This window comes from Nitrincola salilacus (assembly GCF_046271865.1).
In the GTDB taxonomy this organism is placed as follows: Bacteria; Pseudomonadota; Gammaproteobacteria; order Pseudomonadales; family Balneatricaceae; genus Nitrincola; species Nitrincola salilacus.
In genome coordinates this window covers 4,315,086-4,372,756 of the sequence record NZ_CP176580.1, presented here as the reverse complement: position 1 = coordinate 4,372,756, position 57,671 = coordinate 4,315,086, and the positions used below count along the sequence as shown (strand labels likewise).

The following is a 57,671-nucleotide window of genomic DNA, read 5'->3' as shown; positions in this document are numbered from 1 at the left end:
AAACTGCGCGCCCAGTTCGAAGGCGAGCCGGGCAAAGACTATCAGCTCAACTTCTATCTGGCCCCACCACTGCTGGCGAAGACCGATGCCAAAGGGCATCTGGTGAAACGTCGCTACGGCTCCTGGATGCTGCCGCTGTTCAAACTGCTGGCGCGCTTCAAGGGACTGCGCGGTTCATCGCTGGATATCTTTGGTCGCACCGAGGAACGGCGTCAGGAGCGTCAGCTGATCGAGGATTATCTGGTATTGCTGGAGGAGTTCGGTCGCAGCCTAAATACCGATAATCTGGCACTGGCGATTGATCTGGCGAGTCTGCCGGATCAGATCCGCGGCTTCGGGCACGTCAAGGAACGTAACCAGCAGGCTGTGGCGGCTCAGCGTGATCTGCTGCTGGCCGAGTATCGCAGCGAGGCGCAGTACGTTAAGGTGGGGTGAATATAGACAGATAACCATACGCATCCTATGCTTTCAGTGTTCTTGCTATTGCCTGATCTGATTCATACGCTGGATGCGGCTTCACAACAGACAGGATGACTGAGCTTCAGGGCAGGCAGGTCATTCCGGTCAGTATGGGGGGAGGGTGTCCTTGAAAATTCGGTTGTTACTGCTCTGCCTGCTTGTTTGTCTGTCCAGTTCCTCACTCCTGTCTGCGCGCGAGCTCAGGGTGGGTCTGGGTGAGCTGGATTACCCACCTTTTTACTTTATGGAAGATGGTCGCTTCAAAGGCGCGGCTGTCGAGATCGCAGAACATCTTGCAGGCCAGTTGGGCCATCAGCTTGTATATAAGCGCTATCCTTGGGCGCGGGTGCAGAACGCGCTTGAGTTCGGTGATCTGGATATGATGATCCTCTATTTCAAAACACCCGAGCGTGAGCAAAGCGTGGTGTACACGGATATTCCTCATCTCAACGAATCCAGTCACCTGTTTGTGCATAATGGCAGCGATATTGATTTGTCATCCACACTTGATAACCTCCAGGATAAAGTGTTCGGGCATGTGAGGGGGTATTCTCATGGTGATGTATATGATAACCATCAGCACCTGCGGAAACATCTCGTGCCTGATGAGCGGCATCTGATTCGCACGCTTATAGTCGGGGGAATTGATATTGCAGTCGGGAACAGGCCAGCGATCCTGATGGTGGCCGAGATGGAAGGGCTGGAGGATCAAATCGCTTTTCTGGACACTCCCATTGATATAGGTCCCAACTTCCTGGCTTTCTCCAGAGCCTTGTCGGATGCTGAGGCTTTGGCACGCGACTATTCGGATCAGCTCAGGCAATTCATGTCGTCAGACGAATATCGTCAGATCCTGATGGCGTACGGATTTGATCTGACGGAATAGTCGCTAATACGACAGTCCTGACGTTTTCAGAATTATTCCCGTCGCATTCAAGAGACCCCCTCGGCAGGTAGAGGGCTATTCTGCGAGCATTGAAACTGATAATGCCCGTTAGCCTGGAGAGTCATCATGACACCTGCCGAACTGCACCAAGATGCCATCGTCATTGATGGTCTGATCATTGCGAAGTGGAACCGTGAACTGTTCGAAGATATGCGCAAAGGCGGCCTGACGGCGGCAAACTGCACCGTATCTGTCTGGGAGGGGTTCCAGGCGACTGTGAATAACATCGCCGCCAGCAATAAGCTGATCCGTGATAACAGTGATCTGGTGATTCCAGTGCGCACCACAGCCGATATCCAGCGCGCCAAGGATGAAGGCAAGACCGGCATTCTGTTTGGTTTTCAGAACGCTCATGCGTTTGAGGATCAACTGGGCTATATCGAGGTGTTCAAGGAGCTCGGCGTCGGTATTGTACAGATGTGCTACAACACCCAGAACCTGGTTGGCACCGGCTGCTACGAGCGTGATGGTGGTCTGTCCGGTTTCGGGCGTGAAGTGGTCGCTGAGATGAACCGGGTCGGTATCATGTGTGACTTGTCGCATGTTGGCTCCAAAACCTCCGAAGAGGTGATTCTGGAATCGCAGAAACCTGTCTGCTACTCCCACTGCCTGCCATCCGGTCTGAAAGAGCATCCGCGTAACAAATCCGACGAAGAGCTGAAGTTCATTGCTGATCACGGTGGTTTTGTCGGTGTGACCATGTTCGCGCCCTTCCTGAAGAAAGGGATCGACTCCACCATCGACGACTACGCCGAAGCGATCGAGTATGTGATGAATATTGTCGGTGAAGACGCGATCGGTATCGGTACTGACTTCACTCAGGGACATGGCCAGGATTTCTTCGAGTGGCTGACCCACGACAAGGGCTATGCACGTCGTCTGACCCGTTTTGGCAAGATCGTTAACCCGCTGGGTATCCGTACTGTCGGCGAGTTCCCCAACCTCACCGAAACCCTGCTCAAGCGCGGCATGAGTGAATCTCAGGTGCGCAAGATCATGGGTGAGAACTGGGTCCGTGTTCTGAAAGATGTCTGGGGCGAGTGATCACTCCCGCTGGATGACTGTTGTTTATACGATATTTAATAAGAAATAATCTTTAGATAGGTGATCACCGTGGCAAAAATGGCTCCTGAACTTCCCATCGAAGTTGATTCCGAAACCGGCGTATGGACATCTGACGCTCTGCCGATGCTGTATGTTCCCCGGCATTTTTTCATCAATAATCATCAGGCTATTGAAGAGGAGCTGGGTCCTGAGCGTTATGCACAGATCCTGTACAAAGCGGGCTACAAGAGCGCCTGGCACTGGTGTGAAAAAGAGGCTGAGCTGCATGGCCTGTCGGGTGTGGATGTGTTTGAGCACTATATGAAGCGCCTGTCACAGCGTGGCTGGGGCAAGTTCATCACCGAAGAGATCGATCTGGCCGCAGGTACCTGTAAGGTGCGTCTGGAGTTCTCCGCGTTTGTCTATCACTACGGCAAGGTGAACCGCAAAATCGAATATATGTTCACCGGTTGGTTTGCCGGTGCAATGGATCAGATCCTGGAAGCGCAGGGCAGTTCACTGCGCACCGTTGCGGAACAGACCCAGAGCGGCGCCGAAGAGGGCTGCGATGTCGGTTACTTCGTTACCCGTCCTCTGGTCTGATCTGAGAGTAGGAGTGAGTCATGTCCCAGTTTGATGCCATTTTCCAGCCGATCCAGATCGGTAACCTGACGATCCGTAACCGCGTGGTCAGTACTGCACATGCCGAGGTGTATGCCACCGATGGCGGTATGACAACGGATCGCTACGTTAAATATTATGAAGAGAAAGCCAAGGGCGGATGCGGTCTGTGCATCTGCGGTGGTTCCTCTGTTGTCTCCATCGACAGCCCACAGGGCTGGTGGAGTTCGGTCAACCTCTCCACCGACCGGATCATCCCGCACTTCCAGAATCTGGCCGATGCCGTGCACAAGCATGGCGGCAAGATCATGATTCAGATCACCCATATGGGTCGTCGTTCACGCTGGGATGGCTATGACTGGTCCACCCTGATGTCACCCTCCGGTATCCGCGAGCCAGTGCATCGCTCCACCTGCAAGACGATTGAGGAGGAGGAGATCTGGCGCGTTATCGGTGACTTCGCTCAAGCGGCACGTCGTGCCAAAGAGGGTGGTCTGGACGGTGTGGAGCTGTCGGCAGTGCATCAGCATCTGGTCGATCAGTTCTGGAGCCCACGTGTTAACAAGCGTACTGATGAGTGGGGCGGCAGTTTCGAGAACCGCATGCGCTTCGGTATGGAAGTATTGAAAGCGGTGCGTGCTGAAGTGGGGCGTGACTTTGCCGTGGGTATGCGTATCTGTGGCGATGAGTTCCATCCCGATGGTCTGACGCACGAAGATATGAAGCAGATCGCGGCCTATTATGACGCCACCGGCCTGCTCGATTTCTTCGGCGTGATCGGTTCCGGTTGTGATACACACAATACACTGGCCAACGTGATTCCGAACATGTCCTTCCCGCCGGAGCCTTTCCTGCATCTGGCTGCTGGCATCAAGGAAGTGGTCAAGGTGCCGGTGATCCATGCGCAGAATATCAAGGATCCGAACCAGGCACAGCGTATCCTTGAAGGGGGCTATGTCGATCTGGTCGGTATGACGCGTGCGCATATTGCTGATCCGCACATTATCGCCAAGATCAAGATGGGTCAGATCGACCAGATCCGTCAGTGTGTGGGTGCCAACTACTGCATCGACCGTCAGTATCAGGGGTTGGATGTGCTCTGTATTCAGAACGCGGCAACTTCGCGTGAGCACATGGGTGTGCCGCATATCATCGAGAAAACTGAAGGGATCAAGCGCAAGGTTGTTGTGGTTGGTGGTGGTCCTGCCGGTATGGAAGCGGCGCGTGTTGCTGCTGAGCGTGGTCATGATGTCACGCTGTTTGAAGGCAAGGATCAGTTGGGTGGACAGATCACCACGGCCTCCAAGGCCCCGCAGCGTGATCAGATCGCCGGTATTACCCGCTGGTATCAACTGGAACTGGCACGCCTGAAAGTGGACCTGCGTCTTGGTACCTATGCTGATGAACCAACGATCAAGGATCTGCGCCCGGATATCGTGGTGCTGGCGGTCGGTGGTAAGCCGTTTGTAGAACAGGTGCCTGAGTGGGGTGCGGATGAGGGGCTGGTGGTCAGCAGCTGGGATATTCTGGATGGCAAGGTCGAGCCGGGCAAAAATGTGCTGATCTACGACACTATCTGCGAGTTCACCGGCATGTCGGTCGCGGATTACCTGTCCGAGAAGGGCGCCAAGGTTGAGCTGCTGACCGACGATATCAAGCCAGGCGCGGCCGTGGGCGGGACTACCTTCCCGACCTACTATCGCAGCCTGTATGCCAAAGAGGTGATCCTGAGCTCGGATATGGCACTGCACAAGGTTTACCGCGAAGGTGATCAACTGGTGGCTGTGCTGGAAAACGAGTACACCGGTCAGATGGAAGAGCGTGTTGTTGATCAGGTGGTGGTCGAGAACGGTGTGCGTCCGGATGAAGCGCTTTACTACGCGCTGAAGCACCAGTCGCTGAACAAGGGGCAGATCGATGTCGAGTCGCTCTATGCGATCAAGCCTCAGCCGAGCCTGAGTGAGTCGACCGAGGGTGACAGCTTCCTGCTGTTCCGGATCGGTGACTGCACGGCTCCGCGAAATACTCATGCCGCGATCTATGATGCGCTGCGTTTGTGCAAGGATTTCTGATTAGAGTGTGCTTATGCTCAATATAATCTTACCTGTACTGATATTTGCAGCGCTGGCGCTGGCGGTGATCGGCGCAGTCCGCCGCATCAGTCTGTGGCGTCAGGGCCGGTCCTCGCCGGTATCGCTGCTGGCGGGTCTGGCTGCAATGCCACGCCGCTACCTGGTGGATCTACACCATGTGGTTGGGCGTGACAGCTACATCTCCAACACACATGTTGCCACGGCGGGTGGCTTTGTCGCCGCGGCCGTGTTGGCGATACTGGTGCACGGGCTGCAGCTGGAAAGCCGCATCCTGGCCTGGGCGCTGCTGGCCGCGACCACCTCCATGTTCGTGGGTGCATTGTTTGTCGCCAAACGGCGAGTCAATCCGCCATCACGCCTGTCCAAAGGGCCCTGGATGCGTTTGCCGAAAAGCCTGATGGCATTTTCGCTGGCGTTCTTCCTGATCACCCTGCCGGCGGCTGGTATTCTGCCGCACGGATTCGGTGGCTGGGTGCTGGCGTTGCTACTCGTAGCGCTGGTGGTCTGGGGGTTGGGTGAAATGTTCTTCGGCATGACCTGGGGCGGGCCGATGAAGCACGCCTTTGCCGGTGCACTGCATCTGGCCTGGCATCGTCGCGCCGAACGTTTTGGTGGCGGTCGATCCACCGGGCTCAAACCACTGAATCTGGACGACCCGAACGCGACACTCGGGGTTGAAAAACCGGCTGACTTCACCTGGAACCAATTGCTGGGTTTTGATGCTTGCGTGCAGTGTGGCCGCTGTGAAGCGGTCTGCCCTGCATTTGCGGCGGGTCAGCCACTTAACCCGAAAAAACTGATTCAGGATATGGTGGTCGGTCTGGCCGGTGGCAGCGATGCACACTATGCTGGCTCTCCCTATCCCGGCAAGCCTGTAGGTGAGCATCAGGGTGATGCTCACAGCCCGATCGTGGCACGCGAGGGCAAGGCGCTGGTTGATGCCGAGACGCTCTGGTCCTGTACCACTTGTCGCGCCTGTGTCGAAGAGTGTCCGATGATGATCGAACATGTCGACGCCATCGTCGATATGCGCCGCTTCCTGACGCTGGAACGTGGTGAAACGCCGAACAAGGGTGCCGAGGTGATCGACAATCTGATCGCTACCGACAACCCCGGTGGTTTTGCTCCGACGGCACGCATGAACTGGGCCGCCGATCTCAACCTGCCAGTGCTGGCTGAAGTGAAGCGCACTGATGTGCTGCTGTGGCTTGGTGACGGCGCCTTCGATATGCGCAACCAGCGCACGTTGCGCGCTTTCGTCAAGGTGTTGCGCGCAGCGGGTGTCAACTTTGCCGTGCTTGGTAATGAAGAGCGTGACAGTGGTGATGTGGCACGTCGGCTGGGTGATGAGGCGACCTTCCAGAGCCTGGCGCGGCGCAATATCGCCACGCTGGCGAAGTACAGCTTCCGCAGTATCGTTACCTGTGATCCGCACAGTTTCCATGTGTTGAAGAATGAGTATGGTGAGCTGGGTGGCGAGTATGTCGTTCATCATCACACCACCTTCATCGGCAAACTGCATGAGGATAAAAAGCTTAATCTGCGCGGTTGGAAAGGCGGCAAGGTCACCTATCATGATCCCTGCTATCTGGGACGCTACAACGGTGAATATGAAGCGCCACGTGCCGTACTCAGAGCCCTGGGTATTGAGGTGGCGGAGATGGAGCGCTCCGGTTTCCGCTCACGCTGCTGCGGTGGTGGTGGCGGCGCACCGATCACGGATATTCCCGGCAAACAGCGTATCCCTGATATGCGCATGGAAGATATCCGCGAGACGGGTGCCGAGCTGGTCGCTGTGGGCTGCCCACAGTGTACAGCGATGCTGGAAGGTGTCGTGGAGCCACGGCCCGAGATCCGAGATATCGCCGAACTGGTTGCCGATGCACTGATTGAACAGGCTGACGCCGTGGATGCCACGGCAAAAAAGTCGCAGGCTGAGGAGACGGTGGCATGAGTGACATTATCCGTCGTGACCCGCGTAAAGCGTGGATAGCACGTAATCGTCTGCATCCTGAGCATGCCAGCGTGCTGGCCGAGCTGGGGATGGGTGATGCACAGCCCACTCAGTGGATGGGCCCGAATGGTGTGATGCGCAAGGATCCGCATCGGGTTGGCTTTATCGGCCCTGCGGGCATCAAACGTATCGATCGCAGTGGTGTTCAAGGTGCTCCGGGTCAGGTGCAGGCGCGCAGTACTGCCGCGCAGGACACACGCACAACAGTGCTGATTGCCGAGCCTGCCTTTCATATTGTGGTGGTACCGGATATGGCAGGCGGCCGTCTGTCGGCGCATGATCGTGATCTGCTGGGCCTGGCTCGGCAGATGGCTGATAAAGATGCCAGCGCCCAGGGCGCCGTCGTGGCGATTGTGTTCGGTGAACAGAAAGAGGACAGCTGGGGCGAGGCGGGTATCGACCGACTGCTGCAGCTCAGAGATGTTGCACTGGAGGGTTACTCCCCTGAGTATCGCATCGCCATTCTCACGGCTGCCGAGCGCGAGCTGAAACCGCGTTACTGGCTGCTCCCTGACTCCAGTCTGGGTGGTGGCGATCTCGGTCGGCGCCTGTCGGTACGTATCGGTGAGCGGGCGGCTACGCAGGTGTGGCAGGTGGATATGGAGAGCGAAACACCGCGTTGTACTGGTCGGGGGGCTGCAGGTCGTCAGGATATTACCCGTGATCTGCCGCGTGTGCTGTTGGCACTGGCTGAGTGCGGCGAGCCGGTCAGCGATACACGTCATGAGGCGCAAGCTATCCAGTTGCAACAGCCTCTGCCGGAGCAACTGGTGCGTATTGAGGATCTGGGCGCTGTGGCGGTCGATCCGGCCAGTGTTGCCCTCAGCGAGGCCGAGTTCATCCTGTCGGGTGGTAACGGTGTGCAAGACTGGGATGGCTTCCATCAGGCGGCGCGCGTTCTGGGCGCTACCGAGGGGGCCTCGCGTGTTGCCGTGGACGATGGCTTTATGGCGCGTGATCGTCAGGTTGGTGCGACCGGCACCTGGGTGACGGCACGCGTCTATATGGCGGTGGGTATTTCGGGTGCGATCCAGCATCTTCAGGGTATCCAGAGCTGCGATAAGGTGATCGCGATCAACATGGATCCAGGCTGCGACATGATCAAGCGTGCTGACCTGGCAGTGATCGGTGATTCAGGCGAGATACTGTCCGAGCTGGTCAAACGTGTGGATGGACTGAAGCAGGAGAATCGAAATGTTGCTTAGTACCCCGCAGACTCCGAAAGGTGGAGCAGCCACTACAATTGCCGTGTTGTTGTCTGTCGGCAGCCATCCGCTCACCGGGCGTGCGCGTCGGGCCGAGCAGGATGCAAGAGCTCTGGAGATGGCCCTGGCTTTGCCGGAAACCGACACACAACTGATCCATGCCGGACAGTTGAATGACAACAGCGAACCGGCACTGCGCAGCTATCTGGGTATGGGGCCTCAGCAGATGACACTGATTCAGCAGGCGCAGCAATCGGATGTGCTGCCCGCGCTGGAAAAACATTTGCGTCAGCTTGGCCCGAAACTGATTCTGTGCGGCTCACGTGCCGAAGCCGGCGAAGGCTCAGGCCTGCTACCCTATCTGCTGGCCGAAAAGCTTGGTTGGCCATTAATCAGTGGCCTGGCCGCAATTGAATCGGTGGATGGCAGCAGTGCTACGGTGCTGCAGGCATTGCCCCGTGGCCAGCGTCGTCGTCTGCGGGTGAAGTTGCCGGCATTACTGACGATCGACAGTGCTGCACCTGTGGCACGCCAGTCGGCTTTTGGTCCTGCGCGCCGTGGTGAATTGGCAGAAGTTGATGCAACGGCGCAGGTCGATGCTGAACAGGCAAACTGGGATATCCAGCCAGCACGTAAACGCCCGAAACGCCTTAAAATCATCAAGGCCACTTCGGCTCGAGATCGTTTCAAGGCGGCAGCGGCCAAGTCCGAAGGCAGCGGCGGTCAGGTGCTCAAAGATATTACGGCAGCCGAGGGTGCCGATGCTATTTTGAAACTACTGATGGAAGAGGGGGTTTTGCGCGTCGGTAGTTGATCACGAGTAGCAGAGCACGAATAGCAGAACAGTCTTCTTCGTCTGGGTCAGGGGTGGCTATCGTCATCTCTGGCCATTTTTTTATCCTGTTTCTTTACCACGACTCTTTATCCCGATTCATGATCCTGCCTTCCAGTTTCGTTCCCGGATCTTTACCATAGCAGCCCTGGCATGTATCAATCGATGCACGCATTCCAGATTCACACTTTTACAGGGAGATACCCATGACCATTCAGCGCCATGAAATCGGCACACGCATGAGCCGCGCCGTCGTTCACAACAACACCGTTTACCTGTGCGGTCAGGTGGCAGAGGATCGTCATGCTGATATCACAGGTCAGACCCAGACAATGCTGGCCAAGGTTGACTCACTGCTGGCATCAGTCGGCAGCAGCCGTGAGCATATGCTGTCTGCCACTATCTACCTTAAGGATATGGCACTCTTCAGTGAGATGAACGAAGTCTGGGACAACTGGGTTCCTGAAGGCTATGCACCGGCCCGTGCCTGTGTCCAGGCCAGCATGGCCAGTCCGGAGTTGCTGGTTGAAATCTCCGTGGTAGCGGCGGTGCCGGTGGCATAAAGCCTCTGGGGAGAAACATAAAGTGGTTGTTAACCGCTTTATGTTTTTATATGGTTTTAGCTCACCCCCGAAAACCGATCGCTCAGCTCCTGGTTGCGCTGGCTCATCGGCTGCAACAGGTGCTCTTTAGTGCTGGAAGATGACGTGGAGATAAACAATAGTGCCCCTGACTGCTTTCAGCAGGACCTTTCAGATAAACATGTACATGAGTGTTGATGATGACACCTAGTACATTAGTCCGCTGTTTTGTATAGAGGGTAGAACATGAATGACAAGCCTTTATCTCTGAGTGAGCCCCCGGAAGGTTATACCGACTGGATCGCCAACCTGAAAGCTCTCATCCATTCAGCCCAGCAACGAGCCTCCCAGGCAGTCAATCGCGAGCTGGTATTGCTTTACTGGCAGATCGGTAGTGATATTCTGACCCGGCAGGCCAATAAGGGCTGGGGTGCAAAAGTGATTGACAGGTTGGCACATGACTTGCGTATTGCTTTCCCCGAGATGAAAGGTTTTTCACCTCGGAACCTGAAATACATGCGAGCTTTTGCTGAAGCCTGGCCTGATGTTCAATTTGTGCAAGGGGTGCTTGCACAATTACCCTGGTATCATCAGATTGCCTTGCTCGACAAACTGAAAATGGCCGATGATCGCCTCTGGTATGCGCAAAAGGCAATCGACGATAACTGGTCACGTAATGTACTGGTGATGCAGATTGAAACCCGTTTGAGGGAGCGAGAGGGTATGGCCATTACCAACTTCGAACAGCGTCTGCCAAAACCCCAATCGGATCTTGCCCGGGAGTCCATCAAAGACCCTTATCGTTTCGACTTTCTGGGGCTTACCCATGAGGCTCAGGAGCGTGAAGTTGAGTCAGCCCTTGTTCAACATGTTACTCGATTTCTATTAGAGCTGGGAGCAGGATTCGCTTTTGTAGGACGGCAAGTTCCGCTTAATGTGGGAGGAGATGAGTTTTTTATTGATCTGCTTTTCTACCACCTCAAACTGCGCTGCTATGTCGTCATTGAACTCAAGGCTGACAGGTTCAAACCGGAACATCTGGGGCAACTGGGATTTTATCTGACTGCTGTGGATCGTCAGGTGAAAAATGAGCAGGATAATCCGACACTCGGGCTGTTGCTGTGCAAAAGCAAGAACAAGGTGGTGGCAGAATATGCTTTGGGTGACAAAACTCAACCCATGGGGATTGCTGAATATAAACTGCTGGAATCTTTACCCGAACCCTTGCAAACCAACCTGCCGAGCATCGAACAGCTCGAGAAGGAATTGGAAGGCGCTGAAAAGTAAGCGAACTGGACTACAGAACAGCTGGCTGGCATTTTTATCTGCCCGGCCATCTCGCCCCATTGATCACCCCTGCCATCTCACATAGACTGCCTGACATCTATAAGCATTAATGCAGGCAAGCGACTTGCCGGGGGGAGATTTTGAACGCACTACCCAAGCTGGATCTGCACGGTAAGGTCAGTGACGCGGAATGGCAGTTGCGCGTGGATCTGGCTGCCTGTTACCGACTGGTGGAACATCACCGTTGGGGGGATCTGATCTATACCCATATTTCGGCACGACTGCCGGGAACGGATCAGTATCTGGTCAATGCCTTTGGCCTGAGTTTTGACGAGGTGACTGCCTCGAACCTGGTCAAGGTCGATCTGCAGGGCAATATCCTTGACGACACACCCTTCAGTATCAATCCGGCTGGCTTCACGATTCATAGTGCGATTCATGAGGTGCGGCCGGATGCACACTGTGTGATCCATCTGCACACTAAAGAAACGATCGCTGTCGCAACCCAGAAAAACGGGCTACAGCCGCTGAGTCAGTACTCACTCTTCTCACTGCCTTCACTGGCCTATCACCAGTATGAAGGGCTGGCGGTGAATCCTGAGGAGAAGGCGCGTCTGCAGGCGGATCTGGGGCATCACAACCATATGTTATTGGTCAATCACGGTGGCTTGGCGCTGGGGCCGACGGTGGGGGATGCCTTTATGCGTTTTTACGATCTGCAGCGTGCCTGTGAGGTACAGCTGGCGATCCAGGCCAGTGGGCAGGAAGCGCTCCCCATCGCGCAGCCGATCATCGACAATATTTTCCGCCAGGCCAATGTGGTGCACAGCGGTAGTACCGGCGGCCAGCTTGCCTGGCCTGCGATGCTGCGCAAGGCCTATCGGTTGGACCCAGGATTTGCAGAGTAGGAGTCATCATGAAAGTTAATCGCGTTGAAGTATTTGATATCTATTGCCCTGAGCGTCCAGCCTGGACGCCGGTGTTTGTCCGTATCCATACCGATGAAGGGATCAGCGGCGTCGGTGAGGCAGGTCTGGCCTATGATCTGGGTCACAGTGCTGCAGCCGCCATGATCAAGGAGATGGCCGAGGCCTTTCTGATCGGGCATGACCCCTTCCAGACCGAACGGCTCTGGTCGCGTATGTTGCGCGAGAGCTTCTGGGGCTTAGGTGGCGGTCCGGTGATCTATTCGGCGATGAGCGCCATTGATACTGCCCTGTGGGATATCAAGGGCAAGGCGCTGGGTGTGCCGGTCTACCAACTGCTCGGCGGCAAGGTGACCCCGAAACTGCGCACCTATGCCTCGCAACTGCAGTTTGACTGGGACAGCGAGTTCAAGGCGCTGATACATCCGGAGCAGTATGCCGAAGCTGCGCTGAAGGCAGTTGCTGATGGCTATGATGCGGTCAAGGTCGATCCGATCATGTATGACAAGGATGGCAACACCTATTACGATCGCACCAACATCATCTCGCGTGGTGAGATGAAGCTCTATCGTGCCCGCATGCAGGCGATCCGCGATGCGGTGGGCGACGAAGTGGATATCATCTTCGAATGTCACAGCCTGCCCGGTGCCACCTCTGCGATCCAGATCGGCGAGATCGCCCGTGAGTTCGACTGCATGTATTACGAAGAGCCAGTCAACTATCTGAACCATTCTCTGCATGCCAAGGTGGCCGACAAGGTGGCGGTGCCGATCGCTGGTGGCGAGCGCCTGTATAACCGTTGGGGTGTACGCCCCTATCTGGAAGACCAGAGCATCGACGTGCTGCAGCCGGATATCGGCCTGTGTGGTGGCTTCACCGAGACCAAAAAGGTGTGTGACTATGCGGATATCTTCGATGTGCGCATCCAGGCACATGTTTGTGGTGGCCCGGTGGCAACCGCTGCATCACTGCATCTGGAAACAGCGATCCCCAACTTCCTGATCCATGAGCATCACACCTATGCGATCAAAAGCTGGAACCGTGAACTGTGCATTCAGGATCCGCAGCCGAAGGACGGCTTCTTCGAAGTCTCTGAAGCGCCGGGGATCGGTATTGAACTGAACGATGAAGTGGTGATGCGCTCGGCGCGAGTCGAGATCAGGTAAAGCCATAGCACTGGTGGGCATTGGTGTGACTCAGTGCCTGCCAGAGTGCGGCCTGCTCGTCATCGTTTAGCGGCCGAGCATCTGCGATATCGGACACCAGTTGCCGGTATCCCTGCCACAAAGACGCGTAATCCTGCGTAATATGGCAGACAGGAAAATTACTTGCCAGCATGACGCGGGCATCGCCAAAACTCTCCAACAGAGTCCGCAGCAGCCATTGTGGCGAGGCAGTTGCTCTAATCAGTTCCAGACCAGAAAACTTCACCCGAATATTCTGGCATTCCCTCAGCAACTCAAGCCCCCGCTGCCATGCCTCAATCTGTAATGGCAGTCCTGCGTGATTCAGCACCAGCTTAAGTGACGGAATTGCCTTTGCGTAATCAGCAACAGCCTGGGCAACTGACAGATCTTCCCAGTTGAACTGCGCCTCAAAGATAAGGCCTTGCTCAGCCAGATGCGCCAGATTTTCAGTAACGGTTGGTGTCAGCAGACGGACACCATCCTCACCCTCGGTGATATCACGGATACCGGCCAGAGCCGGTCGCTGCAGGTTGTGCACCGCAGCCACAAAGTCGGCAACGGGCTGATCAATCCGGGAATAGGCGATGGCACGGTAGAGCGTACGGGTGATTGCCTGCTGCAGCCAATCCAGTTCACGAACGGGCTGATCATTATCAAAACCTGCCTCGATATGCACCAGTCCGGCCAGTGGGTAGGGGCTGGCTGACAGGAGTACTGCCTCAGTGTGAGATTGGCGGATACGATCAAGGTTGGGCCAGTCAGGTGCGCCGGGATCACGTAGCCAGTGATAGTCGCCCTGTTCAAGATTGAACAGATGCAGGTGTGGATCGATAATTGCGTTGCTCATGTCATCAACTATTTATTGTGGTGTATAACTCTAACATGGGTTGGTAGCTTATTTGTCTCCTTCGTGAAGTGTCCGGAATAAATAAACACTTCAGTTTGCGCGTGCTTTAATGCTTAGGACGCATGTTCAAAGTAGCGGACAATATTGCGGCCTTCTTTCTTTGCCTGATACATTGCCAGATCGGCCCATTTAAGGATCTCTTCCTGACTGGCTTGGTGGTCGATGAATAGCGCGACTCCGATGCTGGCAGTACAATGATGTTCTACTGTTGTGGCTGTATCTTCATCTTTAGTACGGATCAGAATATACGGCTCTGCAATTGTGGCACGGACCTTCTCGGCCACGATGCCCGAACGCTCCATGGATGATTCATAATCCTGATCCAGCTCACCGAGCATGACAACAAACTCATCTCCGCCAATACGCGCCACAGTATCCATGCTGCGCACACAGCCGGTAAGACGATTCGCCACTTCGATCAGCAGCAAGTCGCCCGCATCGTGTCCGTGGATATCGTTGGGCGGTTTGAAGTTGTCCAAATCCAGAAACATCACCGCTCCATAACACCCGCTGCGTGCACTGGCGGCCATCGCGTGCTTCAGGCGGTCGGTCAGTAAACTGCGATTGGCGAGTTGCGTCAAGGTGTCGTAGAACGCCAGTCGGCGAATTTGCTTTTCGCTCTCACGCAGGTCACGGGTTATTTTTTCGTTCTCCAGCCTGGCAGCCTCCAGCTCCATGGTGCGGCGGTGCACCTGTTCTTCCAGCGTGATCGCGGTATGGAACAGGCTGAAATCAGACCCACGCAGGCTGTCGTTGCGTTCTGCCCGATTCATCAGAGCCTGAATGATCTTGTTCAGACGTATGATCTCTGCCTGTAAGGCTTGCACGCTCGTACTCGCGTCTGGCGGTACGTGCTTAGACATCAGCGTCAGTCCGAACCGAACCGATGGCGACCCCGGTCAGCGTCTGATTGACATGGGTACCGCGAAACTGTTCGCCGTAGCTGTTGAAGCCTATGCTGTTGTTTGCCAGAAATATTTCCGCGATACGTTCCTGCAAACCGTATTGCGTAACTTCCAGCTTGCGCAAGATACAATCACACCCAATAACAAGTTGAGGATGGCCAATCTCTGCGTGAATTTTATCAAACGTCTGCTCCAGGTTACTCACCAGTCCGGCGCCGTGTGCCACCCGGAGCACCAGCCCTTCCTCAATGGCGGAATACAATGTCAGGCTGCCGTCCGGGTTGGCCTTCTGGATGGAGCGCACATAGTCGGTACCGTCGATCATCACGACAATGGGTGAGGCGGCAAAGCGCATGGAGTTGAGTTCATGCACGTCGACCCCCAGCAGCCTCGCATATTCTTCAGCGGCTGGCAGTCCGTTAATCTCTTTGACGATGCGTTCTGATGAATCTGCCTCCGTAACCACTATTCGTTCATCGGTAGTAATAAAATGCTGGGTTTTGAATATCGTGAAGGGAAAAACCGTATTGATCAGGATCAGCACGGCGCTATCGGAATGGAACTTCCCGTCACTGAATACATAGGTTCGTGTGAATTTCTGGTCATCACCCGCAGACCCACCAAACAGGGGAATCTTGCCAAGGGCATATTGCAGCGCATGGGCTGCCGGCTCTTCGCGTATGGACAAGCCGTCTATCAGTAGCAGTGCGAAAGAGTTTTCAGAGCTGGCCTTTGGCTCCTTGCTTTCGAGGTGCTGCAACAAGGTCTGGACAAAATTCTGCGCTCTGGCAATCTCGAACTGATTCAAATTCTCCAGAAGTCCGCTGACTACCAGGTTACTGCCTGTTGGGAAGCTTGCTCCCGTCAGGCTATGTTCGAGGTAGCCAACTGGTCCGATTTCTCCTGCCGTTGTACAGCCCACCACCTGAACTCCGGCAAATAGCTGATTCATCTCCGCAGTCAGCACATCAAGATCGTACTCACTGGAGCAGAAAAAAATTACCAATGCCATGTCTGGCTGAACCACAGCCGCATGAAATTCCGCCACTGCCTGGCGGGCATCTGTGGCAGATGATTGCGCTGTGCGTATAGTTTGGCTGCTCATACTATCCACCTCTATTTTGTTCTTTGTGGATCTCTGTGGTGATGCAGTAAAATCGAGCTTTCCGGTAAGGTAATGATAGCGCATAACACTGTATCAGGTGTAGGACAAGGCTATCTCGGGTCGCGATGGTGGATCACCACTTTAGGAGCTGGAGCGACACTCATTTTGTAAACATTCCATTGCCACTCAATTTTTAAGTCTTTATGCGACTGCGCACAGTCTCGTAGGTCGAGATTAATAAGAACCTTCACGAATAGACTCCCGCATACGCATACGAGAAATGATAGAGGTGAATGTATACATGAATTTTTGTTATCCGGGTATCAGCGGTTGTCATTATCCAAGGCCAAGCTCACTCCGATATAGTCCATAAATAAAACGGGGGTATCGACACCCGCCGATCCGCACATGATTTCTAACGGCGTGAAAGTATATGGCACTTATCAGCTATGTGACTCAAGTACAGTTCGGCGACGTTAGCGATGCTATTGCGTGGCAGGAGTCCCTTCACATCACCTTAAGTTTGGGCGTTCGCTGAGGATTCACTAAGGGAAATCTCGACGATACACCATTAGCGACCTGATGTTGCCATCATGGAGGATGCAGCCACCAATCAGCTATCGCCCCAGAGTCAAAGGCCAATCGATGATCAAACTGTCTCTAACCTACAAAATCAGCCTGCTGGTCAGTGCACTTATTCTTGCACTGGTTTTACTTGCCGGGCTCTTTGTCACCAGTTTTAGCGGCGTTATTGCCAACAGCCAAACGGACGTTCAGTTGCGTCAGCTCGAAAGCCAGTTAGTCGAGCACTGGCAAACGTTTAATAGGCAATATGATCAAACCACTAAACTGGAACCACAGTATTTCTCTGGCAGAATCGATTTGCTCGATCTGGAGGCTTCAATACAAGCCACTCAAGCCGCCCAACAACAATTACTCGAAGCGACAATGAACCTTGCCCCATCGCTTATTAACAGTTGGAACAATGTTTTGGTGCCGATCACCGGCCTGCCGCTGGAAGAGTTGATGAGTACCCTGCAGGATCGTCAAACGGCTTTGTTAAACGCTTTCAACGAAGCAGCTGAGGTCTGGATTTCCAAAAAGTTCAGCGCACGCCGCGCCGCCGAAACCGCACTGGCAGAGAGCCTTGTGCCAGCGAAAGACAGCATGGATCTGCTTACTGCGCACTACAACACCTTGGTCAGCGCCCGCTCTAATAATCTGATTGAATCGCAGCAGCGCACAGTACAAAACCTGCTGATCGGAATATCGCTGATCATTCTGCTGGCGGCGGCCATGGCGTTCTACGTACTGCGCAAACTCAAACGCGACTTGCACTCGGTGGTCGCCATTACCCGCCAACTGGCCAGTGGTGATCTGACCGGCGTGATTGATGCCCAGGAAAATGGCGATGAAGTCGATGAAGTAAAACTGGCAGTCAGTCAGATGAATACCAGGCTCAACGAGATTTTCACCTCGGTGGTCGAACTTTCCAGACACCTGGGCAGCTCAGCCAACAGTATTATGGAAGACACCGAAGCCCGGTTTAAATACGCGGAAAATCAACAAGAAAAAATGCAGCACCTCGCCTATGCCATTGGCGAGCTGCAAACGGCTTCGCGCCAGGTATCAGAAGCTGCGGTTGAATCCCTGAATATGTCTGAGAGTGCCAACAAGGCCGCCGCGCAGGGCAATGAAACGGTTTCCCAAACCATCACTGCTATTCAGAAACTGGCCAGCGATATTGAACAGTCGGTTAGTGTCATCAAGAAACTCGATAATCAGGCGGAAAACATCACCGTTATCATCAGTTCGATCCAGGCCATTGCTGGGCAAACCAACCTGTTGGCGCTAAACGCCGCCATCGAGGCCGCTCGAGCTGGAGAACAGGGTCGAGGCTTTGCCGTGGTCGCCGATGAAGTTCGACAACTGGCACATCGTACTCAGCAATCGACAGAGGAAATTAAACAAACTCTGGAAGAGTTGCGTCAGGGAACCCAGACGGCAGTTGGCGTTATCAATGACAGCCACGATCAGTCCGTCGCTTCAGTCGACAAAGTCAGTGAGGCCGGTGAAGCCATTCAACGCTTCGTAGACGCGGTGGAAAAAATCCGTGACTGGACGCTACAAACCTCGGCCGCCGCCGAGGAGCAAAACGTCACGTTCAGCGCCCTGTCAGATACCGTCAGTGACGTTAACCAGATTACCGAAGACAACACCCGGCGTGCGCAGGCCTCAGTAGGCTCCACTGAATCCCTGAATCAGTTGAGTAAGGATCTGCTGCGCTCGGTGTCGTATTTTAAACTGAAGCAAACTCCATAATTCTCTGCAACCGAAGGGAGCTGTGTTCTCAACAGATCCCTTTTTGAATGGATTCGATATGAACCTCGGCATCAGCCTGCAGGTTGCCGACGTAAGTGACTTCCTGCATAAACAAGCGCGTGACCGGTGACAGACTTGCCCCTTTTCTTGTAACCAGTTCGTAGGGTTCGCTGCGAGAGCGTAGTCGGATCGGTAGCCGCGCTACCATGCCTGCATCGCAGAAGGGCTGTGATGCGTCAACCGACATCAGAGCCACCGACTCGTGATCGTGGCACAGCATCGAAATGCTGGCGAAGGCCGAAGCGGTCTCAATAGGATAAAGCGGAAACTGCAAATTGGCTTCATGGAATTCGCGCTCCAGCAGTAGTCGCATAGGCATGCTGGCTGGATAGACGATCCATGAGGTATCTGCCAGATCGCGCAGTGTCAGCTCTGCCTGTTGTGTGAGCGGATTGCCAGGGTGGCAAATAACGGCCAGCTCTTCTACATGAATGTCCAAGCTATGGTAGAGGTGTTGGCATTGATTGACGCGTGAGCGGCAGATAGCGGCGTCGAGTCGGCCTTGATTAAGCAGGTTTAGCAGACGTGCGCTGGTGTCTTCCACCACTTTGATGGAAATGGCTGGCTGCTGTTTGCGCACCCGAGAGAGTGCAGTCGAGATCAGCGGTACTGCTCCCATGATCAGCCCCACCGAAAGTCGTCCGCCATGTCCCTGCAACATGCTTTCCAGCTCTTCATGCAGGTGTGTCAGGTCGGTGTAGATGAGGCGCGCATAACGCACTGCACACAGGCCCATATCCGTGGTTTCCAGCCCCTTGTGGGTACGCAGGAATAGTTGCACGCCCAGCATGCTTTCGATTTCTCCCAGCGCTTTGGTTGCCCCCGGCTGAGTCAATGCCACCGCCTCGGCTGCCTGCTTCACCGTACCGTATTCATGCAGCGCGATCAGCAAGCGCAGATGCCGCATACGCATACGAGAAATGATAGAGGTGAATGTAGACATGAATTTTTGTTATCCGGCTATCAGCGGTTGTCATTATCCAAGGCCAAGTCCACTCCGATATAGTCCATGGACAAAACGGGGGCATCGACGCCCGCCGATTCTCACATAAATTCTAACAGCGTGAAAGCATATGGCACTTATCAACTATGTGACTCAAGTACAGTTCGGCGACGGTAGCATCGCGCTGTTGCAAGACGAATGCACTCGCCTGGGCATTCAACGCCCAATGATTGTAACGGACGAAGGTATTTGCCAGGCGGGACTGCTGGACCGAATTCAGGACGTGCTGGCGCGACACGCTACTGTATTCGACCAAACACCACCCAACCCCGGTGAAGGCGCCTTGCGTGCCGCCGTGGCGTTGTACCTGGAGCAGGAATGCGATGGCGTAATCGCGCTGGGTGGTGGCTCCCCCATCGATCTAGCCAAGGGTGTGGCCGTCTGCGCGACGCACCCAGGTCCGCTGCACCAGTTCGCTGTGATCGAGGGCGGGCTGGCTCGCATCACTTCGGCTACTGCACCGGTTATTGCCATTCCCACTACCGCCGGTACTGGCAGCGAAGTCGGACGCGGCGCCATTCTCATTCTGGACGACGGCCGCAAGGTTGGCGTGATTTCGCCCCACATCGTACCCAAGGTGGCCATCTGTGACCCCGAACTCACGCTGGGGCTACCCGCGTACATGACGGCGGCCACCGGTATGGATGCCATCGCCCATTGTATGGAAACCTTCATGGCCCCTGCCTTTAACCCGCCTGCCGACGGCATCGCGCTCGACGGTCTGCGGCGTGCCTGGGCTCACATCGAGACCGCCGTCCGTGAGCCCAGCAACCGCGAGGCGCGCCTGAACATGATGAGCGCCTCCATGCAGGGTGCCCTTGCCTTCCAGAAGGGTCTGGGCTGCGTGCACAGTTTGAGCCACTCACTGGGTGGCCTGAATCCCAGGTTACACCACGGCACTCTGAACGCCATCCTGCTGCCAGCTGTGATCCGATTCAATGCCGATGCCGACACTATGGTTCAGGACGACAAGCTGGCACGCATGGCACAGGCCATGGGGCTGCCGGTCAGCACTGACGTTGCCATGGCCGTGCATGACATGACCGTACGCCTGGGACTGCCGACCCGCCTGAGCGAACTGGACGTCACATCGGCAATGTTCGACACCATCATCACCGGAGCATTGGCTGATCACAGCCACAAAACCAACCCCGTGGATGCCAGCGTCGACGATTATCGGCGCATGCTTGAGCTGTCGCTGTAAAACAGTTGCTGTAAAAAAAACAATCAGTAGTGCCCGCTCAGAATTATCAGGAGACACATGTATGAGTATCACTTTGACCGGTCAACAGTTTATCGGTGGTCAGCGCAGTGGGCTAGGCCGTGCCGAGTTGACTAGCCTGGCGGCTGTCGATGGCAGTGCCCATCCCGTGCATTACTATCAGGCTACTGTTGAAGAAGTAGAGCAGGCGGTTAAGGCCGCATCAGCCGCCTATCCAGTATTCCGTCAGCGCTCCCCAGAGGCTCGCGCTCTCTTTCTGGATGCTATTGCTGAAGAACTCGACGCACTGGGTGAAAACTTTATTGATGACGTCGTGCGTGAAACGGCACTTCCTGTTGCCCGCATTATGGGTGAGCGGGCTCGTACTAGCGGTCAGTTGCGGTTGTTCGCCAAGGTATTGCGGCGGGGGGATTTTCTTGGCGCGCGCATTGATCAGGCCCTGCCCGAGCGTACGCCGCTACCGCGACCCGATCTGCGCCAGATGCGTATCGGCTTAGGGCCTGTCGCTGTGTTCGGTGCCAGCAATTTCCCGCTCGCTTTCTCGGTAGCCGGTGGCGATACCGCCTCTGCCCTGGCCGCAGGTTGCCCAGTGGTGGTCAAGGCACACTCCAGTCATATGATCACCGCCGAGTGGGTAGGCCAAGCCATCGAGCGTGCTGCACGAAAAACCGGTATGCCTGTTGGTGTGTTCAACATGATTTATGGCAGTGGTGTGGGTCGAGATCTGGTTCAAGCCCCCGGCATCAAGGCGGTAGGATTCACCGGTTCGCTGGCGGGAGGCCGTGCGTTATGTGATCTGGCGGCCGCTCGTCCAGAACCCATCCCAGTGTTTGCTGAAATGTCGAGTATCAATCCGGTCTGGCTGATGCCCGAAGCCTTGCGTGTCCGCGGTGAGCGTATCGCGGCAGAACTGGCGGCATCTGTCACTATGGGCTGTGGACAATTCTGCACGAATCCGGGCCTGTTATTGGCAGTAGACTCGCCTGCAACAGAGCAATTCATCGCGGTGTTAGGTGAAACCTTAGCTCAAACGCCTGCACAGACTATGCTCAACCGCCAGACCTTGGCGCATTACCAATCAGGTGTGTTGCGACTGGCAGCGCTGCCGGGTGTGACCCAACTGGTCGGTAGTGAGGCTGAAGCAGCTAAGGCATACCCTCATCTTTTTCGTGCCACATCAGCCTGTTTGTTCGATGTCGAGCATCCGCTGGAGGATGAGGTGTTTGGCCCAGCCACGGTTATCGTTACCGTTCCTGATACCGAAACGCTGGCGAACTTCTTCGCTTTCATGCACGGCCAACTGACGATCACCTTGCAAGCCGAATCTGTCGATTTAGCGGCGCACGCTGGCTTACTAGCCCAGTTGGAACATCGTGCCGGGCGCCTGTTGCTTAACGGTTATCCGACGGGTGTCGAAGTTTGCGATGCCATGGTTCACGGGGGGCCTTACCCAGCGACATCTGACGCCCGCGGCACCTCGGTCGGCACTCTCGCTATTGATCGCTTCCTGCGCCCAGTGTGCTTTCAGAACTACCCGGATGCCTACTTGCCAGCTCCGCTTCAGGACGCCAATCCGCTTGACATCCTGCGGCTGGTTGACGGCTTGCCAACTCGTGAAGCACTGAGCTAGGCACTGACACATCGGCGCCTGGCGCCGATCACCCTCAACATAAACAGGAAATCTGATTTCGAACAGGAGGATTTGCAAACACTTTGATGCTGCTTAACCGGTTACCCACAACATTTAACAATAACCAACAACAACCAACAATAACTATAAGTACGGAGAAGACTTTATGTCTAACAACCAATTCCGCAAAATGGGTGCTCTATCGGGGCTTGTAACTTTGGCGATGATCTGTGGATTATCTACCGCAGCAGCCCAGACAGTTCTGACTGTCACTCACTCCTCACCCGCTGACAGTCATTTTGGCCAAGGGGCTATCGCCTTCAAGGGTACGCTCGAAGAGCTGACGAATGGCTCTGTCAACGTGGTGATCCAGCGTCTGGACAATGAGCGTGAGGCGCTGGAAAGTGTCCAGCTCGGATCTCAAGAGTGCGCCATCATTTCGACGGGGCCGCTTGGTAATTTCGTGCCCGAAACGCGTGTCCTGGATGTTCCATTCCTGTTCGACGGCTATGCTCACGCGCGAGGCACACTGGACAGTGAAATCGGCCAAGATCTTCTTGGCTTGTTTCCACAATATGGGCTTGAAGGTGTGGCGTGGATGGAGAATGGCTTCCGCAATCTCACCACTGGATCAAAACGGGTGGAATCACCTGATGATCTCAAAGGCATGAAGATCCGCACCATGGAGAACGCCATCCATATGCAGGCCTGGAAGGCAGCAGGCGTGCTGCCAACCCCAATGGCGTTTTCTGAACTTCCGTCGGCGCTACAACAGGGTACTGTTGATGGTCAGGAGAACCCGATCCCGGTGATCCTGGCAAACAATCTCGATATGATGCAGAAGTATCTCTATCTCACGCGTCACGTCTATTCCGCTGGGATTCTTGCGTGCAACCCTGATTTTGTTGCAGGACTCGACGCTAGTCAGAATGAGGCATTGCAGGAGGCCGGAGCCGCAGCTGCCGCAGTGAACCGCGCTCGCGTGGAACAGGATGATAGGCTCGGGATCGAGACCCTTCGCGAACGGGGTATCGAGGTGCTGGAAGTTGATGATCCTAGAGTCTATCGCGATGCAATGGCCAGTGCCTATGCGGGGTTTGAGTCTCAGTTCGGCGCCGAGACTCTGCAGAAAATCCGCGACTGGAGTGCCGAATGAAATCGGTCATGATGTTGATCCAGCGCGTTGATGGCTGGATCGCGACAGGGGTGGCGATAGCCGCCTCCTTCGCCCTCGTCGTGGCGGTGGGGTCGAGCTTCTGGCAGGTACTGGGTCGCTTTGTCTTTCAGGCACCGTCCGTCTGGTCAGAGGCGCTCACCCGACTGGCACTGGTCTGGATGGTGCTACTGGGCAGCTCAGTGGCGTTGCGGCGTGGCGCATTTGTAGCAATCGATTTGTCTAAGGATTTGACCTCGGGTCGAGTGCGACGAACGATTGAACTGATCACTCTGCTGTCGTGCCTTACAATGTTCACCGCACTGTTTTGGTATGGCTGGTCCATGGCTGTTCGGGTACGTTTTCAGGAGATGGCTGGGCTCGAGATTTCAATGAGCTGGGGTTATTCCGCACTACCTATTGGCGCCGCATTCGCAATTCTTGGGTCCATTGTTCACTTCATTGATGTTGGAAAGGAGGCTGAGCAATGACCAGCGCCTTGATCACTGCAATGTTGATTTTATTTGCTATCGCGGTTCCCATTGCCATCGCTTTGGGACTTGCCTCGATCATCGGCCTGGTGGGATTTACCACTCTGCCGCTGATCGTTGTACCGCAACAGATTTTTATCGCCTTGGATAAATTCCCGCTTGCAGCCATCCCATTCTTTATTCTTGCGGGTAATTTGATGGAAGTTGGCGGCCTGTCGCGACGCCTCGTGGAGTTCGCTCGCGCCTTCGTTGGCCAAGTTCAGGGTGGGCTGGCCATCACGTGTGTGTTGACCTGCATGCTGTTCTCGGCGATTTCGGGCTCAAGTGTAGCGACCACTTTCGCGGTTGGGGCTGTGCTTATTCCTGCGATGCGCAATTATGGCTATCCGGTGGGCTTCGCTGCGGCCCTCATGGCCGTTTCGGCCGAGCTGGGTGTGATTTTCCCACCCTCAATTCCGATGATCCTCTATGGCGTGGCGACCCAGACATCTATTCCGGCCCTGTTTCTGGCCGGTGTTCTGCCTGGCTTCCTGATTGCCGGTAGCCTGATGATAACCGTGTTCATCTGGTGCCGAATCAAGGGGTGGGGCACACTCGACGGCGAGGAGCGGCTGCCACGGCTCACAGCGATGCGACGCGCGATCTGGTCGCTGCTGATGCCGCTGCTGATTTTAGGCGGAATTTATGGAGGGGTCACGACGCCCACAGAGGCCAGTGTTATCGCCGTCGTCTATGCGTTGGTTGTGGGTCTTTTCCTCCACCGTGAAATGACGCTGAAGGACGTCTATCTTGTGCTGCGCAAATCGGTGATCACTTCGGCGGTTATCATGTTCATCATCGGCGCTGCCAGCTTAATGGGCTATCTATTAAATCGTCAGGGTGTTCCCGATGCCGCTGCGCTGTGGCTGACGACAACCTTTGATGGGCCAATAGCGCTGATGATGGCGATCAATGTCATGCTCTTCGTTGTCGGTATGTTTATCGAAACGGGTGCAAGCATCATCGTGCTCGCTCCAATCCTTCAGGACGCCGCCATGCGCGTTGGCATTGAGCCGGTGCATTTCGGCACGGTCATGGTGGTGAACCTTGCACTGGGGATGATTACCCCTCCCTTGGGTGTTAACTTGTTCGCTGCGGCGCAGATCGCAGGCTGTTCGGTGACACATATGCTCAGGCCACTGATGATTTTCCTTGGCGTCATCGTAGTCTGCCTGATGGTTATCACCTTCGTGCCACAGCTCTCTCTGTTCTTACCCAGCTTGATGACGCGCTGAGCAGTGACCAAGCCGCCTGTCATGAGCGAGAGATCCGTTTACCCGAGATATCGATTGGTACTTATAGAATGTCCACAGCACTCATCGCGCAACTAAAGAAAATTGTCGGCAAGCCCTACGTGCATGTCAGTTCCCGCACTACCCGACGTTTTCGAAAGGGATACCGATATGGTGACGGTGAGGTGGCCGCCGCCGTCGAACCGGGCACTCTCTGGGAACAATGGCAAGTATTGCAAGCCTGCGTTGATGCCGACGTCGTTATCATCATGCAGGCAGCCAATACCGGTCTTACCGGAGGATCTACCCCTTTTGGTACAGGCTATGACCGTCCCATCGTCATCGTCAATACCTTGCGTATCAGTCGCGTGGACTTGATCGATGAGGGGCGCCAGGTCATCTGTCTGCCGGGGGCCACACTTGACCGACTGGAACGCGAGCTGCGCCCTATCGGGCGCGAGCCTCATTCGGTGATTGGATCAAGCTGCATCGGTGCGTCGGTTACCGGTGGGGTATGCAACAACTCAGGTGGTTCGCTGGTTCAACGCGGCCCGGCCTATACGCAATTGGCTCTTTATGCGCGGGTAACTGCCGAGCAGCGGCTAGAACTGGTTAACCATCTGGGTGTTGATCTGGGCGAATCGCCACAAGAGATTCTGACTCGTCTGGATGCGGGCAAGTACTCTGAGAGTGACATTCAAGTCGCAGACAATGCCTGGGCTTCAGATCGTGAATATCAGGATCATGTGCGCGATATTTCGGCTCCAACGCCAGCACGTTTCAACGCTGATCCACGTCGTCATTATGAAGTCTCCGGTTCAGCCGGAAAACTCGCCGTGTTTGCGGTACGGATGGATACTTTTCCAACAGCGCCCAAAGAGCAGGTGTTCTACTTAGGGGTCAATGATCCAGCGGTGCTGCAACAGATCCGGCGGGATCTACTGAGCCGCTTTCGGACACTGCCCATCGCTGGGGAATATATGCACAAGGATGCCTTCCACGCCGCGCAGGTCTATGGCAAAGACCTCTATCTCTTCATCCGCGGATTCGGAACACTCAACGTACCCCGAGCTTTTGCTGCAAAAAGCTGGTTCGATGGCATCACCGAATTGCTGCGGCTGGGCCGCAATATTTCGGACCATCTTCTCCAGGCGGTCACCCGATTTTTTCCCGAGCATCTGCCGAAACGGTTAGTGGATTATCGCAACCGCTACACTCATCATCTGATGTTCCGTACAGGAGGTGACTGCATAACTGAAATGCGCGACTATCTCTCAGAGCACTTTCCCTCGGATCAGGGCGAGTACTTGGAGTGCACAGAAGACGAAGGTCGTGCTGCTTTTCTAAATCGCTTTGCTGTAGGCGGCGCCGTCGTGCGCTACCGAGCAGTCCATCGCCGTACTATTGAGGATATCGTCGCACTGGACGTAGCTTTGCCGCGAGATGCGATCGACTGGTTTGAGACGCTTCCACCCGAGATCGAGGCGCAGATTGAACGTAAGATTTACGTCGGGCATTTCCTTTGCCATGTTCTGCACCAAGAATACCTCGTGAAGAAGGGGGTTGATTGTCACGCTTTGGAGCAGAAGATCTGCGCACTACTGGACGCACGGGGCGCCGAATACCCGGCTGAACACAATGTTGGTCATCTTTATCACGCGAAACCGGCGTTGCGTGACTTCTATCAGACCCTAGATCCAACCAACCAGTTTAACCCTGGCATCGGCAAGACCTCAAAGCAACGCCATTGGCAGCATAACGAGGTTGACAACTGCTGCGTCCGATCAAAAGAGGGGGATCAAACTAGTGTACTAGGTTAATGTTTTCTGGAAGAAGAAACGCTTATGTTCAGGAGGGAAATTATCCAGTTGGCCGAATTTGGTAAAACCATTTTTTTCGTAGAACTCTGGTGCTTGGAAACCAAAGGTATCGAGCCAGATTCCTACGCAGCCTTCTTCACGCGCGAAGTCTTCAGCCATACTCAGCAGACGTGAGCCTGTGCCTTGTCCTCTCGTTTGCTCAGGTATAACGAGTAACTCGATGAATAACCAGCGATAAAATATCTGGCCATAAAGACCTCCAATGATTTCGCCGGTGCGCTCATCACGGACTGACAGCGCGATTGATTCTGGTTTAGGGTCACCCGCTTGAGCAAGATTATAAGCCTGTAAGGGCTTGAGGATAGCCAAACGCTCACTTTCTTCGGGGTTTATTGTCAATTCGATACGAGTACTCATTCAATGGTCCTGAAAATATAGCCAGATAATAAAAAATTGTTGGTCCGACGTTCGATGCTCCATCACTGCAAGTCGGTAGTTCCAGACTGTTCATGGAGCTTAGCCCATATTGTATTTAGGCGCAGTCGCCAGATGGCAGCTTTTGGCTTATGCCATCAACAATCTACTGCGCCGTATACCCCCCATCAATCACCTGCAGGCTACCGGTGATAAAGCTCGCCTCATCACTGGCCAGAAAGCTGACCAGCGCCGCAACCTCTTCCGGTTGTCCCAATCGGTTCAGCGGCTGGAGTGCAGCTTCTTCCGCGACCACCTGCGTCTTGTCGGCTCCGCTGCTCGCGCAGTAGCGGTCAATCGCCTGATGGAACAGTGGCGTTTCCACCGTGCCGGGGCATACGGCATTCACCCGGATATTGTCTGCGGCATAATCAAGCGCTGTGGTTTTGGCCATCGACGCCAACGCATGCTTGGTCAGGTTGTAGGCGAAGGAGTGGCGCTTGCCGATCAATGACTGATCAGATGCGATCAGGATAATGGAGCCGTTCTTCTGTGTTTTCATCTGGGGCAGCACCGCTTTGATGGCGGCATAGGCGCCTTTCACGTTCAGTGCAAAGAGTGCATCCAGTGTGGCTTCGTCGGTCTCTTCGATGGTGGCGCTGAGGTGGCGACCGGCATTGGATACCAGCAGATCCAACTGCCGGGTCTGATCCAGTATCCCGGCGATGGCACGTGTTACATCAGCTACCTGGCTGACATCGCACTCAATATACTCGCCAAGATCCGACGGCTGTATATCCAGATTGAACACCCGATAGGCCTGCTTCGATAAGCGCTCGACGATGGCCCGGCCGATACCGGAGCTGCCACCGGTGACGATTGCGATCCTGCTCATGAGATCCTCAATATGCTGATTCGATCTGCCCATTTGGACGATGACTCAGTTTAAAGGAGCCTCATGGCATTGTCTGCATCAGGCGCTTGTATCAGCACTGCCATTTGCAGTTACATCAATCCGTTCATCATGGTTTTCAGCAGCAGTGCGATCAGTGTCAGCCCTCCGAACCCCAGCAGATACAGCAGGATAAACCAGAGCGCAGGGGGTAGGGGATGTTTGAGTTTCAGCATCAATAGCCCTCCTCGTAGTCTTCGATCTTGCCGCGGAAGATATGATATCCCCAGAAGGTATAGGTCAGAATCAGCGGCACAAAAATCAGTACCCCCGGCAACAGAAACAGCAGGCTGCCATCTGGCGCGGCGGCATCATAAAAGGTGAGTTTGGGTGGTATCAGGTAGGGAAAAATGCTCACCACCAACCCGCAGAAACCAAACAGAAACAGACTGGCAGCGAGCCAGAAGGGGCGGCTCTCATGTATTGCCTGCACTTGCTGGCCTGTTTTGTATTGCTGCTGCACTCGGCCCAGGTCAATGAATAGCAGGCGTGCCGCCAGTGCCGCGGCCAGTGGCAGGGTCATCAGTACCAGGGTGTGCCAGCCGCCAAACCAGCGGCTACGGATCTCCGGCTGAAGCATCAGCGTACCCAGGCTGACCAGCAGCATTGCCAGCATCACGAAGATCACCAGTCGCTGGCCGTAGCGGGCGGCTTTCTGCTGCAGTGCGCCACGGCTTTTCATGGTCAGATACGCGCAGCCGAGCAAGGCATAACCGGCCATTACGGCAAGGCCGGTAAACAGGCTGAAAGGGTTCAACCACTGCAGGCTCGACAGATTGATCGCATCCTGAGGAATGCCCTGCACCACGGCGCCCAGCATCAGCCCCTGACAAAAGGCTGCGAGACTCGATCCGATTGAAAACGAACGGTTCCACCAGTGGCGAGAGCGCTCGGACTTGAAGCGATATTCAAAGGCTACTCCCCTGAAGATCAGTCCGATCAGCATCAGCATGATCGGTAGGTACAGAATTGATAAGAGCCCAGCATAGGCGGCAGGGAAGGCCGCAAAGAGGATGACGCCTCCGAATACGAGCCAGGTCTCGTTGCCATCCCAGACATGCGAGATGGAGCGCATCAGATGATCATGCTCTGCGTCTGTATTGAACCAGGGGTAGAGAATGCCGATGCCCAGATCAAACCCATCCAGCAGCACATACATCAGAATGGCAAAGCCGAGCAGTAGAAAGTAGAACAGGGGTAAGCCCCATTGCAGCTCAGTGAAGAGTTCCATCAGTTCGCCTCCTGGTGATCGGGTTTAGGGTGCTTGACCAGTGCAACGGCATAACCGGCGGCTTTAACGCCGATCAGTTGCTCCGAGAGTTTTTCCAGCGGTGGTGGCCCCTTGAGAATCAACTTGCGCATGAAGTAGAGGTAAACTCCCAACAGCAGACTGTAGGTCAGTACAAACAGCGTCAGCGAGAACAACACGCGTTCAGCTGGCAGGGGGGATACCACATCAATGGTGCGCACCAGCCCCTGCACCAGCCAGGGCTGACGACCCACCTCGACTACATACCAGCCAGCCAGTACTGCGATAATGCCGATTGGAGCCAGATAACTGCAGAAGGTCAGAAAGCCGCGATGCTGGAAGAGGGTACCTTTCCTGCGCAGATACAGTCCGGCCAGGCTCACCAGTATCATCAGCACGCCGATACCGACCATGACACGGAACGAATAGAAAACGATCGCCACATTCGGACGTTCATCAGCAGGCACCGAAGTCAGCCCCGTTAATTCGCCATTCAGTTCATGGGTCAGGATCAGGCTGGCAAGTTTTGGAATAGCGATCTCAAAATGGTTCTCTTCGGCCTGTTGATCGGGCACTGCAAACAGTAGCAGCGGCGCGCCTGATTCCTGCGCCGGCCAGATCCCTTCCATTGCTGCCAGTTTGATGGGTTGGTGCTCCTTCACATTAAGACCGTGCAGGTCGCCGATATAGGCTTGCAGAGGTGTCAGAATCAGTGCAAACCAGAGGGTCATCGACAGGCCCTTGCGCGCCATCTTGCTGTCTGGTTCACGCTTGAGCTGCCAGGCACTGGTGGCCAGTACGACAAATATGGCGGTGATAAACGCGGCCATCAGCATATGCGTTAAGCGGTAGGGCATGGAGGGGTTGAAGATCACCTCCCACCAACTGGCTACATGAAACACGCCATCGACGATTTCGTATCCTGCGGGTGTGTGCATCCATGAGTTGGCGGCAATGATCCAGAAGGCGGAGATCCAAGTGCCGATGGCGACCACAATAGAGGAGAAGAAGTGCAGTTTCGGGCCAACCCTTTGCCAGCCGAACAGCATTACACCCAGAAAACCGGCTTCCAGAAAGAAGGCGGTCAGCACTTCATAGGCCATCAGCGGCCCGAGTACCGGTCCGGTGATGCGGGAGAACTCAGAGAAGTTGGTGCCGAACTCATACGAGAGTACGATCCCCGAGACCACGCCCATGCCGAAAGTGATCGCAAAGGGTTTTATCCAGAACTTGGCCAGTTGCAGATAGACCGGATTACCGGTTTTCAGCCACAGACCCTCCCAGATGGCGATCAGTGTTGCCAGCCCGATGGTGATGGACGGAAAGATAATATGAAAGCTTACCGTAAAGACAAACTGTAAACGCGACAGCAGGGCGGAATCCAGCTCCATCTCAGCGACCCCGTTGTTGCAGATGGCGCCAGATTGTCGGGGCCAGGGCAACGGCTACCATCAGGCCCAGTGCCAGAATTTCCGAAAAAAGCAGACTGCTCATGTTTTATGCTCCATATCCAACAGGTCGTTGTCACTGTTAATGCAAAACATCGGCCACTTTTCGGTAGCAAAGATTTTTCATTGATTTATATCAATTTTTCGATAAAAGACTTGATGAGTATGTAAACCAGGTTTACGATTTTCATCAATCATATATGTAAACGAGGTTTACAGTGTACTCAGCGGTTAACACAGTGTTGCTGTTCGAAATCAGTATGCTGCTGACCAGCGCCTGTGCCGTGCTGCTGGCAGGCTGGCTCTGGTGGCAGGGTCAGCGTCAGCGGGCGATGCCGGCGCTGGCCGGTTTTGCGGCGATGATGGCACTCTGGTGTGCCGGGCATATTGCCATCATGCAAGGGTGGCAGACGCTCGGCATGGCACTGGTGCTGGCAAATCCATTGATGCCGATGTTCTTTCTGCACTTTGCCGTGCGGTTTGTCGCCACCGGTTATAGTGATGCCTTGCTGACTCGGGTCCAGCGCACTATCCCGCTCCTTTACGGTTTAACCGTCTTGCTGATTCTGCTGAGCTGGCAGTTTCAGGGTGGCCGGATCACTCACAGCAGCCACTTCGAGGCTTTTTTTGCCTTTCAGGGGATCGGTTGGGTCAATCTGCTGTATACCGTTTTGCTGGGTATAGCGGCTCATGGCGTGCTGGCATACGGTTGGCGGGTGCACAGTGGCAATCGGCGCAGATCGATTGAGGCGATGTTCATGGCTGGTGGTTGGGGGCTGATGCTGGCAACCAGTTTTGTGTTTCTGTCGTTTGGTCTGGATTGGTACCCCTGGCCGATGCTGTTGCTGCCCAGCTATCTGGTGCTGCTGGTGTATGGCGTGGTGCGCTATCAGTTGCTGGGTATCAATGCCTTTGCCAACAAAGCCCTGCTCTGGTTTGTGATGCTGGTGCTGGTGATGGCGCTGATGGCGCTGGTCAGTGCATCATTGGGGCAGCTCGGCATGCGTGCATTGGCCGAGGTGCCGGCCTGGCAGTTGTGGCTTTACTCCGTTGTACTGTTGCTGTTGGCATCTGCCTGTTATCAACCTGTCGCACGACTGGCGCGTGGGCTGATTTATCCCGGCGTGCAATTGACCGAACTGATGCTGGAGCGTTGGCGCCTGCAGTTGCAGAAAAGCGAAAGCTGGCCCGAGCTTGCGCGCCTGAGTGAGCAGTTACTATCGCAGCAGCTCCGAATGAATGTGGGGGTTGAGCTTCCGGATACGCCACTTTCCACCGCAGCACTGAAGATCCGCTGCCAACGAGGTCTTCAGGACTGGTATTACGAGCTGCCCGGCTGGGAAGATGTCACGCCAGGGTATCGTCTGCAGGGTGAGGTGTTTGCCGCACTGCTGCTCAGCAGTTGCCGGATTCTGGAGCAGTCACTGAAACTGGCCGATGCAGAGCGCAAGCGGCTGGATCAGGAGCACCTGGTGGAGCTGGGTGCATTGTCGGCCTCCATCGCCCATGAACTACGTAATCCGCTGAATATCATCTCAATGGCAGCTGCCACGACGCCGATGGAAACGCGATCTCATATTCAGCAGCAACTGAAAAGAGCCGACCGTTTGATCGCAGATCTGCTCAGCTATTCCGGACAGTTGTCGCTGCAATGCAGTTGGCTGCCGCTGCGACCTATGCTGGAGGGTCTTAAGGCGCAGCAGGACTGGCAAGGGGTGCAGGTAGAGTTGCAGGTGCCTGATAGCTTACAGCTCTATGCCGACAGCTATCGGCTGCAGCAGGTGATGATTAATCTGGTGGATAATGCGATGGCCTTCTGTCGCAATCAGCCGGAAGCCATGATTCAGATTTCAGCCAGTGCGACGGATCAGATGATAGAGATTCAGGTGCATAACAATGGCCCCGCGATACCCGCAGAGCAAAGGGCTGCACTGTTTCAGCCTTTTGTCAGCAAACGATCAGGAGGCAGTGGGCTGGGGCTCGCGATCGTCCGGCGAATCATGCAGGCGCATGGTGGTGAGGTGGAGCACCGCGACGATCTCGGCTGGCCGGTCAGCTTTGTGCTGCATTTCAGGCAGCCTCAAGAACCGATAATTACGACACAGGATACCGCTCATGAGTAATGGCCGCATACTGCTGGTGGACGATGAGCCGGCATTTCGTCAGCTCGCACAAAGCTGGCTGCAGGGTGGTGGTTATCAGGTCGAAACCGCCGCTGATCTGAGCAGCGCGCGCGAAGTGCTGAGCCGATTTGATGCCGAGCTGATCCTGCTGGATCTGTCGCTGCCACCACAGTTTGATCCACAGCACACGCTGGCGTCCTTACCTGATTTTATCAATCGTCCGGTGATCATTCTGACCGGCCATGCCGAGCGGCAACTGGCGCTGGATGCGATCAGTCAGGGCGCCTGGGATTTCATCGCCAAGCCGGTCGATCCCGAACTGTTGGCAGTGGTGATCAAACGCGCGCTGAATAAGCATCAACTGGATACGGAGTTGAAGCAGCTCAAGCAGCAACAGCTCGGTGGCACTGGGCTGCAGCGGCTGATTGGCGCTTCACCCTCGATTGAGGCGATCCGATCGCTGGTCCAGCGTATTGCTCCTACTGATGTGCGGGTTCTGGTGACAGGTCCTTCCGGCACAGGCAAGGAGGTGGTGTCGCGCGCACTGCACGAACTCAGCCTGCGTGCCGATCAACCCTTCGTATCGGTGCACTGTGGTGCGATACCGGCGGATCTGTTGGAGAGTGAGCTGTTCGGCTATGTGAAAGGGGCTTTTACAGGCGCTGACAAGGATCGTCCCGGCATGCTGAAGCTGGCCGATAAAGGGACATTGTTTCTGGACGAGATAGGGGAGATGCCGCTGCCGATGCAGGTTAAATTGCTGCGGGTGTTGCAGGAGGGGACCTTCTATCCGGTTGGTGGCCGTGAGCAGCAGAAGATTGATGTGCGCCTGATCTCTGCCACTAATGCCAATCTGCCGACGCTGGTGCAACAGGGGATGTTCCGCGAAGACCTCTACTACCGTATCAAGGGCATCACACTGGAAACCCCGGCGCTGAGTGAACGAAAGCAGGATGTGCCTCTGTTGCTGCAGTATTTTTTGCAGCAGCTCACTCAGAAGCAGTCTCAGAAACCGATTCAGAATAATGGCCAGACATTGCGGCTGGACAGTTCAGCCATGCAGTGGTTTTTGCAGCGCGACTGGCCGGGTAATATCCGTGAACTGAAAAATACGCTGGAAAGCGTCGCAGCGGTTGCCCGGGGTGGCGTGATCAGCATGGCGGATATCAGTCTGCTGCATCCTGAGTTGCAGCAAGACAGATTGCAGACCTCTTCTGCACTTTTGCAGAGTGCTTCGTTTGAACTGGAACCTCAGGTGCAGGCGCTGGAGATAGGTTTGATCAAGCGGGCTCTGGCGAAGAGCGATGGCAATAAAAGTCATGCGGCGAGATTGCTGGGACTGTCGCGCCAGGGACTGTTGAAGAAGCTGGCGCGCTATCATCTATAGGTTTTGTATTCTTAGACAGATGCTTGTCAAGCTGGCGGGTACTACCTCTAAAGAGTGTGCAATCTGCCTCTTTTGCCTCGCCAGCCGGGAAATGTCAGCTGTTACACTGACCCATTACCCGAAACCCATTACCCGAAAAGTTCTGGAGAGCCAGCATGAACATTGAAACCTATTCCGATCTTATCAATGCTGCGAAATTGCAGCCTGATCCACAGCGCTTGTTGTTCGTGCTGACCAAGGCTGAGTTGCCAGAGGGTTACAGTGCTGAACAGAAAGCACAGTTCGAACAAGGTGAAGGTGGCGTACTGGTGCCTGTGCTCTGTGTGGATAAAGTGCCTGATGATGTTGCAGACTTTGCTCAGTTGGTTGAGGAGTCTGAACACACCGGCATGGATTGGGATATCGCGTTTGTATCGGCGATGAGTGGTCGAGGAGGGTTAGCCCTGAACTCCGATGAAGTGATTCAGCCTCTTAAAATGATGACCGAGCAGATTCAGGCAGGGATGATTTCGCAGTTTCTGGCTATTAACCGTCAGGGCGAGATCATACAGCTGTCATAAGAAGGTTGTTTTTTATATGCGATTTTATAATATGAGTTTAGATGTGTGATTAGAAGCACCAGACAGGGCTACTGTCTGGTGTGAGATCATTTCTGGTGAAGAGCCTTTGCTGATAATAGATCAGTTGACCTGCTTCACCGGGATCTGGATGGCATTGCTACTGCCAGGTACCTCAGCCGGTGCGGCCAGGCCCAGATTGTTCTTCTCGAACACCCGGTCGGCACGGTAGCTGGAACGTACCATCGGGCCAGACGGTACCTCCATAAAGCCTTTCGACAGCCCCACTTCACGATAGTGGTTGAACAACTCGGGCGTGACATAGCGCTCAACCGGCAGATGATTCTTGGTTGGCCTCAGGTACTGACCCAGTGTGACAATATCCACACCTGCCTCACGCAGATCATCAAAGGTCTCAAAGATCTCTTCATCCGTCTCACCCAGACCCACCATAATGCTGGTCTTGGTGATGATATCTGGACGGTACTTTTTCGCATGTGCCAGAACACGTAGCGTCTTCTCATAGCCAGCACGCTTGTCGCGCACTGGATAGGTCAGGCGGCGTACGGTTTCGATATTCTGCGCAAATACCTGCAGGCCGGAATCCACAACCTTTTCGATATTCTCCAGCACACCGTCAAAATCAGGTGTCAGAGCTTCCACGACCACTTCGGGTGTGCGTGCCTTGATCGCAGAAACGCAGGCCGCATAGTGGGATGCGCCCCCATCGGGCAGATCATCACGATCCACAGAAGTCAGTACGATATAGCGCAGGCCCATCAGCTCGACTGACTTGGCGGTATTCTCCGGCTCATCATGGTCCAGCCAGCCTTTGGGGTTGCCGGTATCCACAGCGCAGAAACGACAGGCGCGTGTACAGACGGCTCCCATCAGCATGATGGTCGCTGTACCGGCATTCCAGCACTCACCGATATTCGGGCAGTGGGACTCCTGACAGACCGTACTCAGTTTGTGCTCTTTGACATTGCGACGCACTGCCTCGAAACGCTCGCCGCCCGGCATCTTGGCACGCAGCCATTCCGGTTTGCGGGTATAGATCTCGGAGGAGGCGTTATGCGACTGCTTGATGCCATCCTTGATGGCCGCAATGCCTTGCTCGGTACGAAATTTCTGTCCACTGGATACGCGGGGTTTACCATTGCTCATCGGATGCTGCGCTCTCTGATCACCGGTTGCGAGAATGGGGCCTAGTTTATCACAGATGCGAACAAGAGTTATGCGATTGCGAACCCATTTAGCTCACTCCGGCAGGGGGATAAACTCATAAATGTACCAGGCCCCTTTTTCGGCCCCTTTTTCTCCTTTTTCTCAGCCGGGGAGAGGGATGAACTCCTCCTCGTCACCGGGCACCTTCGGAAAGCGTCCTGCCTGCCAGTCATCTCTGGCCTGCTGAATTCGTTCCTTGCGGCTGGAGACGAAGTTCCAGTCGATGAAACGTTTGCCTACCGGGGCACCGCCGATCAGGGCGATCCGGGATTCTGTGACCGCTTCGATCTCGATATCCGGTTGGTTGGCAAAGATGGTCATACTGTGTTCAGTCAGTGCCGTTTCCTGCGCACGCAGGCTGCCGCTGGCGATATACAGAGCGCGCTCCTCGGCATCCGGCAGGGTGAGTCTGTCGCCGGGTTTCAGGTGGGCTTCCACATAGAGTGTTTCGGAGAAGCACTTGACCGGGGAGGTCACGCCATAGGCGTTGCCCATCATCACACGCACAGCTACGCCATCGATCACGACAGCGGGAATATCCGCACCGGGGTAATGGTGGAACGCAGGGTCTGTCTCTTCATCAGCCTCCGGCAGTGCCAGCCAGAGTTGCAACCCGTGCAGGAGATGATCGGTAGCCGTCAGCTCTGGGTGTTCGCGCTCGGAGTGTACGATACCACTGCCGGTAACCATCAGATTCAGATCACCCGGTCGAATAGGCTGTAGGCTACCGAGCGAGTCACGGTGCAGAATTTCACCTTCAAACAGGTAAGTCACGGTCGCAATACCGATATGCGGATGAGGGCGCACGTTGACACCACTGCCGGCGGGGAAATCAGCCGGCCCCATATGATCAAAGAAGATCCAGGGGCCAACCATCTTGCGACGTGAAGTAGGCAATGTTCTGCGTACCGAGAAGTCTCCGAGATCTGTCTCCCGCGGTGTCAGGATCAGTTCGATAGCGCTGCATGAAGCTGTCTGCTCCTCGCAGCTCTGTTCCGCCTGACTCAGTGTGTTGCTCATGACTGGCTCCTTGATTCCACTTTTAAAGAGTGTATGTCCTGGAGTTTAGTTCATAAATGTACCAGGCCCCTTTTCTCTAAATGTACCTGACCCTTTTTCACTTTTTCAGTTTACTTTGCGAAGAGTTGCCCCATATCCTTGAAGGCTTTGAACTCCAGCGCATTGCCGCAGGGATCGAACAGGAACATGGTGGCCTGCTCACCCACTTCGCCCTTGAATCGGATATAGGGCTCAATCACGAACGCCGTACCTGCGGCTCTCAGACGCTCGGCCAGCGCTTCCCAGGTATCCCAATCCAGGATAACGCCGAAGTGAGGTACAGGTACGTCATGCCCATCCACAGCATTGGTATGTGCCTGCTCCTGTGAGGTGGTTTTGGGGTGTTCGTGTATCACCAACTGATGGCCAAAGAAGTTGAAGTCCACCCAGTGATCGCTGGAACGCCCCTCCTCCAGGCCAAACACCTCTCGATAAAAGGTGCGGGCTGCAGCCAGGTCATACACGGGGATGGCGAGATGGAAGGGTGACAGGCTCATGGGGTTCTCCTGATGCTCAGGTTGATGGACTTTCCTCATCATACGCCTGAGAGGCCCAGCGCCCAAGTAGGTAAGATTGATGACTTTCATCAGAAAAATTTATGCTTAACGTAATCCGGTGCCCTGCGGTCTAAACCCACAACTCCCCGATTGGCGTATCCGGTGAAAACCTGTGTGCCACCTGTGCCTGCAATAGTTCTGCAGTGGCCAGGGCATCGGTCAGGGCGTGGTGTTGCTGATAGTAGGGGAGATGGTAGCGGGTGCGGCTGTCGGCCAGGCGGATAGAGGTGTGGGGGCGACGCAGCAGTTTGTCGATGAAGATCGCCTGTCGGTTACGGTGCAGTCGCGCCTCCAACTCCAGGGTGTCAACTACGGGGAACTCGATCCCCTCACCCAGACGCGCCTTTAGCGCGGTATCCAGAAAGGGGCGTTCGATCTGGCGGTAGTGCACCACAACGATACGGCCTGCCAGCGCATCCAGCAAATCGGCAAGGATGCTGTCCAGATCGGGCGCATTGCTGATGTCGGAGTGGGTGATGCCGTGGACGATGATCGACTCCTCCTCCAGATGCTTGCGCGGATTGATCAGCCAGTGTTGCGCTTCGGAGCAGCGGATACGTTGCAGGCTGAAGGGGACCAGTCCGATACTGATAATACCGTGCTTGGCAGAGTCCAGGCCGGTGGTTTCAAAATCCAATGCGACAAAAGGCACCTCGGCAAGTGGGGTGTCGGCTGAGATGGCCCCTGCCTGATAAAAACGCTGCAGGCGCGGGTCTTTCGCCCGGGTTGCGAGATCTGCAAGGTGGCTGGGCCAATCAGGAGTGCTGACCGCCTGAGGGGATTTTCTGTCCGGTCCCAGATAAAGCATCGTCTTACTTATCCGGCTCGAGTGTATTTGAACTTGAGATATTTCTGCGCGTTGCTCAGCACCTGAAATGCATCCTTGAGATTGCGCCTTTCGAAGTGCGAAAGTTTATCCGGTTCGATATTGTTGTCGGGCTCTTTCCCTTCTTCGATACTCAGTGCCTGATGTCGGATCCGCACCATCGAGATGAACTCCAGTGCATCGCGCAGATCGGGTCCTCTGCCAAGGGGCAGAATTTCCGCTTCGATCACATCATTGAGTCGATCGAAGGAGTTCTGTGAGGTGGAGCCGACAGCCAGAGCATGTACCCGGATCAGGTCGGTGAGCGGTGCAGTGCCGCGCCGTTTCAGGTTGATCCATTCATTATGTTTGCCGTCATGCTCCACGACAAAATCTTTGAAAAACCCCAGCGGAGGTGTTCGGTTCAGGGCATTGATTGCCATGCTGGCCAGAAAACGTTTGCTGACAACGGCGCGGGCGGCAATCAAATTACGCAGTTCCTCTACCCATTCGGTTTTTCCCCACACGCCATCCAGATCAAAAAAGATGGAGCTGTGCAGCAGGGTTTCGGGTGTTGGTTTATCGATCCACTCGGTGAAGTACTTTTTCCACACGGCCAGTGGTTGTCGCCATTGCGTATTGGTAGCCATGATGCCGCCGGTGCAGTAAGTGAAGCCGCAAGCTGCCAGCCCATCACTGACAAAAGTAGCCAGTTGTTTGAAGTAAGCACTATGCAGGGCTGGGTCGTAGCGATCATCCAGTATCAGCGCATTATCCTGATCGGTCACGATCAGTTGCTCATCGCGAGCCATCGATCCCAATGCCAGAAAGCAGTAGGGGATGGGTGATGGTCCGAGCTTCTCTTCTGCCAGTTCAAGCAGGCGTTGCTTGTAGCTGCGTCCGATCACCGCCATGGCGCTGCCGATCATGCGTGAGTTGGCATCTTCATTCACCATACGTACAAAGCTGGCGCGGACTTCACCTGACAGAGATTGCAGCTCTTCCACACTGTGTTTGCGAAAGATATTACCGACCACAAACAGGCTGTTCTGGGATTCATAGCGGATAATATCCGACAGCGCGATCACGCCGACAGGGCGCCTTTTGCGCAGCACCGGCAGGTGGTGCACATTATGTCGCAGCATCGCCAGCATCGCTTCAAATACATAGTCCGTATCGTTCACAGTGATCAGATCGGTCGACATGATATCGGCGACAGGCGTGTTCAGTGGCAGTCCAGGTGCCATGACGCGAGTACGAAGATCTCTATCGGTGATGATGCCGACCATATGTTGCTGATCCACCACTCCGGCATCCGACAAGTGGTGATGATCGGGGTGGCGGCCATCCTGCCCTATGATCACCAGTGACGAGACGGACTCCTCGGTCATGATTTTGGCAGCATCCCAAACGTTCGCGGTGTTGGGCAGAACCACGGGCTCACGCGAGATCATTTTGCTGACAGGAGAGGTCATCAGCTCGTTGGCGTCACGGCGCCGCGATACTGCCTGTCGCAGACGGTTTTTATCTGCTACCTCGACAAAATCGGCGAACGCTTCATATTGCTCAAACAGTTCGGTGAAAACCGGTTCTGGAATGAAGTAGATCAGTGTGTCTTCCAGTGCTTTTGCAGGGAAGCGGACACGTTTGCCCATCAACAGACCAAGTTGGCCGAAGATATCTCCTTCGCTGAGACGGTTGTACAGATCACCATTGCGACGATAGATTTCGACCGCTCCGCTGCGGATGAAGTGGAGATCGTTCACCTCGTCACCGAAGGAGAGGATTTGGGTGCCAGCTTTGAAATAGCTGACCTCGACCTGCTTTCCTATATGCTCCAGTGCATCATCAGGCAGGGCGTTGAAAGGGGGGTAGCGGCGCAGATGTTCGCCGATTTCCTGATGCTCAACACTCATGGTGGCCTCATTGCCGATTGTTTGCATCTATATAGATACAGGTGCCGAATAGCCGAACTATTTATCCGAACTAGCTAGTCGAGCTATCCGGCACCTGTTTACAGACTAGCCTATTTGCGTGGTTCTGTTGCCAAACCTTTCAGCACAGAGACGCAAGCCACCAACAACACAATAGTGAAGGGGAAGCCGGTCGAGACTGCCATCGCTTGCAGTGCCACCAGGCCGCCGCCGAGGATCAGTGCAATCGCGACCAACCCTTCGAAGGTTACCCAGAACACACGCTGAGGCGTTGGTGCATCCACCTTGCCACCGGCAGCGATGGTGTCGATTACCAGTGAGCCGGAGTCTGAGGAGGTGACAAAGAAGATCACTACCAACACGATCGCCAGGAACGAGGTGATCTGTGCCAGCGGCATCACATCCAGCATGGTGAACAGCTGCAGGGGCAGTGCTGCACCGACAACCGCTTCATAGCCATCATTCACGACCTGACTGATCGCTGTACCACCGAAGGCGGTCATCCACAGTACACAGGCGGCTGATGGAATCAGCAGGACCGAGATCATGAACTCACGAACAGTACGGCCACGCGAAACACGTGCGATGAACATGCCGACAAATGGTGACCAGGAGATCCACCAGGCCCAGTAGAAGGCAGTCCAGCCCTGAGCAAAGTTGGCGTCTTCACGTCCTATCGGGTTGGCCAGTGCCGGCAGATACTGGAAGTAGGCTGCCAGATTGGCGGCAAAACCGGTCAGAATGGCCAGTGTAGGACCCACGATGATCACGAACAGCAGCAGAATGGCTGCCAGTGTCATATTGATCTCGGATAGACGCTTAACACCCGCCTCCAGTCCGGCCAGTACAGATATCAGTGCAATTGCGGTGATACCGATGACCAGTATTACCTCTGTGGTGGTTCCGGTCGGCACACCGAAAAGGTAGTTGAGACCAGCACTGGCCTGTGATGCACCCAGCCCCAGCGAAGTCGCCAGACCAAAGAGTGTGGCAAACACGGCGAGGATATCGATGATATGCCCCGGCCAGCCCCAGACCCGCTCACCGAGCAATGGGTAGAACACGGAACGAACAGTCAGTGGCAAACCCTTGTTGAAGGAGAAAAGGGCCAGCCCGAGCGCCAGTACGGCGTAGATCGCCCAGGGGTGCAGTGCCCAGTGGTAGATGGTAGCGGCCATCGCAAGACGCTCGGCCGCTGCCGGATCACCTGCAGCGGCGCCCAATGGAGCCCAGTCAGTCCGTGCACCCGCTTCACCGGCAATCCCGCCCATGGAGCTGTTAAAGTGCGACAGAGGTTCAGAGACGCCATAGAACATCAGTCCTATACCCATACCCGCCGCAAACAGCATCGAAAACCAGCCCAGATAACTGAAATCCGGTTTCGCCTCAGTGCCGCCGAGCCGGACCTTGCCCATGGGGGATACGATCAGAAACAGACATACCAGAACAAAGATATTACCTGCTGAGATAAAGAACCAGTCCAGATTGGAGGTCAGCCAGCCGCGAAGCGAGCCGAACATGGGTTCCACCTGGCTCTGGAAAGCCATTGTCAGCACAACGAATGCGACAATGGAAAGGCCGGATATCAGAAATACCCGGTTGTGGATATCAAGCCCGAAAGGGCCGATCTTGAGTGCGATATTGTCCTGACCGATCTGGTAGTCCGTATCGATCGGCGTAACGTCGCCATCTGGTTTCATGAGGTTTTTTGGATCGCTCATCTACGTCTGTTCTCCCTGATGTGGTCCGATAAAAAAGCTGGACTTTCAGTGTTAACCCAGTCGTAGCACAGCCGTACTGCCATGCAGGGCGTACCCTACAGAACTGCGCATATACTCTCAAGGGCGTTTCTTATATTTGTTTTCAGCCGGGCTCGATCAATTATTGATGCTAGCCCGCTGTTCAAGCCTAACAATAATTCTGGATGATGAGGACACGAAAAGCGTCCTCGGTCGGATACGGGCTTGCTGAGGTCGCAAGCGATTGTGTCAGAGGCCCCTCCCTGGGCCTGTTTTCCATTACGCGGGTTTCGCAACCTTTCCGCTGGAAGGTTTCAACGCGCGGTGCTCATCCAATAGTCCTTTGTAAAGGCTGAAACACATCACCAGCAGAATCACGGTAAAGGGCAAGCCGGTTGTCACAGCGCCTGCCTGCAATGCCGTCAGCGCGGTGTTGCCGCCGCCAGCGAGCAGAATGCCAGCGATGATCCCGACCAGTGCCGCCCAGAAGACGCGTTGCTGTTTCGGAGCATCGGTCTTGCCACCGGCTGTGATCTTGTCGATCACCAGCGAGCCGGAGTCAGACGAGGTGATGAAGAACACCAGCACCAGCACGATAGCCAGTGTGGAGGTGACGCCAGTCAGTGGCAGGTTCTCCAGCATATGGAACATCGCCAGTGAGACATCACTGATGCCATGCGACAACTCCCCAATACTGTTGGATGCCTGGTGCAGAGCATTGCCACCAAATGCTGTCATCCAGACAATGGTGACCAGTGTTGGTACGACCAGTACGGCAGTCAGGAATTCACGCACAGTGCGACCACGTGATACGCGCGCAATGAAGATGCCGACAAAAGGTGACCAGGAGATCCACCAGGCCCAGTAGAACACGGTCCAGCCGTGATACCAGGTCTGATCTTCACGACCAACCCAGTTAGACAGTGGCAGAATGTGCATCAGATAGTCTGTGGTGGTGGTCAGCAGACCGTTTACGAACATCAGTGTGGAGCCTGTCAGGACCACAAACAGCAGCAGAATGATTGCCAGCACCATGTTGATGTTGCTGAACAGCTTTACGCCGCCATCAATGCCACGCCAGACGGAGAAGAGTGCGACCAGTGTGACTACAATGATGATCGCAATCTGCGTACCGATGGTATTCGGGATGTCGAACAGATAGGACAGACCACCTGCGGCCTGGGAAGCACCGAAGCCAAGCGATGTTGCCAGGCCGAAGATGGTTGCCAGTACGGCGACGATATCGATGATATGGCCGATCCAGCCACGGGTGTGACGACCCAGAATCGGGTAGAACGCAGAGCGCAGTGTCATCGGCAGGCCGCGATTATAGGTGAAGAAGGCAATTGACAGTCCTACAACACCATAGATAGCCCAGGGGTGCAGGCCCCAGTGGAACATGGTTGCGCCCATGGCAGCACTGGCGCCTTCGGGTGTATTGGCTGCTGCGTTCAGAGGTGTGCCATACCAGTCAGTCAGATAGGCGACCGGTTCGGCCACACTCCAGAACATCAGGCCGATCCCCATGCCGGCAGCGAACAGCATTGCAAACCAGGAGCTGCGTGAATATTCAGCTTTGGCGTTTTTTCCGCCCAGGCGAATCTTGCCGACCGGCAGGAAAATCAGCGCCAGACAGAAGATGACGAACAGGTTGCCGGCGATCATGAACAACCAGTCGAAGTGGTTGATCGACCAGCCACGCGCAGCGACCAGAGAGCTGCTGGCAGCATCCGGGAAGACCAGAGCGTAGATGATAAAGGCAATAATACCGAGAGCAGAAAGCGGAAAGACCGGATTGTGGAAATCCAGCCCCATAACCTGAGCATTATCCTGCCCTATCTCAAGAGCAGGTTGATCATCGTGTCGGGCCATAAATGTCCTCATTGATTGAGTTCGGGCATTGTTGTTTTTGTTGTTATCCGGCTAGCTGGCAAGATGCCAGGCAGACAGTGCGCCATTGTTCGGGGAATGGTGATCGGTAATTGTCTCTGCGGCGACGTGATCGTGTCCGTTGACGGCGAAGGGTGAGAAGCTGTCGGTTTCAGTATTAATGTCTAAAATACGACATGCGACATACAGAATTAGCTGATTACGACATCCACGTATCGTGTTTCGGCGCAATCTAATATGCAGAGCCGGGTGGCATTGCCCCTGACGAAGGGGAGTGCGATGATTCAGGATAACTATAACAATGAGCGTCTGACAATGAGCGTTACCAGCATTACACCCAACCAGAACAGCACTCAGCGCAAGACCCGCAACAAGCTGCGTGGCCGTTCGCTGGATTCGGTTGCCATGGCCGAAGTCAGCGAGTTGCTGGGTGATGCACCGCGTCGTCGTGACCTGCTGATTGAGCATCTGCATGTCATTCAGGATCGCTTCGGCTACCTGTCGTTGCCTCATCTGCGCGCGCTGTCTGCCTGGATGAACCTGCCGATGGCCACTGTTTATGAAACAGCCACCTTTTATGCCCACTTTGATATTGTCCATGATGATCAGCCAGCGCCACCGGCGGTCACGATCCGTGTCTGTGATTCGCTATCCTGCCAACTGGCGGGCGCTGAGGCGTTGAAAGCAGCGCTGGAACGCGGGACTGATGCGAGTGAGGTGCGTGTTATCAATGCGCCCTGCATGGGCCGTTGCGACACGGCACCTGTGGTCGAGATCGGGCATCGTCATGTGGATCATGCGACCCCGGAAAACATTGATGCCGTGCTCAAGGGTCAGGATTTCCATCCCCAGGCGGTAGCCTGGCAGGCGCTTGATGCCTATCAGCAGGCAGGTGGATATGAACTGCTGAGTCAGTGTCGCCGCGGTGATGTAACACTGGAAACGCTGGTTGAAATGCTTGAGACCTCAGGCCTGCGTGGTTTGGGTGGTGCGGGCTTCCCGACCTTTCGCAAATGGGGCTTCGTGCGTGCCGAGCCCGGCCCGCGTTATTGCGTGATCAATGCCGACGAGGGCGAGCCCGGCACCTTCAAGGATCGCTACTACCTTGAGCGTGAACCGCATCGCTTTCTGGAAGGGGCGCTGATCAGCTCCTGGGCGGTCGAGGCAGCGGCGCTGTACATCTATCTGCGCGATGAGTATCCCGCCGTGCGTGAGCTACTGTCAGCCGCGATTGCCGAGCTGGAACAGGCCGGTATCGTGGAACAGGGCTATATTGTACTGCGCCGTGGGGCCGGGGCTTATATCTGTGGTGAAGAGTCGGCGCTGATCGAGTCATTGGAAGGCAAACCGGGTAAACCGCGCCATCGTCCTCCGTTCGTTGCCCAAAAGGGCCTGTTTGATCGTCCTACCTTGGTGAATAACGTTGAAACCGTCTACTGGATTCCGCTGCTGTGGGAAAAAGGCGCGCAATGGTTTGCCAGTCAGGGGCGGCATGGTCGCAAAGGGTTGCGCAGTTTCTCCGTGTCCGGGCGGGTGAAAAACCCGGGCGTGCATCTGGCGCCTGCCGGTATCACATTGCAAGAGCTGGTGGATGAGTATTGTGGTGGCATGCTGGATGGCCATCGACTGCTGGCCTATCTGCCGGGTGGTGCATCCGGCGGCATTTTGCCCGCTAGCAAGGCGGATATCCCGCTCGATTTCGATACCCTGCAACCGCACGGCTGCTTTATCGGTTCGGCTGCCGTCATGGTGGTATCGGACCAGGATGATCTGCGTCGGGTAGCGTCTAATCTGATGGCCTTCTTTGCCGATGAATCCTGTGGTCAGTGTACCCCCTGTCGTGTCGGTACCGAGAAGATGCTGGCGCTGATTGAGGATGATGAGTGGGATGCCGCTCAGCTCACGCGGTTGTCGCAGGTGATGCAGGATGCCTCGATCTGTGGTCTGGGGCAGGCGGCGCCAAATCCGGTGCTGGGTCTGCTGAAGGATTTCCGCGCCGAACTGGCCGCCAGCAACATCATAGTGAAGGGGTGAGACGATGAGTGCATTTGAACTGACATTGGATGGTGTCTCCGTCACGGCCTTCCCCGGTGAAACCCTGTGGCAGGTCGCCAAGCGTGCCGGTGAAACCATTCCACATCTGTGTTTCAAAGATGCCACCGGCTACCGTGCCGACGGTAACTGTCGCGCCTGTATGGTCGAGATTGAGGGTGAGCGCGTGCTGGCGGCGAGCTGCCTGCGTGAAGCCTCACCCGGCATGGTGGTCAGAAGCGCCACCTCCGAGCGTGCCCGGGTATCACGCGAAGGGGTGATGGAGCTGCTGATGGCAGACCAGCCTGCGCGCGAAGAGAGCCCGGATCGTGCCAGCCATTTCTGGCAGATGGCCGATTTGCTGGCAATTGACGCTACTGCGGTCAAGGCCAGCCTGCCCGCGCGTGAAGCGGATGCGCGCAATCAGGATGACTCGCACACCGCGATGCGGGTCAACCTGGATGCCTGTATCGAATGTAACCTCTGTGTGCGTGCCTGTCGCGAAGTGCAGGTGAACGATGTGATCGGTCTGGCCCATCGCGGCAGCGAGTCCAAAATCGTATTCGACTTTGATGATCCGATGGGCGACTCCACTTGTGTCGCCTGCGGTGAGTGTGTGCAGGCCTGCCCGACCGGTGCATTGATGCCGGCCACCCTGGTGAATGAGCAGGGTGTGGGCGACTCCTCGGTGGCTGACCGTGAAGTGGACTCTGTCTGTCCCTATTGTGGTGTCGGCTGCCAACTGAGCTACAAGGTTAAGGATGATAAAATTCTGTTTGTTGAAGGGCGTGATGGCCCGTCCAACATGGGTCGCCTGTGCGTCAAGGGACGCTTCGGTTTTGATTATCCGAATCACCCATCCCGCCTGACCAAACCGTTGATTCGTCGTCCTGGTGTGCCCAAAGGGCTGGACCCGGATTTTGATCCGGCCAATCCGCTGACTCATTTCCGCGAAGCGAGCTGGGATGAAGCACTGGCGTTTGCTGCCGATGGCTTGAAAACGTTGCGCGACCAGCACGGTACGGATGCTCTTGCTGGTTTCGGCAGTGCCAAATGCTCCAATGAAGAGGCCTGGATGTTCCAGAAGCTGGTACGTACCGGTTTTGGCTCCAACCATGTCGATCACTGTACCCGTCTGTGTCATGCCAGCTCCGTTGCGGCGCTGATGGAGTGCATTGGTTCCGGTGCTGTGACCGCCTCTTTCATGCAGGCGACACAAGCCGATGTCGTGATCCTGACCGGTTGTAACCCGGCGGTGAATCACCCGGTGGCGGCCACCTTCTTCAAGCAGGCCGCGAAAAAGGGCACCAAGCTCATTATTATCGACCCACGCGGCCAGGCGATGAACAGCTATGCACACAAGATGCTGCGCTTCACGCCCGGTACCGATGTTGCGCTGTTCAACGCCATGCTGAATGTTGTCGTGACCGAAGGGCTGTATGACGAAACCTATATCCGCGAGCATACTGAAGGGTTTGAGGCGCTGAAGCGACATATTGTGGATATGACTCCGGAAGCGATGTCTCCACTGTGTGGAATTCCCGCCGAGGAGATCCGCGAAGTGGCGCGCCTGTACGCAACTGCTGATCGGGCGATGATCTTCTGGGGCATGGGGATTTCACAGCATGTGCACGGCACCGACAATGCTCGCTGCCTGATCTCACTGGCACTGGCCTGTGGTCAGACAGGGCGTCCGGGTACCGGATTGCATCCGTTACGTGGCCAGAACAATGTTCAGGGCGCTTCCGATGCGGGTCTGATCCCGATGGTATTGCCGGATTATCAGCCGGTGACCGATCAGCAGGTGCGCTCAGCCTTTGAAGAGCTGTGGAATACACCGCTGAGCCCAACACCTGGCCTCACGGTTGTTGAGATCATGCATGCGATCATGGATGGCGTGATCAAGGGGATGTATATCCAGGGTGAAAACCCAGCGATGTCTGACCCCGATCTGGATCATGCCCGTGGTTCTCTGGCGAAACTGGAGCATCTGGTGGTGCAGGACCTGTTTGTGACCGAGACGGCGCAGTTTGCTGATGTGATCCTGCCAGCCTCTGCCTGGGCAGAGAAGGATGGCACGGTAACCAACACCAACCGTCAGGTGCAGATGGGTCGTGCAGCTGTACCTATGCCGGGCGATGCACGTCCGGACTGGTGGATCATTCAGGAGATAGCCCGCCGTTTCGGCCTCGACTGGCAGTACACCCATCCGCGCGATGTGTTTGCCGAGATGAAACAGGGCATGCCTTCGCTGGAGCATATCAGTTGGGATCGTGTGGATACGGAAAACTCCGTCACCTACCCAAGCCCCGCCGAGGATCAACCAGGCCAGGATATCGTCTTCAGCGATAGCTTCCCGACCCACAGCGGCAAGGCGAAATTTTCACCGACCCGACCACTGCCACCGGATGAGCCGATTGATGATGAATATCCGGTTGTACTCACTACCGGGCGTCAGTTGGAGCATTGGCATACCGGATCGATGACCCGCCGTGCCACTGTGCTCGATGCACTGGAGCCGGAAGCGGTGGCCAGCCTGGCTCCGGCGGAACTGGCCAGATATGGGCTTGAGCCGGGTGATGATCTGACCATCACGACCCGACGGGGCAGCATTACACTGGTGGCGCGAGTCGACCCTCAAATGCCGGAAGGGATGGTGTTTGTGCCCTTCTGCTATGTCGAGGCGGCTGCTAATATACTCACTAATCCGGCACTTGATCCCTTCGGTAAGATACCGGAGTTCAAGTATGCTGCGTGCAAGCTGAGTCCGGCGCGTGCAGAAGTGGTCAGTTGATCGCTGAAGAGTTGAGGTGAGCGCGATGATGATCATCGACCTGGTTGATGAAGATGATTTCCGGCAGCAATTGATGCTGCTGGGGATCGAATTACCGGCGGATGCCGATCCTGAGACCTGCGCCAGATTGGCGCAGGCACAGCATCAGCAAACACCTGTAGAGGGGTTGGTACAACTGATCAGCGAATGGATGCAACAGCGAGATCTGATGCAACCTGAAGTACGTCAGGCGATTGAGGCTTATCTCTTGGCGCTGTAATGCAGCGCTAACACCCAGCCTGTCGGTCTTCTGCCGACAGGCGTCATCTAATGTTGCCGTGCCCTCCTGGGTCAACTTTGCCTGTTCTCAACACTCCCAATCAGTCTTTCCGGTTGCGATAACACTCAGTGGATATCCGCGTTGGTCAAATGGCTGGCGCAATACGATTCGGCTGGAAAATTTCACGATTCCGATATCGTCTTCCAGCAGTTGCTCCATCAGTGCCTGAAAACAGGTAATATCTGGAGCCACGATTTTCAGCAGATAGTCGTAACCGCCACTGACGTTGTAGCATTCAACGATCTCGGGGTACTTGCCAGCCACTGTTTCAAATTTACGGAAGTCGTTCGGCCGATGGTTGCTGATCGTCACCTCCGAAAAGACGATGACGTGGCTGCCCAGCTTCTCCAGTGCGACCTCCGCGTGGTAGCCCCTGATAATGCCGATCTCCTGAAGCCGTTTCGTACGCAGGAGACATGGGCTCTCACTGAGGCCAATGGCCGCGGCCAGATCGACATTCGAACAGCGTCCCTCGCGCTGAAGATGCGCAAGAATCTTTATGTCGAACTGGTCGAGGGACGAGGAGGATCGCATGAGTCGATAGTACCCTCAGTGTCGTTCCCGGTCATCCCTCTTTTGAGGGTTGTGCTTCGGTCAGCGCTGCGTCGAGCGTTTCGATCACCATACCGGCTTGTTCCGCTGACAGCACCAGCGGCGGTCGAATCTTCAGCACATTGTGTCCCATCGCACAGGCGCTGAGCAGGACACCCTTGTCGCGCATCAGATTGACCACCCGGCTGGTGAGCTCGCGGTCAGGGGTTCGCGAAGCGCGGTCCGAGACCAGTTCCACGCCGACGAACATGCCCGCGCCACGCACATCACCAATGGCCTCGTGCCGGGTGGCCAGCTCAGCGATGCCGTCGTGCAGGATCTTCCCGACCCTGGCGGCATGCTGCACCAGGCCTTCTTTTTCGATCGTATCCAACACGGCCAGCGCCGCCGCGCAGGATACGGTGTTGCCAGCGAAGGTATTGAAGTACCGCGAGTTTTTGCCGAATTCCGCCAACACGTCAGCGGTGGCCAGCAGCCCCGCGACAGGTTGTCCATTGCCCATGGGCTTGCCCAGGGTGACAATGTCGGGGATCAGGCCGTGACGCTGAAAGCCCCACATATGCTCACCCGTGCGACCGAAGCCGGGCTGGACCTCATCGGCGATGAAAATGCCGCCCGCCCGCTTGATCGCGTCGACCGCACCCTTCAAGAAACCCGCCGGGCCCGGGAGGATACCGTCGCTGGTGAACAGGGAATCGACGATGAGTGCCGCCGGCTTGATGCCGTGACGCTGAAGATCGGCGATCGCCGCTTCGACATCGCAGGTGAAGCGCTCGCCAAGATCGGCACCCTCGGCATGATAGAGTCGCGGTGCCGGGACCAGGCGAACGTGGGCGCCGAGATCGACGGTCGCGCCGAGCGAGGGCGAGAACTGCGATACGGCGTCGGTGAAGCCGTGATAGGCGGTTTCGGTCACGATCACGCCTGTACCACCGGTGCGGACCTTGGCGATGCGATAGGCGACGTCGTTCGCCTCGCTGCCGGTGCAGGTTAACATCAGATGCGCAAGGTCAGTCTCGGGCACGGTCGCGAGCAGGCGTTCGGCCAGTTCAAGAATCGTGTCGTGCAGATAGCGGGTGTTGGTCGCCAGCGTCTGCGCTTGCTTGCATATCGCCTCGGTCACAGCTGGGTGACAATGCCCGAGTGAGGCCACGTTGTTGTATACGTCGAGGTAACGGCGACCTTGCGGATCGATCAGCCACACGCCTTCGCCGCGCACAATGTGCAGAGGGTGCTCGTACATCAGCCGATAGGCTGGTCCGAGCAGGGCATCGCGTCGCTCAATCATCGCCGCAGTGACGGGGCCTACGTCGGCACGTCCGGGGATATAGGCGTTGACCATATTGAGGTCAGTAGTGCTTTTCATTGGCTTTTTCCTTTTCGTACTTCGGTGAGTAATAGGTCGCGCGCCTCATTGCGGGAAAGATCGGCCATCTGGGACAGTGCCTCCCATGCCGCGGGGTTGTGGCGCATGATGTAGTCGCGGTTCTCGGGGTAGCGCGCAGCGCGCCATTCTGAAATCAGCGCGGTGATGAGGTGCCGTGTGGCCATGAGATCGGCGACGACCTCCTGCTCGATCTCGGTCAGCGGCAGCGTCGCGTGATAGGCGCCGACGAACTGCGCCGCACCCTCGAACGGATCGGCGCTGCCGGTCATATGAAAGGCCGCCGCCGTCGCCACCTCACCGACCAGCGGCGCATGCAGCATGTCGCCGAAGTCGATGATCCCCACTATGCGTTCATGATCGTCGGGGGCGACCAGCACGTTGTAGAGGTGGTAGTCGTTGTGGATGACCTGTGCCCTCACCGAGCCGAGGCGCGGCAGGACATGCTCCTTGAAACGCGCCATGAACGACTCGGCGAGCGCGCGACGCGGGGCGTCCAGGATACAATCGAGCTTGGCTGTCAGGCGGTGCGCGGCGGAAACATTCCACAACAGATCGTGCGTCGCCGAAGGATGGCTGAAATCGCGCAACGCGAGGTTCAATTCGGCAAGCACCTTCCCCATTGCCCGACGTTGCCCGGCGGTCCGGGGCGTCTCCTTGATCTGCACGCCGTCGAGATAGGTCAGCATCCGCACGGTGGTTTCAACCCCGTCGCCCAGTGCTACGCTGTCACCCAGTACTACGCTGCCGCGCGACTGTCCGCCGAGCGTCCGTACGACACGTGGCACCGGTAGGTCGGGCGATACGCGGGCCATGTGCTCGAGCGCCGCGATCTGGAAATCCACCACCGCAACCGGCTCGGATGGATTGCTGATCTTGAACACGTAACGCGTGCCATCGGCGGTCTCTATGCGGCAATTCTGATCGCGCTCGCCCAACAGTGACTTGACGCTGCCATCGATACCGTAGAGACGACCGACCAGGGCCCGCACCTCGTCCAGGGCAAAGCTGGGCACCGCCGTACTTAACGCCGCTGCCTCAATCGTATGCTCCGACATCATGCGCCTCGTTTCATCGTTGCAGTCTGAGGCAGACAGTCGAGCCCAAGCAAACCGGGAAGCTGGCGAATATCGGTCAAGCGGTTGACACCATAACCCTCGAAACCTTCGAACGATGGCTCGTGACCGCGATCGATGAACGCCTTGGCCATAAACCCCAGGTCGTTTGCGGTCATGAGGTCGTAACGATAGCTCGACGAGACGTGCATCATCTGCTCTGGGCCGCAGCCGAGTTGATCGAACATGTATTCGAACATCTGCGCCCGTGGCTTGTAGGCGCGCGCTTCCTCGGCGGTGTATACGGCGTGGAAGGGTGCCTTGAGGTGGGCGACGCTATGCGGAATCAGATCGACCATGGAGTTCGACAGGATCACCAGCGGGACATGTGGCGCGATCGCCTCCAGCGTCTCGACGACGTTCGGATGGGGCTGCCAGGTCGGGACGGCGTTGTATAGTGCGACTGCATCGGATGGGCGATACTCAACGCCGTGTGCCTTGCATGCCCGTTGAATGGAATTTTCAACAACGTTGAAGAAAGGTTTCCACTCACCCAATACTTCATCAAGGCGGTAAAAACCAAAACTGTCCAGAAAAGCCGGCATCCGATCAGTTGGAACACGGTCTTCGAAAAGTTTTTTTGCCGTCGGTCCCATTTCGAAGTTGATGAGTGTGCCGTAGCAATCGAAGCTGATGAATTTCGGTTTGAATGTCATTTGGTTGATCTCCTACAGGTTGACAACAGGTGAATGTCAGGTTGACGAATATAAGTTTATGGATATCAATGCTGCGAAGATGCTTTATTGCCGCGAGACTCAAGCAGTTTCCTTTTCGATTTGAAGCATGCGTGGCATTTTCCGCGGCCTCCGTTGAGGTCGGGCTTTGTCGGGGCATGAGCGTCTGGCTGGCTGTTGTCGCGATACGCCAGGATTGTGTTCCCAGGCCTTGGTGGACGAGATGCGATAAAAAAAGCCCGCAAACAGTGCTGTTTGCGGGCGGAGTTCCCAGGGAGGGGAAAGCGAGCCATGGAAAAAGAAAATTCCGATGCTTTACAGGACTAATGGCCTCTCGAATCGATAATGATATAAATGAAGGCTACGCCTCTTGCATGGCAAACGTGGCGAAACGTCCGATATGGTAATGCTCGATCGGCGTGGTCGTGGCGTCAGTATGGATCAACTCCGCCATCACGTCGCCCACGCCCGGCCCCAGTTGGAAGCCTGCGCCGGAGAATCCGAACGCATAGTACAGGCCGGGTACGCGCGCGCTCGGCCCCATGACCGGGCTGCTGTCTTCCATGTAACCCTCGATCCCGCTCCAGACGCGAATGATGCTCAGGTGTTTGAATGCTGGCATCACGCGCGGCGCCTGAGTCAGTTTTATCAGCGTTCTGCGCGGGTTCACGTAGGCGCGCTGACTTTCCAGGTCCACCGGTTCATGGCCGCCGCCACCGATGACGATATTGCCGCGCGCAACCTGGCGGAAGTAGACGAGTTGCTCGGGCACGTCCGTCAATGCACCAATGGTCGGCCCGATGGCGTAAGGTACCGGTTCGGTGACGCACATCTGCGGCGCCTTGGCGATCATCGGTACCGGTTCACCGAAGCTGGTGCTGATGCGATTTCCCCATGCGCCGGCGGTGATCAGCGCCACGGGCGCACGGAAGATCCGGCCGTCTGCAGCGGTCACGCAGAACTCCTCGCCCTCCTTTTCGACACTCAGGATCTCGGTGTTTTCGAATACCTGCGCGCCTTCGCGCACTGCGGCACGACCGATAATCGGAGCCGCCAGACGAGGGTTTGCATGACCCTCGTAAGGGGCATAACAACCCGCAGTCATTTCCGGCCCCAGGTAGGGAAAGCGTTCGTGCAGCGCTTTCGCGCTCAGCATCTGCATCCCCTGCTGAAGCCCTTCGCATCCTGCGCATACTTTGCCATCCGCTCTTCGTGCTCCGGCGTGAAGCCAACGCGCAACTGGCCGTTCAGCAAGAGCTCGACATCCTCGCCGAACAGTTCGTTGAACTTCAGCCAGGTCTCGCGCGAGCGGTTGGACAGCGGCAGTTGCTCCACGGGGCGTCCCATCCGGCGCACGTTGCCGAAATTGGTGCCGCTGGCCTGCTGGCCGATCAATCCACGCTCAAGCAGGATGACCGACATCCCGCGCTTGCGCAAAAAGAAGGCCGCGGAGGCGCCCATGATGCCGCCGCCGACGATGATGACATCTGCTTTGTTCGTGCTCATTGCACTTTCTCCCGCACCGCAATCTCCCGCACAGCAATCGACAGAGGCTTGACCGGCGCCTGGCCGCGCAGGCGCCCGACCTGTTCCACCGGAACACCGACGGCGTGCGCAATGACTTCTGCCCCCGCGTGTCCGCAATATCGTCCCTGGCAACGCCCCATGCCGACGCGGCTGAATGCCTTGGCACGGTTCGCTTCCTGGGCACCCATTCCACACACCACGCGGCGCAGTTCGCCGGCTGTGATCGCTTCGCAGCGACAGACGATGGCATCATCCGGCAATTGCGCGGCCTGCTCTACCGGCCATGGGAAGGCTTGCGCCAGCCCCTGGCGAAAACGTTCCATGCTGGCCTGCTCGGCCCGCAGCCCCTGCAACTCTTTGTCCGACACCTTGAGCCGTAAATCCTTCAGCACGGCCATTGCAGCCAGGCGGCCGCCAATTTCGGCCGCGTCTGCGCCCAGCACGCGCATGCCGTCGCCAGCCAGATACACACCCGGCACCGAGGTGCGTCCGTCTTCCCCGACCTCGGGCAGCCACTGGCGCGTCTCCTGCTCGAAGCGGAAGGTGCAACGTGCCAGGTCGGCCAGCTGCGTCTCTGGGCGCAGGTGGTAACCCATCGCCACCGCATCGCACTCGAAGCTGCGCTCGTTGCCGCGGCTGTCGCGGATAAGCACACTCTGCACGCCGTTTTCCGATTCACCTTTGATTTCCACTGGTGTGATCCCGGTCAGCACCGGCACTCCGGCGCGTTTGATGCTGGCCACCAGACCCAGACCCTTGAGCAGCACCGAAGGCCGCGCCAGCAGTTTCGGCAATGCCATCACACGGCGCATCAAGGGCGAGGTATCGAGCACTGCGGCAACGTTCGCGCCAGCCTTCAGGTATTGCGAGGCAACCAGGTACAGCAAAGGTCCGGTGCCAAGGAAGACGATCTGATGGCCAATCGCGCAGGCCTGCGCCTTCAATGCGATCTGCGACGCACCCAGGCTGTAAGTGCCGGCAAAGTGCCAGCCCTTGACCGGCATCAGGCGGTCGGTCGCGCCGGAACAGATGATCAGTGCGTCGTAGGGCAGGGCCGATGAGACCTCATCCCTGACAACATGCAGCTTTTTGTCGAAGATATTCCAGGCCAGCGTTTCGGGCAGGTAGTCGATCTTGTCGCGTAGCGCGTCGAAGCTCTCATGCAGCGACTGCGCACGGCTGGCTTCGGTGCCGTACAGCTTGGTGTAGGGCCGTGTGAAATTCTCCGGCTGGCGGCGATAGATCTGGCCGCCGTCGCGGCGGTTTTCATCGACCACAGTAGGACGCAGGCCGGCAGCAACCAGGGTTTGGGCGCAGCGCACGCCTGACGGCCCGGCACCGACGATGATTATGCGAGGTTGGGCCATGTTGCCTCCGGTTGCTTTGTGACGATATGCATTCCCTCCCCGACTACGGTGGTGCAGGCGCGCAGGCGTTCTCCATCGGCGGTCCAGACCCAGCAATCCTGGCAGGCGCCCATCAGGCAGAAGCCCGCGCGCTTACCGTCGCCGAATTCCGATTCGCGTAACTGCCGGACATTGTTGAGCACGGCGACCATCAGGGTGTCGCCGGCGAGAGCTTCCACTGAGTGCCCGTCGATGATCAGGCGCACGCACGGGCGGTTGGTTTCCGCCAGGCGGGTAAATCGGTGGCTGGCAAAACCGGGTTTCGGTTTTGAAGTGTTACTCATTCTCGTTTCCCTATTCAAAGAGTTCTCGCTGCAGGAACCAGCATCCGTCGGGTCATCCGGCGCTGAGTCTGATGATTTTTCGCATCAGCAACGGCAGGTCTATGAATATAAGCATATGGGTATCAGTGCTAGGGAGGTGCTTTATTGCTGCGAGAATGCGGCAGATTCTTTTTCAATCTGGAACATGCATGATATTTTCTGCCGCACTCGATACGGAGGACTCTGTGCCTGGTTTTCAGTGTGTTTGGTTTTCAGTTGCACTCACCGCTTAAAGACAGTTGCAACGCAGCTTTTAATCGCTCTCCGCTCAGTCCTTTACCCATCAGAACATGCAGCTTGGCAAAGGCGGCTTCCGGGGTCAGATCACTGCCGGGTATCACGCCGATTCTGTTCAGCGTAGTGCCGGTGGCATAGGTACCCTGACTCACTGCACCTTGCTGGCATTGAGTCAGATTCAGCAGTGTGATGCCGCGGGCAGCGGCTTTCTCCAGAGTATCAATCAGACCCGGTGTCGCTTCCGGCGGATTACCCGCCCCGTAACTCAGCAATATCAGCCCTTTCAAACCCTGATGCTCAGTCAGCGCCGAGACAACCGATGCCGAAATGCCCGGATAGAAAAGCAGAATAGCCACAGCATCCGGATCAAACTCAGGCAGTTGAAAGTCAGGTAGCAGAAATTGCGGGTCTCCAGCGGGTAACAATAGATGAGACTTCAGCGAAATATCGATGCCAGCCTCCCCCAACCAGGGGAAGTTGGGCGAGTCGAAAGCGGCCAGGTGGCTGCTGCTGACCTTGCGCGCACGATTACCTCTCAGGATACGTCCATTGAAGCAGACAACCACCTCATTCAGGTCACTTCGTTCAGCCAGTAGCAGTGATGTGATCAGATTATCCAACGCATCATTGCGCAGTTGCGACAGTGGGATCTGGGAGCCGGTCACGACGACCGGTTTGTTGCAACCCTGCAGGATAAAGGAGAGGGCTGAGGCGGTGTACGCCATGGTATCGGTACCATGCAATACGATAAAGCCGCTGTAATCCGCCCAGCGACTGATCAGGGCGTTTGCGATCCGATGCCAGTCGGCCGGTACCAGATTGGAGCTGTCGATCAGAGGCTCCAGATCCAGCAGCTCAAAGGTCGGCAGTTGTGATGATGTCTG

General features: G+C 55.9%; 48 protein-coding genes and 1 pseudogene (2 of these 49 cut by a window edge). 25 read left to right on the top strand and 24 right to left on the bottom strand.

Features of this window, described 5'->3' with window-relative positions; genetic code table 11:
• The 12 genes from ACK3CJ_RS20135 to ACK3CJ_RS20080 form a co-directional block, all read left to right on the top strand.
• A protein-coding gene (locus tag ACK3CJ_RS20135; protein ID WP_409523982.1) for an indolepyruvate ferredoxin oxidoreductase family protein crosses the window boundary here: on the top strand, positions 1-435 show its 3' portion. Its footprint begins 3,129 nt before the window's first position; 435 of the gene's 3,564 nt are visible here — the last part of the coding sequence; its start codon lies beyond the left edge, outside the window; it ends in the stop codon at positions 433-435.
• Between the two features lie 151 nt (positions 436-586).
• On the top strand, positions 587-1,345 hold the full coding sequence (locus tag ACK3CJ_RS20130) for a substrate-binding periplasmic protein (protein ID WP_409523981.1): 759 nt from the start codon (positions 587-589) through the stop codon (positions 1,343-1,345).
• Between the two features lie 126 nt (positions 1,346-1,471).
• Positions 1,472-2,449: a dipeptidase gene (locus tag ACK3CJ_RS20125; protein ID WP_409523980.1), complete on the top strand. Its 978-nt coding sequence runs from the start codon at positions 1,472-1,474 to the stop codon at positions 2,447-2,449.
• A 78-nt stretch (positions 2,450-2,527) separates the two neighbouring features.
• Entirely contained in the window at positions 2,528-3,052 is a 525-nt protein-coding gene (locus ACK3CJ_RS20120) for a DUF5943 domain-containing protein (protein WP_409526627.1), read from the top strand.
• A 20-nt stretch (positions 3,053-3,072) separates the two neighbouring features.
• Entirely contained in the window at positions 3,073-5,142 is a 2,070-nt protein-coding gene (gene dgcA / locus ACK3CJ_RS20115) for a dimethylglycine demethylation protein DgcA (RefSeq protein ID WP_409523979.1), read from the top strand.
• A 13-nt stretch (positions 5,143-5,155) separates the two neighbouring features.
• Positions 5,156-7,117: a (Fe-S)-binding protein gene (locus ACK3CJ_RS20110; protein WP_409523978.1), complete on the top strand. Its 1,962-nt coding sequence runs from the start codon at positions 5,156-5,158 to the stop codon at positions 7,115-7,117.
• Entirely contained in the window at positions 7,114-8,382 is a 1,269-nt protein-coding gene (locus tag ACK3CJ_RS20105) for an electron transfer flavoprotein subunit alpha/FixB family protein (protein ID WP_409523977.1), read from the top strand. The genes ACK3CJ_RS20110 and ACK3CJ_RS20105 overlap by 4 nt, the downstream gene beginning before the upstream one ends.
• Positions 8,372-9,196, top strand: coding sequence for an electron transfer flavoprotein subunit beta (locus ACK3CJ_RS20100; RefSeq protein WP_409523976.1), 825 nt, complete (start codon positions 8,372-8,374; stop codon positions 9,194-9,196). The genes ACK3CJ_RS20105 and ACK3CJ_RS20100 overlap by 11 nt, the downstream gene beginning before the upstream one ends.
• A 224-nt stretch (positions 9,197-9,420) precedes the next feature.
• Positions 9,421-9,777 (top strand): RidA family protein, encoded by a 357-nt coding sequence (locus tag ACK3CJ_RS20095; protein WP_409523975.1) that lies wholly within the window; start codon positions 9,421-9,423, stop codon positions 9,775-9,777.
• A gap of 264 nt (positions 9,778-10,041) precedes the next feature.
• The gene (locus tag ACK3CJ_RS20090) at positions 10,042-11,082 is read left to right on the top strand and encodes a PDDEXK nuclease domain-containing protein (RefSeq protein WP_409523974.1); all 1,041 of its coding nucleotides are present in this window, start codon (positions 10,042-10,044) and stop codon (positions 11,080-11,082) included.
• Between the two features lie 140 nt (positions 11,083-11,222).
• The gene (locus ACK3CJ_RS20085; RefSeq protein WP_409523973.1) at positions 11,223-11,990 is read left to right on the top strand and encodes a class II aldolase/adducin family protein; all 768 of its coding nucleotides are present in this window, start codon (positions 11,223-11,225) and stop codon (positions 11,988-11,990) included.
• 8 nt (positions 11,991-11,998) lie between these two features.
• Positions 11,999-13,174, top strand: a complete 1,176-nt coding sequence (locus ACK3CJ_RS20080; protein WP_409523972.1) for a mandelate racemase/muconate lactonizing enzyme family protein — start codon at positions 11,999-12,001, stop codon at positions 13,172-13,174.
• Here ACK3CJ_RS20080 and ACK3CJ_RS20075 read toward each other — a convergent pair.
• The 3 genes from ACK3CJ_RS20075 to nosP form a co-directional block, all read right to left on the bottom strand.
• Positions 13,167-14,042 (bottom strand): amidohydrolase family protein, encoded by an 876-nt coding sequence (locus ACK3CJ_RS20075; protein ID WP_409523971.1) that lies wholly within the window; start codon positions 14,040-14,042, stop codon positions 13,167-13,169. The two genes, ACK3CJ_RS20080 and ACK3CJ_RS20075, sit on opposite strands and share 8 nt — an antisense overlap.
• 113 nt (positions 14,043-14,155) lie before the next feature.
• Entirely contained in the window at positions 14,156-14,965 is an 810-nt protein-coding gene (locus ACK3CJ_RS20070) for a diguanylate cyclase domain-containing protein (protein ID WP_409523970.1), read from the bottom strand.
• Complete coding sequence (gene nosP / locus ACK3CJ_RS20065) at positions 14,958-16,112, bottom strand: nitric oxide-sensing protein NosP (RefSeq protein ID WP_409523969.1); 1,155 nt, start codon at positions 16,110-16,112, stop codon at positions 14,958-14,960. The genes ACK3CJ_RS20070 and nosP overlap by 8 nt, the downstream gene beginning before the upstream one ends.
• A gap of 645 nt (positions 16,113-16,757) precedes the next feature.
• Here nosP and ACK3CJ_RS20060 point away from each other — a divergent pair.
• The gene (locus tag ACK3CJ_RS20060; protein WP_409523968.1) at positions 16,758-18,434 is read left to right on the top strand and encodes a methyl-accepting chemotaxis protein; all 1,677 of its coding nucleotides are present in this window, start codon (positions 16,758-16,760) and stop codon (positions 18,432-18,434) included.
• Positions 18,435-18,462: 28 nt separating this feature from the next.
• Here the strand turns inward: ACK3CJ_RS20060 and ACK3CJ_RS20055 are convergent, their stop codons facing one another.
• Positions 18,463-19,437 carry a LysR family transcriptional regulator gene (locus ACK3CJ_RS20055; protein ID WP_409523967.1) on the bottom strand — a complete coding sequence of 325 codons (975 nt, stop codon included), beginning with the start codon at positions 19,435-19,437 and terminating at the stop codon, positions 18,463-18,465.
• Between the two features lie 130 nt (positions 19,438-19,567).
• On the opposite strand from ACK3CJ_RS20055, the gene ACK3CJ_RS20050 reads away from it, so the two are divergent.
• From ACK3CJ_RS20050 to dld, 6 genes are all read left to right on the top strand, one after another.
• Positions 19,568-20,701 carry an iron-containing alcohol dehydrogenase gene (locus tag ACK3CJ_RS20050; RefSeq protein ID WP_409523966.1) on the top strand — a complete coding sequence of 378 codons (1,134 nt, stop codon included), beginning with the start codon at positions 19,568-19,570 and terminating at the stop codon, positions 20,699-20,701.
• Between the two features lie 61 nt (positions 20,702-20,762).
• Positions 20,763-22,349: an aldehyde dehydrogenase (NADP(+)) gene (locus ACK3CJ_RS20045; protein ID WP_409523965.1), complete on the top strand. Its 1,587-nt coding sequence runs from the start codon at positions 20,763-20,765 to the stop codon at positions 22,347-22,349.
• A gap of 166 nt (positions 22,350-22,515) precedes the next feature.
• Positions 22,516-23,505 carry a TRAP transporter substrate-binding protein DctP gene (gene dctP, locus ACK3CJ_RS20040; RefSeq protein WP_409523964.1) on the top strand — a complete coding sequence of 330 codons (990 nt, stop codon included), beginning with the start codon at positions 22,516-22,518 and terminating at the stop codon, positions 23,503-23,505.
• Positions 23,502-23,993 carry a TRAP transporter small permease gene (locus tag ACK3CJ_RS20035; protein ID WP_409523963.1) on the top strand — a complete coding sequence of 164 codons (492 nt, stop codon included), beginning with the start codon at positions 23,502-23,504 and terminating at the stop codon, positions 23,991-23,993. The genes dctP and ACK3CJ_RS20035 overlap by 4 nt, the downstream gene beginning before the upstream one ends.
• A complete protein-coding gene (locus ACK3CJ_RS20030; protein ID WP_409523962.1) occupies positions 23,990-25,267 on the top strand; it encodes a TRAP transporter large permease in 1,278 nt (425 codons plus the stop codon). Before ACK3CJ_RS20035 ends, ACK3CJ_RS20030 begins: the two co-directional genes overlap by 4 nt.
• 119 nt (positions 25,268-25,386) lie before the next feature.
• Positions 25,387-27,084, top strand: coding sequence for a D-lactate dehydrogenase (gene dld / locus ACK3CJ_RS20025; RefSeq protein ID WP_409523961.1), 1,698 nt, complete (start codon positions 25,387-25,389; stop codon positions 27,082-27,084).
• Here dld and ACK3CJ_RS20020 read toward each other — a convergent pair.
• The 5 genes from ACK3CJ_RS20020 to ACK3CJ_RS20000 form a co-directional block, all read right to left on the bottom strand.
• On the bottom strand, positions 27,076-27,501 hold the full coding sequence (locus ACK3CJ_RS20020) for a GNAT family N-acetyltransferase (protein WP_409523960.1): 426 nt from the start codon (positions 27,499-27,501) through the stop codon (positions 27,076-27,078). The two genes, dld and ACK3CJ_RS20020, sit on opposite strands and share 9 nt — an antisense overlap.
• Before the next feature lie 163 nt (positions 27,502-27,664).
• Positions 27,665-28,393 (bottom strand): SDR family NAD(P)-dependent oxidoreductase, encoded by a 729-nt coding sequence (locus ACK3CJ_RS20015; RefSeq protein WP_409523959.1) that lies wholly within the window; start codon positions 28,391-28,393, stop codon positions 27,665-27,667.
• 110 nt (positions 28,394-28,503) lie between these two features.
• Positions 28,504-28,626, bottom strand: a complete 123-nt coding sequence (locus tag ACK3CJ_RS20010) for a hypothetical protein (RefSeq protein WP_409523958.1) — start codon at positions 28,624-28,626, stop codon at positions 28,504-28,506.
• Complete coding sequence (gene cydB / locus ACK3CJ_RS20005) at positions 28,626-29,681, bottom strand: cytochrome d ubiquinol oxidase subunit II (protein WP_409523957.1); 1,056 nt, start codon at positions 29,679-29,681, stop codon at positions 28,626-28,628. Before cydB ends, ACK3CJ_RS20010 begins: the two co-directional genes overlap by 1 nt.
• Positions 29,681-31,090: a cytochrome ubiquinol oxidase subunit I gene (locus ACK3CJ_RS20000; protein WP_409523956.1), complete on the bottom strand. Its 1,410-nt coding sequence runs from the start codon at positions 31,088-31,090 to the stop codon at positions 29,681-29,683. Before ACK3CJ_RS20000 ends, cydB begins: the two co-directional genes overlap by 1 nt.
• Before the next feature lie 296 nt (positions 31,091-31,386).
• Here ACK3CJ_RS20000 and ACK3CJ_RS19995 point away from each other — a divergent pair, with 296 nt between their 5' ends.
• From ACK3CJ_RS19995 to ACK3CJ_RS19985, 3 genes are all read left to right on the top strand, one after another.
• The gene (locus tag ACK3CJ_RS19995) at positions 31,387-33,270 is read left to right on the top strand and encodes an ATP-binding protein (protein ID WP_409523955.1); all 1,884 of its coding nucleotides are present in this window, start codon (positions 31,387-31,389) and stop codon (positions 33,268-33,270) included.
• Entirely contained in the window at positions 33,263-34,657 is a 1,395-nt protein-coding gene (locus ACK3CJ_RS19990; protein WP_409523954.1) for a sigma-54-dependent transcriptional regulator, read from the top strand. The genes ACK3CJ_RS19995 and ACK3CJ_RS19990 overlap by 8 nt, the downstream gene beginning before the upstream one ends.
• 155 nt (positions 34,658-34,812) lie before the next feature.
• Entirely contained in the window at positions 34,813-35,217 is a 405-nt protein-coding gene (locus tag ACK3CJ_RS19985) for a ribonucleotide reductase subunit alpha (protein WP_409523953.1), read from the top strand.
• 120 nt (positions 35,218-35,337) lie between these two features.
• Here ACK3CJ_RS19985 and lipA read toward each other — a convergent pair whose 3' ends face one another.
• The 7 genes from lipA to ACK3CJ_RS19950 form a co-directional block, all read right to left on the bottom strand.
• Positions 35,338-36,381 carry a lipoyl synthase gene (gene lipA / locus ACK3CJ_RS19980; RefSeq protein ID WP_409523952.1) on the bottom strand — a complete coding sequence of 348 codons (1,044 nt, stop codon included), beginning with the start codon at positions 36,379-36,381 and terminating at the stop codon, positions 35,338-35,340.
• Between the two features lie 162 nt (positions 36,382-36,543).
• On the bottom strand, positions 36,544-37,461 hold the full coding sequence (locus ACK3CJ_RS19975) for a pirin family protein (protein WP_409523951.1): 918 nt from the start codon (positions 37,459-37,461) through the stop codon (positions 36,544-36,546).
• A 110-nt stretch (positions 37,462-37,571) separates the two neighbouring features.
• On the bottom strand, positions 37,572-37,997 hold the full coding sequence (locus ACK3CJ_RS19970) for a VOC family protein (RefSeq protein WP_409523950.1): 426 nt from the start codon (positions 37,995-37,997) through the stop codon (positions 37,572-37,574).
• Positions 37,998-38,127: 130 nt separating this feature from the next.
• The gene (locus ACK3CJ_RS19965; protein ID WP_409523949.1) at positions 38,128-38,865 is read right to left on the bottom strand and encodes a 3'-5' exonuclease; all 738 of its coding nucleotides are present in this window, start codon (positions 38,863-38,865) and stop codon (positions 38,128-38,130) included.
• Between the two features lie 8 nt (positions 38,866-38,873).
• Entirely contained in the window at positions 38,874-40,778 is a 1,905-nt protein-coding gene (locus tag ACK3CJ_RS19960) for a DUF294 nucleotidyltransferase-like domain-containing protein (protein WP_409523948.1), read from the bottom strand.
• 110 nt (positions 40,779-40,888) lie between these two features.
• Entirely contained in the window at positions 40,889-42,517 is a 1,629-nt protein-coding gene (locus ACK3CJ_RS19955; RefSeq protein WP_409523947.1) for a BCCT family transporter, read from the bottom strand.
• A gap of 297 nt (positions 42,518-42,814) precedes the next feature.
• Positions 42,815-44,407, bottom strand: a complete 1,593-nt coding sequence (locus ACK3CJ_RS19950; protein ID WP_409523946.1) for a BCCT family transporter — start codon at positions 44,405-44,407, stop codon at positions 42,815-42,817.
• Between the two features lie 297 nt (positions 44,408-44,704).
• Between ACK3CJ_RS19950 and ACK3CJ_RS19945 the strand changes: the two genes are divergently transcribed.
• From ACK3CJ_RS19945 to ACK3CJ_RS19935, 3 genes are read left to right on the top strand one after another with little or no spacing between them, the layout of a single operon-like run.
• Complete coding sequence (locus ACK3CJ_RS19945; protein ID WP_409523945.1) at positions 44,705-46,459, top strand: NAD(P)H-dependent oxidoreductase subunit E; 1,755 nt, start codon at positions 44,705-44,707, stop codon at positions 46,457-46,459.
• A 4-nt stretch (positions 46,460-46,463) separates the two neighbouring features.
• On the top strand, positions 46,464-49,250 hold the full coding sequence (fdhF, locus tag ACK3CJ_RS19940) for a formate dehydrogenase subunit alpha (RefSeq protein ID WP_409523944.1): 2,787 nt from the start codon (positions 46,464-46,466) through the stop codon (positions 49,248-49,250).
• Positions 49,251-49,275: 25 nt separating this feature from the next.
• A complete protein-coding gene (locus ACK3CJ_RS19935; protein WP_409523943.1) occupies positions 49,276-49,509 on the top strand; it encodes a hypothetical protein in 234 nt (77 codons plus the stop codon).
• An 87-nt stretch (positions 49,510-49,596) separates the two neighbouring features.
• Here the strand turns inward: ACK3CJ_RS19935 and ACK3CJ_RS19930 are convergent, their stop codons facing one another.
• The 8 genes and pseudogenes from ACK3CJ_RS19930 to ACK3CJ_RS19895 all read right to left on the bottom strand — a co-directional run.
• A complete protein-coding gene (locus tag ACK3CJ_RS19930; RefSeq protein ID WP_409523942.1) occupies positions 49,597-50,103 on the bottom strand; it encodes an Lrp/AsnC family transcriptional regulator in 507 nt (168 codons plus the stop codon).
• 31 nt (positions 50,104-50,134) lie between these two features.
• Entirely contained in the window at positions 50,135-51,487 is a 1,353-nt protein-coding gene (locus ACK3CJ_RS19925) for an aspartate aminotransferase family protein (RefSeq protein ID WP_409523941.1), read from the bottom strand.
• A complete protein-coding gene (locus tag ACK3CJ_RS19920) occupies positions 51,484-52,566 on the bottom strand; it encodes a phosphotransferase (RefSeq protein WP_409523940.1) in 1,083 nt (360 codons plus the stop codon). Before ACK3CJ_RS19920 ends, ACK3CJ_RS19925 begins: the two co-directional genes overlap by 4 nt.
• The gene (locus ACK3CJ_RS19915; protein WP_409523939.1) at positions 52,563-53,276 is read right to left on the bottom strand and encodes a haloacid dehalogenase type II; all 714 of its coding nucleotides are present in this window, start codon (positions 53,274-53,276) and stop codon (positions 52,563-52,565) included. Before ACK3CJ_RS19915 ends, ACK3CJ_RS19920 begins: the two co-directional genes overlap by 4 nt.
• 379 nt (positions 53,277-53,655) lie before the next feature.
• Positions 53,656-54,755: pseudogene (locus tag ACK3CJ_RS19910) on the bottom strand (NAD(P)/FAD-dependent oxidoreductase).
• A gap of 41 nt (positions 54,756-54,796) precedes the next feature.
• Complete coding sequence (locus ACK3CJ_RS19905; RefSeq protein WP_409523938.1) at positions 54,797-56,188, bottom strand: NAD(P)/FAD-dependent oxidoreductase; 1,392 nt, start codon at positions 56,186-56,188, stop codon at positions 54,797-54,799.
• Positions 56,170-56,511 carry a (2Fe-2S)-binding protein gene (locus ACK3CJ_RS19900; protein WP_409523937.1) on the bottom strand — a complete coding sequence of 114 codons (342 nt, stop codon included), beginning with the start codon at positions 56,509-56,511 and terminating at the stop codon, positions 56,170-56,172. Before ACK3CJ_RS19900 ends, ACK3CJ_RS19905 begins: the two co-directional genes overlap by 19 nt.
• Before the next feature lie 251 nt (positions 56,512-56,762).
• A protein-coding gene (locus ACK3CJ_RS19895) for an asparaginase domain-containing protein (protein WP_409523936.1) crosses the window boundary here: on the bottom strand, positions 56,763-57,671 show its 3' portion. It continues 141 nt past the right edge of the window; only the last 909 of its 1,050 coding nucleotides appear in the window; the start codon falls outside the window, past its right edge — the gene reads right to left on this strand; it ends in the stop codon at positions 56,763-56,765.

Coding starts and splice junctions, on each gene's coding strand:
- ACK3CJ_RS20125 (WP_409523980.1), top strand. CDS start 1,472: ATGACACCTGCCGAACTGCACCAAGATGCCATCGTCATTGATGGTCTG.
- ACK3CJ_RS20120 (WP_409526627.1), top strand. CDS start 2,528: ATGGCTCCTGAACTTCCCATCGAAGTTGATTCCGAAACCGGCGTATGG.
- dgcA (WP_409523979.1), top strand. CDS start 3,073: ATGTCCCAGTTTGATGCCATTTTCCAGCCGATCCAGATCGGTAACCTG.
- ACK3CJ_RS20110 (WP_409523978.1), top strand. CDS start 5,156: ATGCTCAATATAATCTTACCTGTACTGATATTTGCAGCGCTGGCGCTG.
- ACK3CJ_RS20105 (WP_409523977.1), top strand. CDS start 7,114: ATGAGTGACATTATCCGTCGTGACCCGCGTAAAGCGTGGATAGCACGT.
- ACK3CJ_RS20100 (WP_409523976.1), top strand. CDS start 8,372: ATGTTGCTTAGTACCCCGCAGACTCCGAAAGGTGGAGCAGCCACTACA.
- ACK3CJ_RS20095 (WP_409523975.1), top strand. CDS start 9,421: ATGACCATTCAGCGCCATGAAATCGGCACACGCATGAGCCGCGCCGTC.
- ACK3CJ_RS20090 (WP_409523974.1), top strand. CDS start 10,042: ATGAATGACAAGCCTTTATCTCTGAGTGAGCCCCCGGAAGGTTATACC.
- ACK3CJ_RS20080 (WP_409523972.1), top strand. CDS start 11,999: ATGAAAGTTAATCGCGTTGAAGTATTTGATATCTATTGCCCTGAGCGT.
- ACK3CJ_RS20075 (WP_409523971.1), bottom strand. CDS start 14,042: ATGAGCAACGCAATTATCGATCCACACCTGCATCTGTTCAATCTTGAA.
- ACK3CJ_RS20070 (WP_409523970.1), bottom strand. CDS start 14,965: ATGTCTAAGCACGTACCGCCAGACGCGAGTACGAGCGTGCAAGCCTTA.
- nosP (WP_409523969.1), bottom strand. CDS start 16,112: ATGAGCAGCCAAACTATACGCACAGCGCAATCATCTGCCACAGATGCC.
- ACK3CJ_RS20060 (WP_409523968.1), top strand. CDS start 16,758: ATGATCAAACTGTCTCTAACCTACAAAATCAGCCTGCTGGTCAGTGCA.
- ACK3CJ_RS20055 (WP_409523967.1), bottom strand. CDS start 19,437: ATGTCTACATTCACCTCTATCATTTCTCGTATGCGTATGCGGCATCTG.
- ACK3CJ_RS20050 (WP_409523966.1), top strand. CDS start 19,568: ATGGCACTTATCAACTATGTGACTCAAGTACAGTTCGGCGACGGTAGC.
- ACK3CJ_RS20045 (WP_409523965.1), top strand. CDS start 20,763: ATGAGTATCACTTTGACCGGTCAACAGTTTATCGGTGGTCAGCGCAGT.
- dctP (WP_409523964.1), top strand. CDS start 22,516: ATGTCTAACAACCAATTCCGCAAAATGGGTGCTCTATCGGGGCTTGTA.
- ACK3CJ_RS20035 (WP_409523963.1), top strand. CDS start 23,502: ATGAAATCGGTCATGATGTTGATCCAGCGCGTTGATGGCTGGATCGCG.
- ACK3CJ_RS20030 (WP_409523962.1), top strand. CDS start 23,990: ATGACCAGCGCCTTGATCACTGCAATGTTGATTTTATTTGCTATCGCG.
- ACK3CJ_RS20020 (WP_409523960.1), bottom strand. CDS start 27,501: ATGAGTACTCGTATCGAATTGACAATAAACCCCGAAGAAAGTGAGCGT.
- ACK3CJ_RS20015 (WP_409523959.1), bottom strand. CDS start 28,393: ATGAGCAGGATCGCAATCGTCACCGGTGGCAGCTCCGGTATCGGCCGG.
- ACK3CJ_RS20010 (WP_409523958.1), bottom strand. CDS start 28,626: ATGCTGAAACTCAAACATCCCCTACCCCCTGCGCTCTGGTTTATCCTG.
- cydB (WP_409523957.1), bottom strand. CDS start 29,681: ATGGAACTCTTCACTGAGCTGCAATGGGGCTTACCCCTGTTCTACTTT.
- ACK3CJ_RS20000 (WP_409523956.1), bottom strand. CDS start 31,090: ATGGAGCTGGATTCCGCCCTGCTGTCGCGTTTACAGTTTGTCTTTACG.
- ACK3CJ_RS19990 (WP_409523954.1), top strand. CDS start 33,263: ATGAGTAATGGCCGCATACTGCTGGTGGACGATGAGCCGGCATTTCGT.
- ACK3CJ_RS19985 (WP_409523953.1), top strand. CDS start 34,813: ATGAACATTGAAACCTATTCCGATCTTATCAATGCTGCGAAATTGCAG.
- lipA (WP_409523952.1), bottom strand. CDS start 36,381: ATGAGCAATGGTAAACCCCGCGTATCCAGTGGACAGAAATTTCGTACC.
- ACK3CJ_RS19975 (WP_409523951.1), bottom strand. CDS start 37,461: ATGAGCAACACACTGAGTCAGGCGGAACAGAGCTGCGAGGAGCAGACA.
- ACK3CJ_RS19970 (WP_409523950.1), bottom strand. CDS start 37,997: ATGAGCCTGTCACCCTTCCATCTCGCCATCCCCGTGTATGACCTGGCT.
- ACK3CJ_RS19965 (WP_409523949.1), bottom strand. CDS start 38,865: ATGCTTTATCTGGGACCGGACAGAAAATCCCCTCAGGCGGTCAGCACT.
- ACK3CJ_RS19960 (WP_409523948.1), bottom strand. CDS start 40,778: ATGAGTGTTGAGCATCAGGAAATCGGCGAACATCTGCGCCGCTACCCC.
- ACK3CJ_RS19955 (WP_409523947.1), bottom strand. CDS start 42,517: ATGAGCGATCCAAAAAACCTCATGAAACCAGATGGCGACGTTACGCCG.
- ACK3CJ_RS19950 (WP_409523946.1), bottom strand. CDS start 44,407: ATGGCCCGACACGATGATCAACCTGCTCTTGAGATAGGGCAGGATAAT.
- ACK3CJ_RS19945 (WP_409523945.1), top strand. CDS start 44,705: ATGATTCAGGATAACTATAACAATGAGCGTCTGACAATGAGCGTTACC.
- fdhF (WP_409523944.1), top strand. CDS start 46,464: ATGAGTGCATTTGAACTGACATTGGATGGTGTCTCCGTCACGGCCTTC.
- ACK3CJ_RS19935 (WP_409523943.1), top strand. CDS start 49,276: ATGATGATCATCGACCTGGTTGATGAAGATGATTTCCGGCAGCAATTG.
- ACK3CJ_RS19930 (WP_409523942.1), bottom strand. CDS start 50,103: ATGCGATCCTCCTCGTCCCTCGACCAGTTCGACATAAAGATTCTTGCG.
- ACK3CJ_RS19925 (WP_409523941.1), bottom strand. CDS start 51,487: ATGAAAAGCACTACTGACCTCAATATGGTCAACGCCTATATCCCCGGA.
- ACK3CJ_RS19920 (WP_409523940.1), bottom strand. CDS start 52,566: ATGATGTCGGAGCATACGATTGAGGCAGCGGCGTTAAGTACGGCGGTG.
- ACK3CJ_RS19915 (WP_409523939.1), bottom strand. CDS start 53,276: ATGACATTCAAACCGAAATTCATCAGCTTCGATTGCTACGGCACACTC.
- ACK3CJ_RS19905 (WP_409523938.1), bottom strand. CDS start 56,188: ATGGCCCAACCTCGCATAATCATCGTCGGTGCCGGGCCGTCAGGCGTG.
- ACK3CJ_RS19900 (WP_409523937.1), bottom strand. CDS start 56,511: ATGAGTAACACTTCAAAACCGAAACCCGGTTTTGCCAGCCACCGATTT.